This is a genomic window from Shinella sp. WSJ-2 (assembly GCF_003432075.1).
In the GTDB taxonomy this organism is placed as follows: Bacteria; Pseudomonadota; Alphaproteobacteria; order Rhizobiales; family Rhizobiaceae; genus Shinella.
Genome location: NZ_QWBU01000001.1, coordinates 445,322 through 502,162, shown reverse-complemented (window position 1 = coordinate 502,162; position 56,841 = coordinate 445,322). Strand labels below are relative to the sequence as shown.

Annotated in this window: 51 protein-coding genes (1 of these 51 running past the window's edge); 28 read left to right on the top strand and 23 right to left on the bottom strand. The window is 63.4% G+C overall.

Features of this window, described 5'->3' with window-relative positions:
• The first annotated feature begins 67 nt into the window (after nt 1-67).
• On the top strand, nt 68-754 hold the full coding sequence (aqpZ, locus tag D0Y60_RS02440; RefSeq protein ID WP_117366539.1) for an aquaporin Z: 687 nt from the start codon (nt 68-70) through the stop codon (nt 752-754).
• 69 nt (nt 755-823) lie between these two features.
• On the opposite strand, the gene D0Y60_RS02435 is transcribed toward aqpZ, so the two are convergent.
• Entirely contained in the window at nt 824-2,128 is a 1,305-nt protein-coding gene (locus D0Y60_RS02435; protein WP_117366538.1) for an MFS transporter, read from the bottom strand.
• Nucleotides 2,129-2,558: 430 nt separating this feature from the next.
• On the opposite strand from D0Y60_RS02435, the gene D0Y60_RS02430 reads away from it, so the two are divergent.
• The 8 genes from D0Y60_RS02430 to ligA all read left to right on the top strand — a co-directional run bounded on the left by D0Y60_RS02430 (nt 2,559) and on the right by ligA (nt 13,794).
• Nucleotides 2,559-3,485 carry a D-alanine--D-alanine ligase gene (locus D0Y60_RS02430; protein ID WP_117366537.1) on the top strand — a complete coding sequence of 309 codons (927 nt, stop codon included), beginning with the start codon at nt 2,559-2,561 and terminating at the stop codon, nt 3,483-3,485.
• Nucleotides 3,473-4,393, top strand: coding sequence for a cell division protein FtsQ/DivIB (locus D0Y60_RS02425; RefSeq protein WP_117366536.1), 921 nt, complete (start codon nt 3,473-3,475; stop codon nt 4,391-4,393). Before D0Y60_RS02430 ends, D0Y60_RS02425 begins: the two co-directional genes overlap by 13 nt.
• Nucleotides 4,390-5,721: a cell division protein FtsA gene (ftsA, locus tag D0Y60_RS02420; RefSeq protein ID WP_117366535.1), complete on the top strand. Its 1,332-nt coding sequence runs from the start codon at nt 4,390-4,392 to the stop codon at nt 5,719-5,721. The genes D0Y60_RS02425 and ftsA overlap by 4 nt, the downstream gene beginning before the upstream one ends.
• Nucleotides 5,722-5,822: 101 nt before the next feature.
• The gene (gene ftsZ / locus D0Y60_RS02415; RefSeq protein WP_117366534.1) at nt 5,823-7,577 is read left to right on the top strand and encodes a cell division protein FtsZ; all 1,755 of its coding nucleotides are present in this window, start codon (nt 5,823-5,825) and stop codon (nt 7,575-7,577) included.
• 328 nt (nt 7,578-7,905) lie between these two features.
• Nucleotides 7,906-8,862 carry a UDP-3-O-acyl-N-acetylglucosamine deacetylase gene (lpxC, locus tag D0Y60_RS02410; RefSeq protein WP_117366533.1) on the top strand — a complete coding sequence of 319 codons (957 nt, stop codon included), beginning with the start codon at nt 7,906-7,908 and terminating at the stop codon, nt 8,860-8,862.
• Between the two features lie 155 nt (nt 8,863-9,017).
• Nucleotides 9,018-9,884, top strand: a complete 867-nt coding sequence (locus tag D0Y60_RS02405) for an outer membrane protein assembly factor BamD (protein ID WP_117366532.1) — start codon at nt 9,018-9,020, stop codon at nt 9,882-9,884.
• A gap of 16 nt (nt 9,885-9,900) precedes the next feature.
• The gene (recN, locus tag D0Y60_RS02400; RefSeq protein WP_117366531.1) at nt 9,901-11,571 is read left to right on the top strand and encodes a DNA repair protein RecN; all 1,671 of its coding nucleotides are present in this window, start codon (nt 9,901-9,903) and stop codon (nt 11,569-11,571) included.
• A gap of 63 nt (nt 11,572-11,634) precedes the next feature.
• Nucleotides 11,635-13,794 (top strand): NAD-dependent DNA ligase LigA, encoded by a 2,160-nt coding sequence (gene ligA, locus D0Y60_RS02395; RefSeq protein WP_117366530.1) that lies wholly within the window; start codon nt 11,635-11,637, stop codon nt 13,792-13,794.
• On the opposite strand, the gene D0Y60_RS02390 is transcribed toward ligA, so the two are convergent.
• The 4 genes from D0Y60_RS02390 to D0Y60_RS02375 all read right to left on the bottom strand — a co-directional run bounded on the left by D0Y60_RS02390 (nt 13,781) and on the right by D0Y60_RS02375 (nt 18,305).
• The gene (locus D0Y60_RS02390; RefSeq protein ID WP_158565372.1) at nt 13,781-14,719 is read right to left on the bottom strand and encodes a M23 family metallopeptidase; all 939 of its coding nucleotides are present in this window, start codon (nt 14,717-14,719) and stop codon (nt 13,781-13,783) included. The two genes, ligA and D0Y60_RS02390, sit on opposite strands and share 14 nt — an antisense overlap.
• A gap of 204 nt (nt 14,720-14,923) precedes the next feature.
• Nucleotides 14,924-15,334, bottom strand: coding sequence for a TIGR02588 family protein (locus tag D0Y60_RS02385; protein WP_117366528.1), 411 nt, complete (start codon nt 15,332-15,334; stop codon nt 14,924-14,926).
• 7 nt (nt 15,335-15,341) lie between these two features.
• Nucleotides 15,342-16,184: a TIGR02587 family membrane protein gene (locus D0Y60_RS02380; protein ID WP_117366527.1), complete on the bottom strand. Its 843-nt coding sequence runs from the start codon at nt 16,182-16,184 to the stop codon at nt 15,342-15,344.
• A 69-nt stretch (nt 16,185-16,253) separates the two neighbouring features.
• Complete coding sequence (locus D0Y60_RS02375) at nt 16,254-18,305, bottom strand: DEAD/DEAH box helicase (protein WP_117366526.1); 2,052 nt, start codon at nt 18,303-18,305, stop codon at nt 16,254-16,256.
• A 282-nt stretch (nt 18,306-18,587) separates the two neighbouring features.
• Between D0Y60_RS02375 and panC the strand changes: the two genes are divergently transcribed.
• The 4 genes from panC to D0Y60_RS02355 all read left to right on the top strand — a co-directional run bounded on the left by panC (nt 18,588) and on the right by D0Y60_RS02355 (nt 21,616).
• On the top strand, nt 18,588-19,451 hold the full coding sequence (gene panC / locus D0Y60_RS02370) for a pantoate--beta-alanine ligase (RefSeq protein WP_117367046.1): 864 nt from the start codon (nt 18,588-18,590) through the stop codon (nt 19,449-19,451).
• A gap of 1 nt (nt 19,452) precedes the next feature.
• Entirely contained in the window at nt 19,453-20,277 is an 825-nt protein-coding gene (gene panB, locus D0Y60_RS02365) for a 3-methyl-2-oxobutanoate hydroxymethyltransferase (protein ID WP_117366525.1), read from the top strand.
• 290 nt (nt 20,278-20,567) lie between these two features.
• Nucleotides 20,568-21,299 carry an AzlC family ABC transporter permease gene (locus tag D0Y60_RS02360; RefSeq protein ID WP_117366524.1) on the top strand — a complete coding sequence of 244 codons (732 nt, stop codon included), beginning with the start codon at nt 20,568-20,570 and terminating at the stop codon, nt 21,297-21,299.
• A 2-nt stretch (nt 21,300-21,301) separates the two neighbouring features.
• Nucleotides 21,302-21,616, top strand: a complete 315-nt coding sequence (locus D0Y60_RS02355; protein WP_117366523.1) for an AzlD family protein — start codon at nt 21,302-21,304, stop codon at nt 21,614-21,616.
• Here the strand turns inward: D0Y60_RS02355 and D0Y60_RS02350 are convergent.
• The 4 genes from D0Y60_RS02350 to D0Y60_RS24820 all read right to left on the bottom strand — a co-directional run bounded on the left by D0Y60_RS02350 (nt 21,606) and on the right by D0Y60_RS24820 (nt 25,799).
• Nucleotides 21,606-23,441: an aminopeptidase P family protein gene (locus D0Y60_RS02350; protein WP_117366522.1), complete on the bottom strand. Its 1,836-nt coding sequence runs from the start codon at nt 23,439-23,441 to the stop codon at nt 21,606-21,608. The genes D0Y60_RS02355 and D0Y60_RS02350 overlap by 11 nt on opposite strands.
• A gap of 543 nt (nt 23,442-23,984) precedes the next feature.
• Nucleotides 23,985-24,863 carry a 50S ribosomal protein L11 methyltransferase gene (locus D0Y60_RS02345; RefSeq protein ID WP_117366521.1) on the bottom strand — a complete coding sequence of 293 codons (879 nt, stop codon included), beginning with the start codon at nt 24,861-24,863 and terminating at the stop codon, nt 23,985-23,987.
• A 68-nt stretch (nt 24,864-24,931) separates the two neighbouring features.
• Complete coding sequence (locus D0Y60_RS02340) at nt 24,932-25,531, bottom strand: SCO family protein (protein ID WP_117366520.1); 600 nt, start codon at nt 25,529-25,531, stop codon at nt 24,932-24,934.
• A 109-nt stretch (nt 25,532-25,640) separates the two neighbouring features.
• Nucleotides 25,641-25,799, bottom strand: coding sequence for a hypothetical protein (locus D0Y60_RS24820; RefSeq protein ID WP_199564102.1), 159 nt, complete (start codon nt 25,797-25,799; stop codon nt 25,641-25,643).
• Between the two features lie 288 nt (nt 25,800-26,087).
• Here D0Y60_RS24820 and D0Y60_RS02335 point away from each other — a divergent pair, with 288 nt between their 5' ends.
• Together D0Y60_RS02335 and D0Y60_RS02330 are read left to right on the top strand one after the other, a co-directional pair.
• Nucleotides 26,088-28,061 carry a methyl-accepting chemotaxis protein gene (locus D0Y60_RS02335; protein ID WP_117366519.1) on the top strand — a complete coding sequence of 658 codons (1,974 nt, stop codon included), beginning with the start codon at nt 26,088-26,090 and terminating at the stop codon, nt 28,059-28,061.
• Between the two features lie 2 nt (nt 28,062-28,063).
• Nucleotides 28,064-28,528: a chemotaxis protein CheW gene (locus D0Y60_RS02330; RefSeq protein ID WP_117366518.1), complete on the top strand. Its 465-nt coding sequence runs from the start codon at nt 28,064-28,066 to the stop codon at nt 28,526-28,528.
• A 77-nt stretch (nt 28,529-28,605) separates the two neighbouring features.
• Here the strand turns inward: D0Y60_RS02330 and D0Y60_RS02325 are convergent, their stop codons facing one another.
• The 7 genes from D0Y60_RS02325 to D0Y60_RS02295 form a co-directional block, all read right to left on the bottom strand.
• Nucleotides 28,606-29,112, bottom strand: coding sequence for a CreA family protein (locus D0Y60_RS02325; RefSeq protein ID WP_117366517.1), 507 nt, complete (start codon nt 29,110-29,112; stop codon nt 28,606-28,608).
• 62 nt (nt 29,113-29,174) lie between these two features.
• Complete coding sequence (locus D0Y60_RS02320; RefSeq protein ID WP_117366516.1) at nt 29,175-29,921, bottom strand: copper homeostasis protein CutC; 747 nt, start codon at nt 29,919-29,921, stop codon at nt 29,175-29,177.
• A gap of 19 nt (nt 29,922-29,940) precedes the next feature.
• A complete protein-coding gene (locus D0Y60_RS02315; protein WP_117366515.1) occupies nt 29,941-30,996 on the bottom strand; it encodes a dipeptidase in 1,056 nt (351 codons plus the stop codon).
• Nucleotides 30,997-31,071: 75 nt separating this feature from the next.
• Nucleotides 31,072-32,232: an N-acetylglucosamine-6-phosphate deacetylase gene (gene nagA / locus D0Y60_RS02310; protein ID WP_117366514.1), complete on the bottom strand. Its 1,161-nt coding sequence runs from the start codon at nt 32,230-32,232 to the stop codon at nt 31,072-31,074.
• Nucleotides 32,229-33,251: an SIS domain-containing protein gene (locus D0Y60_RS02305; protein WP_117366513.1), complete on the bottom strand. Its 1,023-nt coding sequence runs from the start codon at nt 33,249-33,251 to the stop codon at nt 32,229-32,231. The genes nagA and D0Y60_RS02305 overlap by 4 nt, the downstream gene beginning before the upstream one ends.
• Nucleotides 33,252-33,271: 20 nt before the next feature.
• Nucleotides 33,272-34,036: a GntR family transcriptional regulator gene (locus D0Y60_RS02300; protein WP_117366512.1), complete on the bottom strand. Its 765-nt coding sequence runs from the start codon at nt 34,034-34,036 to the stop codon at nt 33,272-33,274.
• Nucleotides 34,033-34,920 carry an N-acetylglucosamine kinase gene (locus tag D0Y60_RS02295; RefSeq protein ID WP_117366511.1) on the bottom strand — a complete coding sequence of 296 codons (888 nt, stop codon included), beginning with the start codon at nt 34,918-34,920 and terminating at the stop codon, nt 34,033-34,035. The genes D0Y60_RS02300 and D0Y60_RS02295 overlap by 4 nt, the downstream gene beginning before the upstream one ends.
• A 197-nt stretch (nt 34,921-35,117) precedes the next feature.
• Here D0Y60_RS02295 and D0Y60_RS02290 point away from each other — a divergent pair, with 197 nt between their 5' ends.
• The 9 genes from D0Y60_RS02290 to D0Y60_RS02250 all read left to right on the top strand — a co-directional run bounded on the left by D0Y60_RS02290 (nt 35,118) and on the right by D0Y60_RS02250 (nt 46,754).
• Nucleotides 35,118-36,011 (top strand): N-acetylmuramic acid 6-phosphate etherase, encoded by an 894-nt coding sequence (locus tag D0Y60_RS02290; RefSeq protein WP_117367044.1) that lies wholly within the window; start codon nt 35,118-35,120, stop codon nt 36,009-36,011.
• Nucleotides 36,012-36,056: 45 nt separating this feature from the next.
• Nucleotides 36,057-37,316 (top strand): ABC transporter substrate-binding protein, encoded by a 1,260-nt coding sequence (locus tag D0Y60_RS02285; RefSeq protein ID WP_117366510.1) that lies wholly within the window; start codon nt 36,057-36,059, stop codon nt 37,314-37,316.
• Between the two features lie 285 nt (nt 37,317-37,601).
• The gene (locus D0Y60_RS02280) at nt 37,602-38,555 is read left to right on the top strand and encodes a sugar ABC transporter permease (protein WP_117366509.1); all 954 of its coding nucleotides are present in this window, start codon (nt 37,602-37,604) and stop codon (nt 38,553-38,555) included.
• 15 nt (nt 38,556-38,570) lie between these two features.
• Entirely contained in the window at nt 38,571-39,410 is an 840-nt protein-coding gene (locus tag D0Y60_RS02275; protein WP_117366508.1) for a carbohydrate ABC transporter permease, read from the top strand.
• Nucleotides 39,407-40,471 (top strand): Gfo/Idh/MocA family oxidoreductase, encoded by a 1,065-nt coding sequence (locus D0Y60_RS02270; protein WP_117366507.1) that lies wholly within the window; start codon nt 39,407-39,409, stop codon nt 40,469-40,471. Before D0Y60_RS02275 ends, D0Y60_RS02270 begins: the two co-directional genes overlap by 4 nt.
• 11 nt (nt 40,472-40,482) lie before the next feature.
• Complete coding sequence (locus tag D0Y60_RS02265) at nt 40,483-41,484, top strand: ABC transporter ATP-binding protein (RefSeq protein ID WP_117366506.1); 1,002 nt, start codon at nt 40,483-40,485, stop codon at nt 41,482-41,484.
• A gap of 174 nt (nt 41,485-41,658) precedes the next feature.
• Complete coding sequence (locus tag D0Y60_RS02260; RefSeq protein WP_117366505.1) at nt 41,659-42,975, top strand: efflux RND transporter periplasmic adaptor subunit; 1,317 nt, start codon at nt 41,659-41,661, stop codon at nt 42,973-42,975.
• 11 nt (nt 42,976-42,986) lie between these two features.
• Entirely contained in the window at nt 42,987-46,124 is a 3,138-nt protein-coding gene (locus tag D0Y60_RS02255; protein ID WP_117366504.1) for an efflux RND transporter permease subunit, read from the top strand.
• A gap of 6 nt (nt 46,125-46,130) precedes the next feature.
• A complete protein-coding gene (locus tag D0Y60_RS02250) occupies nt 46,131-46,754 on the top strand; it encodes a TetR family transcriptional regulator (protein WP_117366503.1) in 624 nt (207 codons plus the stop codon).
• On the opposite strand, the gene D0Y60_RS02245 is transcribed toward D0Y60_RS02250, so the two are convergent.
• From D0Y60_RS02245 to D0Y60_RS02230, 4 genes are read right to left on the bottom strand one after another with little or no spacing between them, the layout of a single operon-like run.
• Nucleotides 46,746-46,991, bottom strand: coding sequence for a hypothetical protein (locus tag D0Y60_RS02245; RefSeq protein WP_117366502.1), 246 nt, complete (start codon nt 46,989-46,991; stop codon nt 46,746-46,748). The genes D0Y60_RS02250 and D0Y60_RS02245 overlap by 9 nt on opposite strands.
• Nucleotides 46,992-48,224 (bottom strand): aminomethyltransferase family protein, encoded by a 1,233-nt coding sequence (locus D0Y60_RS02240; protein WP_117366501.1) that lies wholly within the window; start codon nt 48,222-48,224, stop codon nt 46,992-46,994.
• A complete protein-coding gene (locus D0Y60_RS02235) occupies nt 48,221-49,777 on the bottom strand; it encodes an NAD(P)/FAD-dependent oxidoreductase (RefSeq protein ID WP_117366500.1) in 1,557 nt (518 codons plus the stop codon). The genes D0Y60_RS02240 and D0Y60_RS02235 overlap by 4 nt, the downstream gene beginning before the upstream one ends.
• A complete protein-coding gene (locus tag D0Y60_RS02230; protein ID WP_117366499.1) occupies nt 49,764-51,383 on the bottom strand; it encodes an NAD(P)/FAD-dependent oxidoreductase in 1,620 nt (539 codons plus the stop codon). The genes D0Y60_RS02235 and D0Y60_RS02230 overlap by 14 nt, the downstream gene beginning before the upstream one ends.
• Before the next feature lie 163 nt (nt 51,384-51,546).
• Here D0Y60_RS02230 and D0Y60_RS02225 point away from each other — a divergent pair, with 163 nt between their 5' ends.
• From D0Y60_RS02225 to D0Y60_RS02210, 4 genes are all read left to right on the top strand, one after another.
• A complete protein-coding gene (locus D0Y60_RS02225; RefSeq protein ID WP_117366498.1) occupies nt 51,547-52,365 on the top strand; it encodes a class I SAM-dependent methyltransferase in 819 nt (272 codons plus the stop codon).
• A 41-nt stretch (nt 52,366-52,406) separates the two neighbouring features.
• Nucleotides 52,407-53,072 (top strand): TetR family transcriptional regulator C-terminal domain-containing protein, encoded by a 666-nt coding sequence (locus tag D0Y60_RS02220; RefSeq protein ID WP_117367042.1) that lies wholly within the window; start codon nt 52,407-52,409, stop codon nt 53,070-53,072.
• Nucleotides 53,073-53,101: 29 nt separating this feature from the next.
• On the top strand, nt 53,102-54,184 hold the full coding sequence (locus tag D0Y60_RS02215) for an ABC transporter substrate-binding protein (protein WP_117366497.1): 1,083 nt from the start codon (nt 53,102-53,104) through the stop codon (nt 54,182-54,184).
• Nucleotides 54,185-54,347: 163 nt separating this feature from the next.
• Complete coding sequence (locus D0Y60_RS02210) at nt 54,348-54,536, top strand: hypothetical protein (protein ID WP_117366496.1); 189 nt, start codon at nt 54,348-54,350, stop codon at nt 54,534-54,536.
• A 155-nt stretch (nt 54,537-54,691) separates the two neighbouring features.
• Here D0Y60_RS02210 and D0Y60_RS02205 read toward each other — a convergent pair whose 3' ends face one another.
• The 3 genes from D0Y60_RS02205 to D0Y60_RS02195 form a co-directional block, all read right to left on the bottom strand.
• The gene (locus tag D0Y60_RS02205) at nt 54,692-55,786 is read right to left on the bottom strand and encodes an ABC transporter ATP-binding protein (RefSeq protein ID WP_117367040.1); all 1,095 of its coding nucleotides are present in this window, start codon (nt 55,784-55,786) and stop codon (nt 54,692-54,694) included.
• A gap of 124 nt (nt 55,787-55,910) precedes the next feature.
• Nucleotides 55,911-56,735 carry an ABC transporter permease gene (locus tag D0Y60_RS02200; RefSeq protein WP_117366495.1) on the bottom strand — a complete coding sequence of 275 codons (825 nt, stop codon included), beginning with the start codon at nt 56,733-56,735 and terminating at the stop codon, nt 55,911-55,913.
• Nucleotides 56,732-56,841 carry the final stretch of an ABC transporter permease gene (locus D0Y60_RS02195; RefSeq protein ID WP_117366494.1) on the bottom strand. Its footprint extends 808 nt past the window's final position, so 110 of the gene's 918 nt are visible here — the last part of the coding sequence; its start codon lies off the right edge, out of view; its stop codon occupies nt 56,732-56,734. Before D0Y60_RS02195 ends, D0Y60_RS02200 begins: the two co-directional genes overlap by 4 nt.

Genomic DNA, 56,841 nt, shown 5'->3' with positions numbered 1-56,841 from the left:
CTAGCCCCAGTCGTGCTATGGTTGCGCGACTGGCCTCGCTCCAGCGGGGCCTGGATAGGGGGCACTCATGTTTAAAAAACTTTCGGCCGAATTTCTCGGCACATTCTGGCTCGTCTTCGGTGGCTGCGGCAGCGCCGTGCTGGCGGCCGCATTTCCGGAAGTCGGTATCGGCCTGCTCGGCGTTTCCTTCGCCTTCGGCCTGACGGTTCTGACCATGGCCTATACGGTCGGCGGCATTTCGGGCGGCCACTTCAACCCGGCTGTCTCCGTCGGCCTGACGGTCGCCGGTAAGTTCCCAGCCTCCAGCCTTGTGCCCTATATCGTGGCGCAGGTCGTCGGTGCTGTTGCCGCAGCGGCGGTGCTCTATCTCATCGCATCCGGCAAGGCCGGCTTTGCCGCCGGCGGCTTCGCCTCGAACGGCTATGGCGAACTGTCGCCCGGCGGCTATTCGCTGACGGCGGCGCTGGTGGCGGAAGTGGTGCTGACGGCGTTCTTCCTCATCATCATCCTCGGCTCCACCCATGGCCGCGCACCGGCCGGCTTTGCGCCGATCGCCATCGGTCTCGGCCTGACGCTGATCCACCTCGTCTCGATCCCGGTCACCAACACCTCGGTGAACCCGGCCCGCTCGACGGGCGTGGCACTGTTTGCCGAGACGGCGGCCCTCTCGCAGCTCTGGCTGTTCTGGGTGGCCCCGATCGTCGGCGCCGTCATCGGCGGTGTGATCTGGAAGATCGTCGGCGAAAACGACTGATCTCTTCAAGGCAAAAAACCCGCCGTGTCGCCACGGCGGGTTTTTGATTCGCGGCCTTTTTTAAAAGACTCAGACCTCTTCCTTGCCTGAAAGCAGGATGCAGGCGAGCGTAATCACGGCGGCGATGCCGAGATAGTAGCCGACATAGGTCATGCCGTAATTCGCCTGCAGCCATGTCGCGATATAGGGCGCGAGCGAGGCGCCGAAGATGCCGGCGAAATTGAAGGTGATCGACGAGCCGGTATAGCGCACCCGCGTCGGGAAGGGCGCGGCCAGCGCCGTGCCGATCAGGCCGTAGGTCATGCCCATCAGTGCCATCGCGAAGATCACGAAGACGAAGATCGACGTTTCGCCGCCGGTCATCAGGCCCGGCAGGAAGAACGAGAACACGCCGATCAGGACGGTCGTGAGGATGAGCACTTCACGCCGGCCGAAACGTTCTGCGAGCTTGCCGGCGATCGGAATGAAGAGACCGAAGAGCACCGAGCCCAGCAGCTGCACTTCCAGCGCCTCGACGAAAGGAATGCCGAGAACCTTGACGTTGTAGGAAAGCAGATAGGCCGAGCCGATGTAGAACAGCACGAAGGTGGCGAGCGCCACGAAAGTGCCGAGCACGAGGCTGCGCTTGTGGTTGCGGAAGAGCTCCACAACGGGCACCTCCACACGCTCCTGCTTCTCGATGGCCTTCTGGAAGGCCGGCGTCTCGGTGATCGACAGGCGGACCCACAGGCCGACGGCGATCAGCACGATCGAGGCGACGAAGGGAATGCGCCAGCCCCAGGCGAGGAGCGTTTCCTGCGACATGACATGCAGCAGCAGCCAGAAGATGCCGGAGGAGAGGAACAGGCCGACCGGCGCGCCCAGCTGCGGGAACATGCCGTACCAGCTGCGCTTGCCCGGAGGGGCATTTTCCGTGGCGAGCAGCACCGCGCCGCCCCATTCACCGCCGAGACCAAAACCCTGGCCGAATCGGCAGAGCGCCAAGAGCAGCGGCGCGAGCACGCCAATGCTCTCGTAAGAGGGCAGGAGGCCGATGATCACGGTCGAGACGCCCATGGTCAGAAGCGCAGCGACCAGCGTCGCCTTGCGGCCGATACGGTCGCCGTAATGTCCGAAGACGATGGCGCCGAGCGGGCGGGCGAAGAAGGCGATGGAGAAGGTCGCGAAGGACGCGAGCAGCGCTGTCGTCGGATCGTTGTTCGGGAAGAACAGCGTCGGGAAGACCAGCACGGCGGCGGTGGCGTAAACGTAGAAATCGAAGAATTCGATGGTCGTTCCGACCAGACTTGCAAAAAGAACGCGGGCCGGGGAGTTCAGCCCGGCACGGTTGGAATGCGTTGCGGTCGGCGACCCGGAAGCGAGTGTGTTACTCATCGTGGGTGCCTTTTTTAATGTTTCTTGTTTGCCGTCTTTGGAGGCAGCGGGGTTCTATTACGTTAACCGTGCGGTCGATGAAACAATAAAAGATCGCATACGGGCGAAAAATCGTACTTTTCGGTCTCCGCCGGTTTCCCGGCATTTACCAAGGCTTCCCGCCATCCTGCTCGTTGCTCAGCATCCTCTAATTTTTTGGTTTTTCTTGCGTCGGTCGCAACTCTCTGATTCCAGAAGAGGAATCGAAGCGTGACTTGATTCGGATGAGGAAAATTCGTCCCGCGGCGGGTCAGGTTAACGAAAGTAAACGCTTCATTAACCTTAATGCCGCTCTAGTGGTCCCATCTCGGTCGCCCGAGTCGGATCCGGAGCGAAAATCAGGTCCGCACAAGCGACGAGGGGCAGTGTGCGGTATTCAGTTGAGGGTTTCATGAGCGTCAAGCACGTCGCGATGTTGATGGGTGGTTTTTCGTCGGAACGGCCGGTGAGCCTTTCGTCGGGCAACGCCTGCGCGGATGCGCTCGAGGCGGTCGGCTATAAGGTCACTCGCGTCGATGTCGGTCATGATATTGCCAGCGTGCTTGCCGAGCTGAAGCCCGACGTCGCCTTCAATGCGCTGCATGGCCCCTTCGGCGAGGACGGCACCATTCAGGGCGTGCTCGAATATCTCGAAATTCCCTATACCCATTCCGGCGTGCTCGCCTCCGCGCTCGCCATGGATAAGGCGCAGGCGAAGATCGTCGCCAAGGCCGCCGGCATTCCTGTCGCCGAGCAGCGGCTGATGAACCGATTCGAATTCACCTCCAGCCACCCGATGAAGCCGCCATACGTGGTGAAGCCCGTGCGCGAGGGGTCCTCCTTCGGCGTTGTCATGGTCAAGGAAGACCAGTCGCATCCGCCGCAGATCATCACCTCGCAGGAATGGCGCTACGGCGACAGCGTCATGGTTGAACGCTACGTCTATGGCCGCGAACTCACCTGCGGCGTCATGGGCGATGTGGCGCTCGGCGTGACCGAAGTGGTGCCGCAGGGCCACGCCTTCTACGACTATGATTCCAAATACGTAAAAGGTGGTTCGAAACACGTCATCCCGGCGCAGATTTCACCAAATATTTACCAAAAAGTACAAACACTCGCACTCAAGGCGCATCAAGCGATCGGGTGCCGTGGCGTCAGCCGTTCCGACTTCCGCTACGACGATCGTTTCTCCGAGAATGGCGAGCTGATCTGGCTGGAAATCAACACCCAGCCCGGCATGACCCCCACCTCCCTGGTGCCCGAAATGGCCGATCATGCCGGCCATTCCTTTGGTGAATTCTTGAAGTGGATGGTGGAGGACGCGTCGTGTTTGCGTTGAGCGTCAAGAAGGGTAGGGTTCGTCCCGCAGGCCTCGCAGAGCCGGAAGCCGGTCGCGTGCTGCCGCGTCCGCTGCGCCGCGTCGTGCGCTTCCTCGTCAGCCTCGCGGCTGGCCGAATTAACATTCCGCGTCATACCGGCAGCATCGCCACCGTCGCCTTTATCGGCGCGACCGGCCTCTACGGCATGTCGCTCGGTGGCCACTCGCAGGATTTCGCCCAGGCTTCGACCACAGCGATCGGCTTTGCCATCGAGGACGTGAAGGTCTCGGGCAACCGGGAGACCTCGGAAATCGACATTCTCGAGCGCCTCGGCCTCGACGGCACGACCTCGTTGGTCGCCCTCGACGTCAAGGAAGCCCGCCAGCGGCTGACCGAGCTGCCCTGGGTCGAGGACGTCTCGGTCCGCAAGGTCTATCCGGGCACGATCGAGATCGCGCTTAAGGAGCGCGAAGCCTTCGCGATCTGGCAGCACGGCACCGACCTCTCGCTGATCGAGAAGAACGGCAGCGTGATCGCGCCGCTGCGCGACAACAAGTTTTCCTCGCTGCCGCTGTTCGTCGGTCGCGATGCCGAAACCGCGGCGGCAAGCTTTTCCGACGAGTTCGACAGCTGGCCGGAGCTCAAATCGCGGGTGAAGGCCTATATCCGGGTCGCCGGGCGCCGTTGGGATCTGCGTCTCGAAAACGGCATCGTCGTCAAGCTGCCGGAACACAATGTGCCGCGCGCCATGGACATGCTGGCCTCGCTCGATGCGAGCGAACAGCTTCTGGAGCGCGACATCGCAGCCGTCGATCTGCGTCTCGAAGACCGCACGACGGTTCAATTGACGGAAGGGGCGCTCGAACGTCGCAATAAGGCGGTCGAGCAGAGGGCCAAGGACCTGAAGAAGGCAGCGAAGCGCACATGAGCATTTTCGGTTCGTCCCATTTCGGCCTGCCGCGCTTGAAGCCGCTGTCTTCCAAGCGGGCTCACGTCGTTTCGGTCCTTGACATCGGTTCCACCAAGGTCGTCTGCATGATCGGCCGGCTGACGCCGCGCGCCGAGAGCGAAATCCTTCCGGGCCGCACGCACAATGTCGAGATCATCGGCATCGGCCACCAGAAATCCCGCGGTGTGAAGAACGGGGTGATCGCCGATCTCGATGCTGCCGAAAGCGTCGTCCGTCTCGCCGTCGATGCGGCCGAGCGCATGGCCGGTCTCACCATCGAGAGCCTGATCGTCAACGTATCCGCCGGCCGCCTGCAGAGCGACATCTACACTGCCACCATCGATCTCGGTGGTCAGGAAGTCGATGCCAACGACCTGCGCAAGGTGCTTGCCGTTGCCGGCCAGCAGTCGCTGCGCCAGGACCGTGCCATTCTCCACTCGCTGCCGACCGGCTTCTCGCTGGATGGCGAGCGCGGCATCCGCGATCCGCTCTCCATGTATGGCGACGTGCTTGGGGTCGACATGCATGTGCTGACGGCCGAGCGCACCTCGCTCAAGAACCTCGAGCTCTGCATCAACCGTGCTCACCTCTCCGTCGAGGGCATGGTTGCCACGCCTTATGCCAGTGGCCTTTCGGCTCTGGTCGACGACGAAGTCGAACTCGGCTGCGCCTGCATCGACATGGGTGGCGGCACGACGACGATCTCCGTCTTCGCCGAAGGCAAGCTGGTGCATTCCGACGCGGTGTCCCTTGGCGGCCATCACGTCACCACCGACCTTGCCCGCGGCCTCTCGACCCGTATCGAGGACGCCGAGCGCCTGAAGGTCGTGCACGGCTCCGCTCTCGCCAATGCCGGCGACGAGCGCGACATCCTCACCGTCCCGCCGATCGGCGAAGACGACCGTGACCAGCCGACCCATGTGCCGCGCGCGCTCATCTCGCGCATCGTGCGGGCCCGTATCGAAGAGACGCTCGAACTCATTCGCGACCGCATCCAGCGTTCCGGCTTCTCGCCGATCGTCGGCAAGCGGATTGTGCTGACGGGCGGCGCCAGCCAGCTGACGGGCCTGCCGGAAGCGGCCCGCCGCATCCTCGCCCGCAATGTCCGCATCGGCCGCCCGCTCGGCGTGTCCGGCCTGCCGACGGCGGCGAAGGGCCCGGCCTTTTCGACGGCGGTCGGCCTGATGATCTATCCGCAGGTCGCGGAACTGGAAGAACACGCTGTGCAGGGCGGTATGCTCTCGCAGCTGACGGGGGGCAATGGCCGCATCGCCCGCATGGGACAGTGGCTGAAGGAAAGTTTCTGACGGGTTTTCCGGCGGCGTAGAGAGTGCCGGGAAAGACCGACAACTGAGTTTTGGGAATAGACCGGCTGGGCGAAGCGGCCGGAAACGAAAGGAACACTGCAATGACTATCAAGCTCCAGAAGCCGGACATCACCGAGCTGAAGCCCCGCATCACCGTCTTCGGCGTCGGTGGCGGTGGCGGCAACGCCGTCAACAACATGATCACCGCGGGCCTGGAAGGCGTCGACTTCGTCGTTGCCAACACCGACGCTCAGGCGCTGACCATGACCAAGGCTTCGCGGATCATCCAGATGGGTGTCGCCGTCACGGAAGGCCTCGGCGCCGGTTCGCAGCCGGAAGTCGGCCGCGCCGCTGCCGAAGAGTGCATCGACGAGATCATCGATCACCTGAACGGCACCCACATGTGCTTCGTTACCGCCGGCATGGGCGGCGGCACGGGCACGGGCGCGGCTCCGGTGGTTGCCCAGGCTGCCCGCAACAAGGGCATCCTGACGGTCGGTGTCGTCACCAAGCCGTTCCACTTCGAAGGCGGCCGCCGCATGCGTCTGGCCGAAGAAGGCATCCAGGAACTGCAGAAGTCGGTCGACACGCTCATCGTCATCCCGAACCAGAACCTCTTCCGCATCGCCAACGACAAGACCACGTTCGCCGACGCCTTCGCGATGGCCGACCAGGTTCTGTACTCGGGCGTTGCATGCATCACCGACCTCATGGTCAAGGAAGGCCTCATCAACCTCGACTTCGCCGACGTCCGCTCGGTGATGCGCGAGATGGGCCGCGCCATGATGGGCACGGGCGAAGCATCGGGCGAAGGCCGCGCAATGGCCGCTGCCGAAGCCGCCATCGCTAACCCGCTGCTCGACGAAACCTCGATGAAGGGCGCACAGGGCCTGCTGATCTCCATCACCGGCGGTCGCGACCTCACCCTCTTCGAAGTCGACGAAGCGGCAACCCGTATCCGCGAGGAAGTCGATCCGGACGCAAACATCATTCTCGGTGCTACCTTCGATGAAGAGCTCGAAGGCCTGATCCGCGTTTCCGTTGTTGCAACCGGTATCGATCGCGCGGCCTCGGAGGTGGCTGCACGGAATGCTGACTTTCGCAGCCTCAGCAAGCCGGTAGTTCGTCCGTCCGCCGCCGTTCCGGTCCAGCCGCAGGCTCAGCCGGTCGCCGTCGCCCCGCAGCCCCAGCCGGTCGCCCAGCAGCCGCAGCCCGTGCTGCAGCAGCCGGTTGCCCAGCAGCCGGTCGTCGATCCGATCGCCGAAGCCATCCGCGCTTCGGAAGAAAGCCTCGAACGCGAGCTGGCCATTCCGGCAAGCCGCCCGGTACAGGCCCAGCCGGTCGCCCAGGTTCAGGAAGAGCCGCGCCTGCAGAACCGCCTGTTCTCGGCTCCGGCCGAAGCACCGGTTGTCCAGCGCGTCGCTCCGGTCCAGCAGCCGGTGCAGCAGGCCGCTCCGGTTCTGCAGCAGCGCGTCGAGCCCGCCGCTCCGATCATCCGTCAGGAGCCGCAGACCATGCGCATGCCGAAGATCGAGGACTTCCCGCCGGTCGTGCAGGCTGAAATCGATCATCGTTCGGCCCAGCAGCCGGTGGCGACCCACAGCGAAGAGCGCGGCCCGATGGGTCTCCTCAAGCGCCTGACCTCGTCGCTCGGCCGTCATGAAGAGCCGCAGCAGCCCGTGCAGCAGGAGCCGGTAGCCCAGCAGCAGCGCCGCGCGCTGTCGCCGGAAGCCAGCCTCTACGCACCGCGTCGCGGCCAGCTCGACGATCACGGCCGCGCCAATCCGCAGCCGCGTTCGCTGCACGAGGAAGACCAGCTGGAAATTCCGGCCTTCCTGCGCCGCCAGTCGAATTGAGGCCGCGCACGGCTTGGTAACGAAATGCCCGGATCTAGATCCGGGCATTTTTGTTTTCGGTTTTATCTCAATGGCTTACGCGTCGAATAAAACCGTAACAAAGCGAAAGAAACAGTGATTTGTAAGACGCTGAGGGACCTACTAGATTTAGGTTAGGCACAGGGGCCAGTCAGGATTCGGATCGCCGGCAGGAAGCCGGAGCGCATCAAGCCACTCCAGACGATCAGGCAAACTTTGTCGGCGGGCGCAAGGCGTCCGGCCAAAGGACTCCCTTGGGCCCGAAACTGAAAGTGTCGGCGAAGAATGAGCCGGCAACAAGACGAGGCGAATGCACATGACGATGCTCGGTTTTCAGACCACGATTGCAAGCCCGGTGACGATTTCCGGCACGGGCGTGCATTCCGGCGTGCCGGTCTCGATCACCTTCAATCCGGCCGAAGCCGACAGCGGCATCGTCTTTCAGCGTCAGTTCGCCGACGGTACCGTCAGCGAATACCGTGCAGTCTCCTCCCAGGTCGGCAGCACCGATCTCTGCACCGTGCTCGGCTTTTCTCCGGCTACCTCGATAGCAACCGTCGAGCACGTCATGGCCGCGCTCTACGCGCTTGGCCTCGACAACACGCTGATCGAGGTCAACGGTGCCGAAATGCCGATCATGGACGGCAGCTCCGCGCCCTTCATCGAGGCAATCGATGAGGTGGGCCTGATCCCGCTCGCCGTAAAGCGCCGTTACATCCGAATCATCAAGCCTGTCCGCGTCGAGGCCGGCGCCTCCTGGGCTGAGTTCTCGCCTTATGACGGCACGCGATTCGAGGTCGAGATCGATTTCGACTGCCCGCTCATCGGCCGCCAGTCCTGGAAGGGCGATCTTTCGCCCGCCACCTTCCGCAGCGAGCTGTCGCGCGCCCGCACCTTCGGCTTCATGCGGGATGTCGAGCGTCTCTGGGCCGCCGGCCTGGCACTCGGCTCCTCGCTGGAGAACTCGGTCGTCATCTCCGATGACAACACCGTGATCAATGTCGAAGGCCTGCGCTACGCAAAGGACGAGTTCGTGCGCCACAAGACGCTCGATGCCGTCGGTGATCTGGCGCTTGCCGGTGCGCAGTTCATCGGCTGCTACCGCTCCTACCGCGGCGGCCACAAGATGAATGCGCATGCCCTCAAGGCGCTGCTCAGCGACCGCTCGGCCTATGAGGTTGTCGAAGCCGCTGCACCGCGTTCGCGTGCCGGCCAGCGGGAGCTGATCGCCGTCAACGCACCGGAATTTGCGCCCTGGTCTCTTTGAGGCCGTGCCGCATTCCGTCTTCTTTCCCGACACGAATGCCATAAAAATGCGTTAATGCGTGGGCATGGCGTTGCGATCTTCACGCTTTTGGAGATACAACGCGGGGCGCATATGCGGCCCGTCCGCATGGGGCGCCGTTGAACTGGGATTATCACATGGTTGTTGCAGGGTCTGTTGGTGTGAAGAAGACGGCGCGCATTGTCTATCTTACGCTTGTCGCTACGGCGTCTTCGATTGGTCTTTCTGCCTGCCAGTCTGATCCCGACATCGATATCACGAAACTATCAGGCGAGACGGAATCCGCCGATACGCTCTACAATCAGGGCCTGGCGAACCTGCAGGCCGGCAAGGTGGGCGAGGCGAACCGCAAGTTCGCGGCCGTCGACCGGCAGAACCCGTTCTCCGATCAGGCGCGCAAGGCGCTCGTGATGAGCGCGTTCACCAGCTACCGCCAGGGTGCCTATGAAGAGGCGATCACCGCCGGCAAGCGCTACCTGAACCTCTATCCGGAATCGCAGGACGCGGCCTACGCGCAGTACATCATCGGCCTGTCCTACTGGAAGCAGATCCCGAGCGTGACACAGGACCAGCGCACCTCGCAGCAGACGCTCGAAGCGATGAAGGCCGTCGTCGATAATTATCCGAACTCGGAATATGTCGAGGACGCCCAGGCCAAGATGCGTTTCGCCCGAGACCAGCTCGCCGGCAAGGAAATGCAGATCGGCCGCTACTATCTCGAGCGCAAGGAATTCATCGCGGCCGTCAGCCGGTTCCGTGTGGTCGTCGAAACCTATCCGATGACCAACCAGATCGAGGAAGCGCTAGCCCGTCTCGTCGAGACCTATTATGCGATGGGTCTCGCAAGCGAAGCGCAGACGGCGGCCGCCGTTCTCGGCCATAACTATCCGGACAGCCAGTGGTATGCCGACAGCTACAAGCTGCTGCAGTCGAAGGGCCTGGAGCCGCGTGAGAACAACGGTTCCTGGATTTCGCGCGCCGGCAAGAAGCTGATCGGCGCCTGAACCAAGAGCACCTGCCATGCTGGCGCAGCTATCGATCCGCGATATCGTCCTGATCGAACGGCTCGACCTTGCGTTCGAGCCTGGTCTCTCCGTGCTGACGGGTGAGACGGGCGCCGGCAAATCCATTCTTCTCGACAGTCTCTCGCTGGCGCTCGGCGGGCGCGGCGACGGCTCGCTGGTGCGCCATGGCATCGAACGCGGCCAGGTGACGGCGGTCTTCGACGTGCCGATGACGCATGCGGCGCGTGCGCTGCTGCGTGACAACGGCATCGACGACGACGGCGATCTCATTTTCCGCCGCCAGCAATCCGCCGACGGTCGCACCAAGGCTTATGTCAACGACCAGCCGGTCTCCGTACAACTCATGCGCCAGGCCGGACAGCTGCTTGTGGAAATCCACGGCCAGCATGACGACCGCGCGCTGGTCGATACCGATGCGCACCGCCTGCTGCTCGACGCCTTCGGCGGCTTGAGCGAGGCGGCGGCCGATGTCGGCACGCTCTATCATCACTGGAAGGAAGCCGAGCGCACATTGCGCCGACACCGCGAGAAAGTGGAGGCGGCCGCCCGCGAGGCGGACTATCTGCGCTCGTCTGTCGAGGAGCTGGAAGTGCTCTCGCCGCAGGATGGCGAGGAGGATGCGCTTGCAGAGGTGCGTGCCCGCATGATGAAGGCCGAGCGTATCGCCGGTGACATCAACGAGGCGAGCGAATTCCTGAACGGCAGCGCATCGCCTGTGCCGCTGATTGCCGCCCTCGTGCGCCGGCTGGAGCGCAAGAGCCACGAGGCGCCCGGCCTGCTCGAAGAAACCGTCGAACTGCTCGATCTGGCGCTGAACCAGCTGTCCGATGCGCAGATGGCTGTCGAGACGGCGTTGCGCAAGACGGAATACGACCCCAAGGAGTTGGAGCGCACGGAGGAGCGGCTGTTTGCGCTGCGTGCCGCCGCCCGCAAATATTCCGTTCCCGTCACCGGTCTTCCCGCGCTTGCCGCCAAGATGATCGCCGACCTGGCGGATCTCGATGCCGGTGAGGAGAAGCTGGTGCAGTTGCAGGCGCGGCTGACGGAAGCGCGCGCCGCCTTCGAAATCTCCGCCAAGTCGCTTTCCGAAAGGCGGCACCACACCGCTGTTGCGCTCGCCGCCGCCGTGATGGCCGAGCTGCCGGCACTGAAGCTGGAGCGCGCGCGCTTCACCGTCGAGATCGCCACTGACCCCGATGGCGGGGCGGAGGAGGGGATCGACACGGTCGAATTCCACGTCCAGACCAATCCCGGCACACGTCCCGGCCCGATCATGAAGGTCGCCTCGGGCGGCGAGCTTTCCCGCTTCCTGCTGGCGCTCAAGGTCGCGCTGGCCGATCGAGGCTCGGCCCCGACGCTCGTCTTCGACGAAATCGACACCGGCGTCGGCGGCGCTGTGGCCGATGCCATCGGTCAGCGGCTGAAGCGCCTGTCCTCGACGGTGCAGGTGCTCTCCGTCACCCACGCGCCCCAGGTCGCCGCGCGTGCTGCCACGCATCTCCTCATCTCCAAGGGACCGGTCGAGGGCAGCGAAACCGTCGCCACGCGCGTCGCCCGCATGGACGAGGGCGCCCGCACCGAAGAGATCGCCCGAATGCTGGCCGGTGCATCCGTGACCGACGAAGCGCGTGCCGCCGCCGCACGGCTTCTTTCGGGGGGGACGTAACGGTCTCCATCTTTCCTTTCGTTAGCTTTTCTCTAAAAACGGATGCGGATCCCGGAGCATGTCATGGCGAACGCGAAAACCCCTGTCGAAACCTTGACCGAAGACGAGGCCGCGGCCGAGCTTGCCTTTCTGGCGGCGGAAATCGCGCGCAATGACGAGCTCTATCACGGGCAGGACGCGCCGGAGATTTCGGATGCCGACTACGATGCGCTGAAGCGGCGCAACGAGGAGATCGAGGCCCGTTTTCCTGCTCTGGTGCGCGATGACAGCCCGTCGCGCCGGGTCGGTTCCGCACCACTTGCCACCTTCGCGCCGATCACCCATTCCCGGCCGATGCTGTCGCTCGACAACACGTTTTCCGACGAAGACGTACGGGATTTCGTTGCCTCGGTTTATCGTTTCCTCGGTCGCCTGCCCGATGATTCCATCGCCTTTACCGCCGAGCCGAAGATCGACGGCCTTTCCATGTCGATCCGCTACGAGAACGGGCGCCTCGTGACCGCTGCCACGCGCGGCGACGGTACCACCGGCGAGAATGTCACAGCCAATGTGCAGACCATCGCCGAAATCCCGAATCGGCTGCCGGCTGGCGTGCCCGAGGTCGTCGAGGTGCGCGGCGAGGTCTATATGGCCAAGAGCGATTTTCTCGCGCTGAACGAGAAGATGGCGGCGGAGGGCAAGCAGACCTATGTCAATCCGCGCAACACGGCGGCGGGCTCGCTGCGCCAGCTCGATGCCTCGGTGACGGCGAGCCGCAAGCTGCGCTTTTTCGCCTATGCCTGGGGCGAGATGACCCAGATGCCGGCCGATACCCAGTTCGGCATGATCGAGGTGCTAAAATCCTGGGGTTTCCCGGTCAATCCGATGACGCAGCGACTGTCGCGCGTCGAGGATATCATCGCGCATTATCGCGAGATCGGTCTGGCCCGCCCGGACCTCGATTACGATATCGACGGCGTCGTTTACAAGGTGGACGAACTCGCGCTGCAGGAACGCCTCGGCTTCCGCTCCCGCTCGCCGCGCTGGGCGACGGCGCACAAGTTCCCGGCCGAGCAGGCCTTCACCATCGTCGAGAAGATCGACATCCAGGTCGGCCGTACCGGCGCGTTGACCCCGGTAGCGCGCCTGACGCCCGTCACGGTCGGCGGCGTCGTTGTCACCAATGCGACGCTGCACAATGCGGACTATATCGAAGGCATCGGCAATAGCGGCGAGCGTATCCGCGCCGAAGATCACGACATCCGCATCGGCGATACGGTCATCGTGCAGCGCGCGGGCGATGTGATCCCGCAGGTGCTCGACGTGGTGATGGAGAAGCGCCCTGCGGACGCCACGCGCTACGAATTCCCGAAAACCTGCCCGGTCTGCGGCAGCCATGCGGTGCGCGAGCGCAACGAGAAGACTGGCCGGCTCGATTCCGTCACGCGCTGCACCGGCGGCTTCGTCTGCCGCGCGCAGGCGGTGGAGCACCTGAAGCATTTCGTTTCGCGCAATGCCTTCGATATCGAGGGCCTCGGCTCCAAGCAGATCGATTTCTTCTTCGAGGCGGAGGATCCGTCGTTGACGATCCGTACGGCACCCGACATCTTCACGCTGGAAAAGCGGCAGGCGGGCTCGCTGACCAAACTCGAAAACATCGACGGCTTCGGCAAGGTGAGTGTACGCAAACTCTACGACGCGATCGACGCCCGCCGTTCGATCGCGCTGAACCGCTTCATCTACGCACTCGGCATCCGCCACGTCGGCGAGACCAATGCCAAGCTTCTGGCACGCGCCTATGGAACCTACGCCGCCTTCGAGGAGGCGATGAAAGCTTCCGTCTCGCTCTCGGGAGAGGCCTGGACCGAACTCAACAGCATCGACGGCATCGGCGAGGTCGTCGCCCGTGCGATGGTGGAGTTCTACAAGGAGCCGCGCAATGTCGATGTGATCGACCGGCTGCTTCATGAAGTGACGCCGGAAGCGGCCCAGGCGGTCGTTGCGACCTCGAGCCCCGTCGCCGGCAAGACGGTGGTCTTCACCGGTTCGCTGGAGAAGATGACACGTGACGAGGCGAAGGCGATGGCGGAACGGCTGGGCGCGAAGGTCGCGGGGTCCGTTTCGAAGAAGACCGATCTCGTCGTGGCCGGCCCCGGCGCCGGCTCAAAGCTCGACAAGGCCAAGGAGTTCAACGTCGAGGTGATCGACGAGGATGGCTGGTTCGAGCTGATCAAGGGATCGTGACGGTCGAACCACGCACGAGGAAACGGCCGCTGAAGGTCATCGGTACGCCTTTTCCGGCGTTGTAATCCAGCTTTCCGCCGAGATAGGCATGCATGTGCAGGTGCGGCTCGGATGAATTCCCGGAATTACCGACGCGAGCGAGCGTTTCGCCAGCGGTGACCAGTTCGCCGCCTTGTACGGCAATCGAACCCTTGCGCAGATGGGCGAGCAGCACGCGCGCCGAACCGCAGGCAAGCACGATATGGTTGCCCGCTGGTTCCTGCGTGTTGGTTTCGGAAATCCTGTTGTCGTCGATACCGTCATGGGCGGAAATGGCAACGCCGGCGCAGGGGCTTTTCACCGCGCGGTCATAGGCAAAATAACCGGCAAGGTTCCCGGGCATCACGCCGGAAGCTCGTGCGCCAAAGTCGTTGAGCGCGACGATGTCGAGCGCATAGCGTTGGCTCCTGTCTGCGTGGTGATAATTGATCGACGCCGTGCTGCCGCCCTGGCCGATATAATAAGTGCCTGCTGCAAAGGGGAATTCCAGCTCGACAGCGGTCTCCTGATAGCCGTAACCCGAGAGCGCCCGCGCCGTCAGCGCCAGGAAGAACACGGCCATCGCAGCCGTGAAACCGTGGGTGCGCATGATAGATGTCGAGCGGTTCCAAGGGCGGTGACGCACACGTCCGTAGGCGAGAATGGCGGAAATGATAAAGATGATCGGCAGCGCCACTTCCAGCACCGTGCTCAGGAAATCCCAGCGGCTAATCACGGTGATGAAGGCGAAGTAGCAGGCGCCATAGACGACGCGCATCAGCCATCCCAACCTGTCGGCCGGCTGCGGCATCCAGAGCCACAGCAGGAAGAAGATTGGAAGAGCAATCTGGGTCGTCAGCAGGATGAGCAGCGGCAGTTCCATCGATAGACCTTCAGGATCAGCCATGCCCATTCTCATCGCCGGACACGGACGTTTGTTGCTGCTCAATCCCCACCAGTGAAATTGGTTCCGTTTCTGGAGTCTCTTCCACAGCTTATCGGCGTTTTCGAAAGCATTCGCGCTTTTTCCTGAATCGAAAAGCCGCTCTATCCCTTTGTTTTCACGAAATTTCGAGCATAAAATCGCTGCGCGTTTTTGTCGGAAATCACTTCAGGGATCGGTGTAGCCAGCGGGTTGAATATCGACTGTTCGGCCCGCCGGGTCGTTCTGAAAGAGGATCGCACCAGCCGATTTGGATTCCGCCGCGACATAGTCGAACGTCACGTCGTTTTCCTCGATCACCCGGTTGCCCTCCCTCAATCGTCCGACGACGGTCACTGCCGCTGCCGTCGTCGTTGCGGTGTTATAGATGTCGAAGGCGACGCGGTGGCCCGCCGTGGTCTTTTCCACCGTCAGCACGGTCACGACGAGATCCGGTGGCGTCGGCGCGCGGGTAAAGGCCTCCCAGGTCAGCCAGCCGTGCATCGCGGCGACAAGCAACGCGGAAACGATGCCCGTCAGCCATTCGATCCAGTGTGGATCCTGGCGCTCACGGTGATGGCCCTGTTCGGATTTGGTCATGAAAGCCTCAGAGAATCAGGCGCGCGGCGGCGGCACCCAGCGACGCCGGGAAGCCGAGAACGATGACGGACAGCATAATCTCGACGGCCGAGCTGTCGCCCAGCCGCTCGAAGATCCAGAGTGCGAAGACGCTGATGGCAAGGGCGACGACATAACCGGGTAGGGTGAAGCGCACGAAGGCGTGCCACCACGGCGTTTCCGGGTCGAGCTCGTGCCCACCGATGAAGGAGACCGCATAGACGAAGCCATGCATGAGCGTGATCGAGAGCAGGGTGACGACGATCGCGTGCCAGATCGACATCTTGTAGGCGAGCACCATCATCTCGTCGGTCGGCGCGATGTTGAGTGATAGAAAGAGGGCGCCGGCAGCCATCATCATCAATTCGCTGTGATAGGGCGTTTCCTTGTCTTCGCCCTCAGTGTCGTCATGACCGAGTTGGCTGCGGCCGAGCATGGCGCCGATGCTGGCCGGCACGGATTGCAGCGCGATCTTGGCGATGGCTTCGCTCACCGGCATGTCGGCATGCAATAGTCCGAGCGCGGCGAGCACGATGACGCTTGTAACGATGCCAATGCCATAGGCGATGATCGCGTCGCGCACCGCCTCGCGCCAGGTGAAGGTCTCCTCGAAACCGATGCGGTGAGCGAGCAGGATGAGAAGGGGAATATTGACGAGGAGCAGAAGCAGGAGCCGCTCACGGGCGATGGTGAAGCCGAGATACCACATTTCCATGGTCATCAGCATGGGCAGCGCCAGGAAGAGGGCGCCCGCGACGCCGCGGCCGAGGCCGGTCACGAAGCTGTTGAACTCGTTTTTTGTGTCGTCAGCGGATGTGGCTTCGCCTGCCATCGCAATACCCCTCGCAACAAGCGCGGGGGAAATGCGGCGCGGAGCAAAAAGTTCCGCGCCGCCAACCGCTTAGGGGCGGTCGAACTTCTTGGGCTTCGGCTTCTTCGGGCCGCCTTCCGACTTGGCGAATTTTTCGTCGCGCTTGCCCTTGAAGGGCTTCGGGCCGCCGAAGGGTTTGCCGGGCTTCTGAGCACTCGCGTCGCGATCCTTCCAGTGCGCCGGCTTGGCTGCCGCACCCTCAGGCTTGTCGAACTCGCGCTTCTTGTCGGCGCTGTCGTTGCGATCCTTCCAGTGCGGCTTGGCTGCCGCACCTTCGGGCTTGTCGAACTCACGCTTCTTGTCGAAGTCCTTCTTCTTGGCAAAGCCGGGCTTCTTGTCGAAATCGCCGCGCGGCTTCCAGTCGGTGCGGCGCTCTTCGTTGCGCACCGGCTTGTCGTAGCGCTGGGTCTTTTCGCCCGGCGTACGCTCATAGAACTGCGGGGTGAGGTCCGGCATGCCTTCCAGCACCGTCACGCGGATGCCGCGCTCCAGCATGCTGTTCGGGCCAAGCGCGCCCATGAAACCGTCGGAGGCATCGGCGGAAAGCTCGATGAAGGTCTCCTCCGGCTGCATCTTGATGGCGCCGATCTCGTTCTTGGTGATGTTGCCGTTGCGGCAGAGCATCGGGATCAGCCAGCGCGGCTCGGCGCGCTGCTTGCGGCCGACGGAGACGGAAATCCAGGTGCTGCGGGCAAAGCTGTCGCGCGGGCGCTTGGTCTCGGCGGGGATGGCGTCGTTGCTGCGTTCGCGCGGCTTGCGCTGTTCGAGCGAGACTTCGACCAGGTCTTCCGGTGCGGAGCGGCCGGCTTTGAAATAGCGTGCGACGGCAGCAGCGAGCTGGCGGGCATCGAATTTTTCGACAAGTGCGTCGATCGTCTCGATCTCGTCTTCGCCGATCTTTTCGGTCAGCGTCGCATCGGCGAGCAGGCGTTCGTCATCGCGGCGCAGGATCTCTTCGGCCGATGGCGGCGTCGCCCAGTTGGCCTTGAGATTGGCAATCTGCAACAGGCGCTCGGCCTTGCGGCGGGCGCTGAGCGGCACGATGAGGGCGCTGACCCCCTTGCGCCCGGCGCGGCCGGTGCGGCCGGAACGGTGCAGCAGCGTATCCGGATTGGTCGGCAGGTCGGCATGCACGACAAGTTCGAGGTTCGGCAGGTCGATGCCGCGGGCAGCGACGTCGGTGGCGATGCAGACGCGGGCGCGGCCGTCGCGCATGGCCTGCAGCGCGTGGGTGCGTTCGTTCTGGCTGAGTTCGCCGGACAGTGCCACGACCGAGAAGCCGCGATTGTTAAAGCGGGCCGTCAGATGGTTCACGGCCGCGCGCGTCGAACAGAAGACGATCGCCGTCTGCGCGTCGTAGAAGCGCAGCGTGTTGATGATGGCGTTTTCGCGGTCCGAGGGGGTGCAGAGCAGCGCGCGGTATTCGATGTCGACATGCTGCTCGCGTTCGGCGGCTGTCGAGATGCGCATGGCATCGCGCTGGTAGTTCTTGGCCAGCGCCGCGATTTCCTTCGGTACGGTGGCCGAGAACATCAGCGTGCGTCGGTCTTCCGGGGCTGCCTCGAGGATGAATTCGAGATCTTCGCGGAAGCCGAGGTCGAGCATCTCGTCGGCTTCGTCGAGCACGACGGCGCGGATGGCGGAGAGATCAAGATTGCCGCGCGTGATGTGGTCGCGCAGGCGGCCGGGCGTGCCGACGATGATGTGGGCACCACGTTCCAGCGCACGGCGCTCGTTGCGCACGTCCATGCCGCCAACGCAGGAGCCGATGACGGCGCCGGTCATTTCATAGAGCCATTCCAGCTCGCGCTTGACCTGCATGGCCAGTTCGCGCGTCGGGGCGATGACGAGGGCAAGCGGGCTTCCCGCACGGTCGAAACGCTCTTCGCCCTTCAGCAGTGTCGGCGCCAGCGCCAGGCCGAAGGCGACGGTCTTGCCGGAGCCGGTCTGCGCGGAAACCAGCGCGTCGGCATTGCCGATCTTGGGGTCGGAGACGGCGATCTGCACCGGCGTCAAAGTGGTATAGCCGCGTTTTTCCAACGCCTTTGCCATCGCCGGAGCGAGGCTGTCGAAATTCGTCATATGGGGTCTTTCGGAATTCGGGTTCAGCGACGATCTGGCGTCGCACTTGCAAGCCCATGGATGACGGGCGTGTTGCGCGCTCTCTACTGCTCCTTGGCCAAAATGTACAGTGCGCAAAATGCAATGCTGCCCAGCGGGTTAAGCGATAGGGGGCAAAAGTCTTTCCCGATTGTCTTTTTGCGCTGCACAAGATAGAAAACGGCGCCCCCTGAAAGCGGTCCGCAGAGGCTGCGTGGGATGGTGTCGCCCACGGGAGAGGGCGAGAGCAAGGAGGAGCCGCCGATGAAGACCTTCACCACCATCGCGGATTTGCGCGCCGCTCTGGCGCCGCATCGACTTGACGGCCGCTCGATCGGTCTCGTGCCCACCATGGGCTATCTTCATGTCGGCCATATGGAGCTTGCGCGCCGCGCCCGCGCCGACAACGACATCGTCGTCGCCACCATTTTCGTCAATCCGCTGCAATTCGGCCAGAACGAGGATCTTGCGCGTTATCCGCGCGATCTCGCACGCGACCAGGCGATGCTGGAGGCGGAGGGCGTGCACTATCTTTTCGCGCCCGGCGTCGCGGACATGTATCCGCGGCCGATGGAGACCGTCGTGGACGTGCCGAAGCTCGGCGCGGAGCTTGAAGGCTCCGTGCGCCCCGGCCACTTTGCCGGTGTCGCAACGGTCGTGACCAAGCTTTTCAACATTGCTGGTCCCGACCGCGCCTATTTCGGCGAGAAGGATTTCCAGCAACTCACCATCATCCGCCGCATGGTTGCCGATCTCGCCCAGCCCGTCGAGGTGATCGGCGTGCCGACGGTACGCGAGGCTGATGGCCTCGCCTGTTCGTCGCGCAATGTCTATCTCTCGCCGGAAGAGCGCGCCGCCGCCGCCATCGTGCCGCGCGCGCTGGAAGAGGCCGAACGTCTGATCGCGGCGGGCGAAACCGATGCAAAATCAATCGAAGCGGAGGTCACCACCTTCCTCCGCAGCGAGCCTCTGGCCAAGCCCGAGGTCGTCGCCGTCAGGGATCCGGAAACGCTGGCCGAGATCGATACGGTCGGCGACGGGCCGGTCCTTTTGTTGCTTTTCGTGCGTTTTGGAAGCACGAAGCTCCTCGATAACCGGGTGCTGAGCCCAAATAAGAAGGTCGCGTGACATGAGCGTACACACCGCAAAGCGCCGTCTGGCCCCGTCCGACATCAAGGCCCTGAAGGGCGAACGCCCCATTGTCAGCCTCACTGCCTATACGACGCCGGTCGCCAAGCTGATGGACCCGCATGTCGATTTCATGCTGGTCGGCGATAGCCTCGGGATGGTCCTCTACGGGCTGGATTCCACCGTCGGCGTGACGTTGGAGATGATGATCGCACACGGCCAGGCCGTCATGCGCGGCTCGTCCAATGCCTGCGTGGTTGTCGACCTGCCGTTCGGCTCCTACCAGCAGTCCAAGGAACAGGCCTTTGCGACGGCCGCCCGTGTGCTGAAGGAAACCGGCTGTTCGGCGATCAAGCTGGAGGGCGGCGCGGAAATGGCCGAGACGGTCGATTTTCTCACGCAGCGCGGCATTCCCGTGCTCGGCCATGTCGGCCTGATGCCGCAGCTCATCAACACGACGGGCGGCTACCGCTCGCTCGGCCGCAACGACAAGGAAGTCGAGAAGATCCGCAAGGATGCCGCCGCCATCGACGACGCCGGCGCCTTCGCCATCGTCATCGAAGGCACGGTCGAGCCGCTGGCGCGAGAAATCACCGGCAAGGTGAAGGCGCCGACCATCGGCATCGGCGCTTCGCCCGCCTGCGACGGCCAGGTGCTGGTGGTGGATGACGTTCTCGGCATCTTCACGGATTTCAAGCCGCGCTTCGTCAAGCACTTCGCCAACCTCGCGCCTTTGATGAGCGAGGCTTTCGCGACCTATGCGGAAGAGGTGAAGGCCCGCAGCTTCCCCGCACAGGAGCATACCTTCCAGCTCAAGAAGGGGTGATTGGCTTTCAAAGGCCGCTCTCCTCTCCAACGTCATCCTCGGGCTTGACCCGAGGATTCACACCACAATCTCCAGTCCTGCCGTGACGCGTGGGTCCTCGGGTCAAGCCCTGATATGACGTGGTGGGATGGGCTGATGGTTTGCCCCATGCTCACGGTGTCAGCTCGATCAGCGTCAGACGTGCATCGGCGCTGATCGATCAATCACGCTGAACGGTCCATCAGCCATATTGGTTTGCGGGCGGGCCATGCCTGCTCTATGGCTTGCCTATCCCAGGATAGAGCAGACCCATGACCCCCGATACAAAAGAAGAAATCCGCGACGCTTTTCGGCGTGGCATCGCGGTTGCCATTGCGGCATCGCCGTTTGCCGTGCTGTTCGGTGCCGTTTCGATAGATAACGGCCTGACGGTTGCCGAAGCGACCCTGATGAGCGCGACGCTCTATGCCGGCGCCAGCCAGCTCGTCGGCGTTGAGCTTTTCAATCATCATGTCGCGCCGTGGCTCGTCGTGCTCTCGATCTTCGCTGTCAACTTCCGCCACGTGCTCTATTCGGCCGCCATCGCCCCGCATATCCGGCACCTGACCTTCTGGCAGAAGGCGACCTCGCTGTTCCTGCTGACCGATCCGCAATTCGCCGAAACCGAGCGGCGGGCGGATGCCGGCATTCGCGTCAGCTATCTCTGGCTGATGGTGCTGGGCTTCAGCGTCTATGTGCCGTGGCTTTGCCTGACAGTCGTCGGCGGCCTGCTCGGCAACCTGATTGGCGATCCCAAGGCGATCGGCATCGATGTGCTGCTGCCGGTCTATTTCATGGGTCTGGTGATGGGCTTCCGCAGCCGGGCGAACTGGCTGCCGGTCGTGCTCGCCTCCGGCGTGGGCTCGGTGCTTGCGATGCATTTCGTCGGTTCGCCCTGGCATGTCAGCCTCGGCGCCCTGGCCGGCGTCGCCGTCGCGGCCCTGTTGCCGCTCGACAAGGAAGACGAGGCGCCCGCCGGCACGGTTGCGGAAGGGGAGGCATGAGCATGGAAAACATGTTCCACATGCAGACGCTGTTGATCATCGCCGCCGGTGCCGTCGCGACCTACCTCACGCGTGTCGGTGGCTATGTCTTCATCACGCGCATGAAGCGCATCCCGCCGCGCGCCGAAGCGGCGTTGAACGCCGTTCCGGCGGCCGTGCTGACCACGCTGGTCGCGCCGGCCGCCATCACGGGCGGGTGGGATGTCAGCATCACCATGGCGGTCGCCTTTATCGTGGGGCTGCGCTTGAAACTCCTGCCGATGCTGGCCGTCGGCTGGGTCGTGGTGATGCTGCTGCGTCACGTCATTACCGGCTGATCGGAGCCGTCGCCTTCGCCAGCCAGGATTTGGTCGCGTCGTCCGAAAGGAGCGGCGCGATCTTTTCGTTGGTCTCGGCATGATAGGCGTTGAGCCAGATCAGTTCCTCGTCCGTCAGCAGGTTTGCAACGACAAGGCGGCGGTCGATCGGGCAGAAGGTCAGCGTCTCGAAGCCGAGCATGTCGATATCACCACCTTCAACGGCAGTGGCCGGCAGGACATGCACAAGGTTCTCGACGCGGATGCCGAAGGCGCCGGGGCGATAATAGCCCGGTTCGTTCGACAGGATCATGCCGGGCAGCAGTTCCTGCGTCGATAGCCGTGAGATGCGTTGCGGCCCTTCATGCACCGAGAGATAGGAGCCGACGCCATGGCCGGTGCCATGCGCGAAATCGGCGCCGGCTTTCCACAGCGCGATGCGGGCCAGCGGATCGAGGTCGCAGCCGCGCGTGCCCTTGGGGAAGCGGGCAAGGCTGATGCCGATCATGCCCTTCAGCACCAGCGTGAAAAAGCGCTTCTGCTCTTCCGGTACGGTACCGATGGCGACCGTGCGGGTAATGTCGGTCGTGCCGTTGATATATTGCGCGCCGGAATCGATGAGGAACATCGTGCCCGGCTCGATGGTAGCATCCGTGTCGGTCGTCACGCGGTAATGCATGATGGCGGCGTGGGCACCGGCACCGGCAATCGAATCGAAGGAGACATCCTTCAGCGGGTTCTGCTGGCGCTCGCCGACGCTGCGGCGCACCTCCTCGAGCTTCTTCGTGACGGTGATTTCCGTCTGGCTGCCGGGCGTGGTGCCGTCGAGCCAGGCGAGGAACTCCACCATGGCGGCACCATCCTGAAGATGGGCGCGGGCGGAGCCTTGCAGCTCGACGCTGTTCTTGCAGGCGCGGGGCAGGCGGGCCGGGTCGGCGGCTTCCACCAGCGTGCCGCCCTTGCTGCGGACGATCTCTCCGAGCGCGAAGGGGGCCTGATCCGGGTCGATCAGGATTCGCTTGCCTTCGGCGGCGAGGGCAGCGATGCGGTTGTCGAAATCGGCCGGTGGCAGAAGATCGGCGAGCTGGGTGAGATAGGCCTCGGGCTCGATGCCGGTCTTGCGCTTGTCGAGGAAGAGCAGGGGGCGGCCGTCTGCCGGAATGATGGCGCGGGCCAGCGGATGCGGCGTGTGCGGCACGTCACTGCCGCGGATGTTGAAGATCCAGGCGATGGAGGAGGGGTCGGTGACCGCCAGTGCGTCCGCGCCGGCCTTCGCCGTCGCTTCCGCCATTTTGACCAGCTTATCCCTGGCGAGTTCGCCGGCATGGTCGATGGCCTGGATGGTGACGCGGCCGAGCGGTTCGGCTGGGCGGTTCGTCCAGGCCTTGTCGAGCGGGTTGTAGGGCAAAAAGACAAGGTTGCCGCCGAGCGTGGCGAGCGCCTTTTCCAGACGGCGCACTTCGGCCGCCGTGTGCAGCCACGGATCGATGCCGAGCCGGAAGCCCTTGGGACCATGGTTCTGCAGCCAGAGATGCGGCGGCTCGCCGACGAGATCGCCGCCGGTATAGACGCTGCCATCCACCTGTTCGGCGAGCTGCGTGACATAGCGGCCATCGACGAAGACCACGGCCTGGCCGCGCATGACGAGCGCCACGCCCGCCGAGCCGGTGAAGCCCGTCAGCCAAGACAGACGCTCCGCCGAAGCCGGCACATATTCACCCTGATATTCATCGGCGCGCGGCACGAGGAAGCCGTCGATGCCCAGCGCATCGAAGGAGGCGCGCAGCGCATCCGCTCGTTCGCGGCCGTACTGGGGCGTGGAAGTGACGTCAAAACTCTGGAACATGGGATGCTTCCGCTCAGGCGATGAATCGTGACGGCAATCTAGCCCATCGTGGGGTCGCGTCAAAGGCGAGAGGCCGGGCTACCTTGCGAGCCGATGGCGATAAGCGAGGCAACACCGTCAGGTGGTCTTAAGAGGTCTCATATTGGACTTATGCACCTTATGCATGGCACCCATGCCGCATCAGCACTTTCGCGATTTTCTGAATCGATTATAAGCGGCGCCAACGAAGCGAACTTAAAACGCGCTTCAAGCGAAACGAAGCGAAACTTCCTCCAGTCCTTCGTATCGCATATGAAACGCCGAAAGGCGAAATGCTAGGTGTTCCGATCAGACGTCTTTCTGGTCACTCCTCCTCCCTCCTCCGGGAAGGCGTTCGGAACACATAGGTCCGCTTGAGCACTCCTCCTCCTCAAGCTCGCGGACAGGTCGGCTTGCCGGCCCATAGGCGGTGCCTCTGGCACCGCCTTTTTCTTTTCTCGTGACTCTGCGTTATTCCGCTGCGTGATCCCCGGTCTCGGACACGGGGATCACGGAAGATCGACCTCAGCGCTTGGCGAGATGGATCGTTACCCAGCCTTCACGCCAGATGGTGCGCATATGGCTGAGGCCGGCGCCATTGTAGGCGGCCAGTACCTTCCAGCGCTGCGAGGCAAGAATACCCGACAGGATGACGTCACCGCCCGGCGTGAGCTGTGCAGCAAGCTGCGGCGCCATGCGCATCAGCGGGCGGGCCAGGATATTGGCGATGATGAGGTCGAAGGGGCCATGGCGGCCGAAGGCGGTGGAGTGGAAGCCAGGCGCGGTTTCCAGCGCAATGCCCGAGGCGATGCCGTTGATGCGGACGTTTTCACGCGCGACGCGCGTGGCGATCGGGTCGATGTCGGTCGCCAGCACCTTGGCCGGCGACAGTTTTCGCGCGGCGATGGCAAGGACGCCGCTGCCTGTCCCGAGGTCAAGCACGCGCCTCACTCTGCGGGACCGCATGACGCTGTTGATCACCTCCAGGCAGCCGGCTGTCGTTCCGTGGTGGCCGGTGCCGAAGGCCTGGCCGGCATCGATCTCGATGGCGATTTCGCCGGGGCGAGCGGTACCGCGATCGTGTGAGCCATGCACGACGAAACGGCCGGCGCGCACGGGCTTCAGGCCTTCGAGCGACTTGGCGATCCAGTCGATATCCGGCAACTCCTCGCGTTGGATCGTCGCATCCGGGAAATCGTCGGCAAGCAGGGCCGCGAAGCGCTCGGTGATCTCGGCCTCGTCGACACGGAACATGTAGACTGAGGCTTCCCAGATATCGTTCTTCTCGTCGATCTCCATCGTCGCGATGGCGTAGCCTTCTTCCTCGAAAGCGTCGGTCATCAGCGAGAGCGCGATATCGGCGCGCTTCTCGGTGGTGGTGATGTAGAGGCGGATTTCGCTCACGGCCGGGGTCCCTGTTGTCTCAGGGTTCGCCTAGCATGTCCGAAAGCCGAGGCAAAGGCGGATTGCGCTTATCGCTTGATCAGGTTGGCGAGCTTCTGCTCGGCGGTATCAGGGTTCTCGCCATAGGCGATCGTTCCGACGAAGCGGCCGGTGGAATCAAGCAGGAAGACGGATGCGGTGTGATCCATCGTGTAGTCGCCGTCGGGCTTTTTCTCGTCGAGCGGCACCTTGCGGTAATAGACGCGAAAACCCTTGACCATCTCCAGCACCTTGTCGGCCGGGCCGGAAATGCCGGTGATGCGCTTGGAGACATTGCTCACGTACTGGCCGATCAGCTCGGGCGTGTCGCGCTCCGGGTCGACGGTGACGAAATAGGCCTGCAGCTTGCTGCCATCAGGATCGACCTTGGTGAGCCAGCCGTTCATTTCGAACAGCGTCGTCGGGCAAACTTCCGGGCAATGGGTGAAACCGAAGAACAGGACCGTCGGCTTGCCGGTAAAGGCCTTTTCGGTGATCGGCTTGCCATCCTGCGCGACGAGCGTGAAGGGCACGCCAAACGGGCCGCCGGCGACCTCGTCCTTCGTGCGCATCGCCTCCAGCGTCAGCCAGCCGAGCAGCGCGGCGACGAGGGCAACGGCGATCCAGAGTACGAGGCGCAGGGTCTTCATGGCAGTCCTTCGGATGAATGTCTGCCGGTGTCATAGTCGCTCGCAGGATCACGCGCAAACGCGCCGAATGCCGCAAGGGCCTATGACGGGCGGTCTCGCGCAAATGTGATCAGAAGCACCAGGACATGCCGGATTCGGCAAGGCTGAGGAAGATCGCCGTTCCATGTTCCATCCAGCCGGCAAAGGCTGCGGTGGCGGCCATGATGCCGAGGCCGAGCGCGATGAGCGCGGCCGGCAGAACGGTATAGCGGCGGGCGGTCTTGTTCATATCGCGACGATAGCATGAAACGGCAGGTTTTGGAACCGCGCGGTCTTTGCACAACGTGCAGTATGCCAGCCGGGGGAATTTATCGAATTTTGCTAAAATGCAAGTTTCAGGGCGGCTTCCTTAGGTTTTGTTTAATCTTCCTTTGTCACGGTCCGGATTACGCACAAGGGCCGCAATTGGCTCATCCGGGCATGATGTCCGCCCGACCGGGGGAGACGGCGAGCAGCGTATTTCACCCAGGATCCAAGGGATGCCATGGCGAGGGCCTTGGCTCGGGCGAACCGCATCATGTCTCAGATAAGTGCAGTGAAAGGCCGGACCCTTTCCGTCAATTCCCGTCTCGCGACGCTCGGCGCCGCCGCATTCCTCGGCTTTGGCACGATGCTTGCGGCCGGCTGGTACGGCAATGCGACGATCGATGCCGCCTCCGAGGCGGCCGTCAATATTCAAAAAGAGGTCGATACCGTTGGCGCCATGCGGCTTGCCAATGTCGATCTCGTGCTCGTGGCGATGGACAGTATCATCGACCGCGAAGAGAAGGTCATCCAACCCGAGCGCGTGGAGATCATTGCGAAATCGCTGAGAACGCTGAAGGAAGGGACGGCCCCCGCCCGGGCGCTTGCCGCCGAAATCGGAAAGCCGACTCTGCTCGAGACCTTCGACGGCGATTTGCAGATGATGGAAAAGGCCATCGCCGTCGATCTCAAGACGATGATCGAGTCCGGTGCGCCCATAGAGGCGTTCTCGTCGCTCGACGACGCCGTCGATGCCGGCGGTGAGCGCATGACGGCAGCTCTCGGCGCGCTGGCCGAAGGGGGCTCCGCGCTCCTGGAAGCGCGCGTCAACGATGCGCAGGTCGCCTCCGGGCAATCCATGATCTACCAGATCGTCATCGGCCTTCTCGGCATGAGCACGCTGCTCGGCATGATCGTCTATCACGGCAACATGCTGCGCCGCGGCATTTTCGCCGTGCGTGACAGTATGCAGCGCATTCTCTCCGGCGATCTCGACACGACCGTCGCCGCCACGGCGCGTGGCGACGAGATCGGCGAGATGGCCCGTTCGGCGGAAGCCTTCCGGCTTGCCGCCGTCGAAAAACGTGGCCTGGAACAGGCGAGCGAAGAAACACGCTCGCGCATCGAAACCGAGCGGCTCGGTCGCGAAACCGTCGCCCGCGAGGACGAACGGCAGGTTCGCGCCGCCGTCGAGGCGCTCGGCCGCGGCCTGACGCGCCTGTCCGAAGGCGACCTCAGTGTCGCCATCCTGGAACCCTTCCGCGCCGACCTCGAGCAGCTGCGCATCGATTTCAACGGCACCGTCGAGCGTCTGCGCAACGTCATGGCCGAGGTGAAGGACAATACCGGCTCGATCCAGTCGAACAGCGGCCAGATGCGCGCAGCCGCGGACGACCTTGCCCGCCGGACCGAGCAGCAGGCCGCCTCGCTCGAAGAGACCTCGGCTGCGCTCGACGAAATCATGACAACGGTCCGCACGTCCACCACGCGCGCCGAGGAAGCCGGCCGCATGGTTGATTCGACCAAGGCGAGTGCGGTGGAATCCGAACGCATCGTCAGCGATGCCATGGCGGCGATGCAGCGCATCGAAGGCGCCTCCAGCGAGATCGGCAAGATCATCAACGTCATCGACGAGATCGCCTTCCAGACCAACCTGCTTGCGCTCAATGCCGGCGTCGAGGCGGCACGCGCGGGTGAAGCCGGCAAGGGCTTTGCGGTCGTGGCGCAGGAAGTGCGGGAACTCGCCCAGCGCGCCGCCGGTGCCGCCAAGGATATCAAGAGCCTCGTCACCCGCTCGTCGGACGAAGTGAAGACCGGTTCGCGCCTCGTGCAAGCAACGGGCGAATCGCTCGGCCGCATCGGCGGGGACGTGCTGCGCATCCACGAGCACATGGCCTCCATCGTCACCGCCGCGCGCGAGCAGGCGGCCGGACTTCAGGAAATCAACGTCGCCGTCAATCAGATGGACCAGGTGACGCAGCAGAACGCCGCGATGGTCGAGGAGACCAATGCGGCAAGCCATACGCTGGCGCAGGACGCGGAAAGTCTCACGCGCCTTGTCGGCCAGTTCCAGATCCGCGAGGGCGTCCGCGCCTCCGCCGGTAGCCCGAGGGCGGCTTCGGCCGCCTCCCGTCCCGCCCCGTCTCCGGCAAGGAACCTTGTCTCCAAGGTTGCCGGGGCTTTCAGCAGCAGTGCAGTGGTCAAGGGCAATGCCCAAGCCGCCGCAGAGAACTGGGAAGAGTTCTGAACATGTCCAATGCCATCAAGCAGTCCGGCGCCTATCTCGAAATCGTCTCCTTTCACCTCGGAGAACAGGAATTCTGTATCGACATCATGGCCATCCGCGAAATCCGCGGCTGGGCGCCCGTGACGCCGATGCCGCACACACCGCCTTACGTGCTCGGCCTCATAAACCTGCGCGGTGCCGTGATCCCGGTCATCGACATGGCCTGCCGCCTCGGCATGAAGATGACAGAACCGTCCGAGCGCTCGGCGATCATCGTCACCGACATCGCCGGCAAGCTGGTCGGTCTGTTGGTCGAGCAGGTTTCGGACATGATGACCATCAAGAGCGAGGCTCTGCAGCCGGCGCCGGAAATCATTCCGGAGGCCCAGCGCGCCTTCTGCCGTGGCATCGTGGCGCTCGAGAAGTCGATGGTCTGCTTCCTCAACCTCGACACCGTCATCGCCGACGAACTCGCCCAGGCCGCCTGATCGCGGCAGGGAGGGATCTCGGGTTTTTGAAGCACCCGGCCGGTTTCCGGCCGGGTGCCTTCGCGCGTTTGTAAGCGTTACGGCTTGCCGTTCGTCCAGGTCACGGTTTGGCCGTAGAGCGGCACGGTGGAGATCGACATCTTGGCCGATCCCTCGGTCAGTTCGCGCGAATGGGCAAGATAGATCAGCGTGTCGTTTTTCTTGTCGTAGATGCGCGTGACGATCAGCGACTTCCAGATCAGCGACAGGCCTGATTTGAAGACCTCTTCGCCGACCTTGCCAAGATCGATGTCGCCGATGCTGATCGGGCCGGTCTGCTGGCAGGAGATCGCGTTGTTCGACGGGTCCTCGAACCAGTTGCCCTTCTTGAGGCGATCGATGACGGAGCGGTCGAAGTACGTGACGTGGCAGGTGACGCCCGTCACTTCGGGGTCGGTGACCGCGTCGATATAGATATCGTTGCCGATCCAGTCGACGCCGACCTTGCCGACAGTTTCGGCGGCTGCGGGCAGGGCTGCAAGCGTCAGTACGCCGGCAGCGATGGCCGTGCGGAGCGGCGAGGGGAGGAAAGTCGTGAGCGACATGGCAGGTCTCCTGTTTCGCCTTACACGTAAGGACGCCGGCCTGCCGCTTGCAAGACCTGAACTTACGATTTTGCCGCCGCGATCGTGGCGCGCACGGCGTCCCTGTCGGTCAGCGTCAGTTCGTATTCGCGGTCCTTTTCCGTGCCGCCCATGCCGACATGCGGGTTGCGGAAGGCCATGCCGCTCGGCACGGTCGTCAGCGCGGCGAAATGCATTTCCGCGAGGCCGGTCGCGTCGCGCACCGTGCGGATATTGTCCGCATCGAGCGCCCCGCAGCCCATGATGACGATGCGGCCGGCGGCCTGCTCGACGGCGGCCTTGAGGATGGCGATGCCTTCGACGGCGGTGTCGCGCTGGCCTGAGGTCAGCACGCGGTTCACGCCGCAGCGGATCAGCGCTTCCAGCGCCTCATGGGCGCTTTCCGTCATGTCGAAGGCGCGGTGGCAGGTGACGGACATCGGGCGGGCGGCCTCGACCAGCGCCGTCGTGCGCGCCTCGTCGATGCGGCCATCCGGCGTCAGGCAGCCGATGACGACGCCGGCAACACCCTCGCTGCGCAGCGCCTTGATGTCCTCGACCATCGTTTCGAATTCCGTCTGAGAATAGAGGAAATCGCCGCCGCGCGGGCGGATGATGACGTGGACGGGGATATTGGCCGCCTTCACCGCGGCGCGGATCGTCGCAAGGCTCGGCGTCAGGCCGCCCTCGACCAGGCTTGCACAGAGCTCCACACGGTCGGCGCCGGCCTCCTGGGCCGCGAGGAAACCGTCGATGCCTTCGACGCAGAGTTCGATCAGGGGCTTGGTCATGGGATGATCCGCAGGTTGGTCAGGCTTCGTGCCAGACGGTTTTCAGGAGCCGCAGCCAGTTTTCGCGGCAGAGTTTCGCAAGGTCGTCTTCGCCGTAGCCGGCCGAACGCAGTTCCTCGACCAGCGCCTGGTTGCCGGCGGCATCGCCGATAGCGGCGGGGATAGTCGCGCCGTCGAAATCCGATCCGAGCGCCACGCAATCGATGCCCATGCGCTCCACCATGTAATCGATATGGCGCACCATGTCGGAGAGCGGCGTGTCGGCATTCTCCATGCCGTCGCAGCGCAGCATCGTCGTGGCATAGTTGAGGCCGGCAATGCCCTTGCGTTCGCGGATCGCGTCGAGCTGGCGGTCGGTCAGGTTGCGCGAGATCGGCGTCAGCGCATGGGCGTTGGAATGGGTGGCGACGAGCGGCGCCGTGCTGACGCGCGCGACATCCCAGAAGCCCTGTTCGGTGATATGGGCAAGATCGACCATGACGCCGAGGCTGTCGCAGGCCTTGACCAGCTCGACGCCGGCTTCCGTAAGGCCGGGCGCGGTGTCGGGCGAGCAGGGGTAGGCAAAGGGCACGCCGTGGCCGAAGGCGTTGTGACGGCTCCAGACCGGGCCGAGTGAGCGCAGGCCGGCGGCATAGAGCGTTTCGAGCGTCGAGAGATCTTCAGCGATGGGCTCGCAGCCTTCGATATGTAAGATCGCGGCGAAACGACCGGTCTCGAAGGCGGTGCGGATATCGGTGGTGGAGCGGCAGATCGACAGTGCGCCCGCGCGTTCCAGCCGGAAGGCGATGGCCGCCATTTCCAGCGCTGTGTGAAGCGCAGCTGGCTGTTCCAGCGGGCCGACCATGCGGATGTTGTAATGGCCGTTCTCGTCGACCTCGCGCGGCGGATAGTCTTCGTTGGGCGGGATGAACATGGCGCAGAACCCGCCGCCAAGGCCGCCCTTCTTGGCGCGAGGGGCGTCGATATGGCCTTTGTCGGTGCCGTCGACGAATTCGGCGATCGGATCCGCGCCTTTCTTGGCATGCTCCCACAGGCGCAGGAGAACGTCGTTGTGGCCGTCGAAAATCAATTGCATATGCCGCTCCATGCTTGCTTGCGACGGGTAGAGCCGATTCCGCCACGGCCCGCAAGGACCGTGGCGGTTTACCCGTCAGGCGGCGAAGACCGGCGTTCCGGCGATCCAGGTGGACACGACGTCGACGTTGTTGTCGATGACGGCGAAATCCGCATCGTGGCCATGGGTCAGGCGACCCTTGCGGCCGGTCAGGCCGATCGCTTCAGCGGGATAGAGCGCGGCCATGCGCAGAGCCTCTTCCAGATCGATGCCGACATGATCGCGCATATAGCGGATGCAGGAGGCCATATCGATATCGGCGCCGGCAAGCGTGCCGTCGGCGAGCGTCAGGCGGCCGCCCTCGCGGAAAATCTCGCGGCCATTGAGGAAGAAGCGCGTCATATCAGTGCCGATGGTCGACATGGCATCGGTGACGAGGAAGATGCGGCCGGGGCCTCGTTTGGCGCGCAACGCCACGCGGATAGAGGCCGGATCGACATGGAAGCCGTCGGCGATCAGGCCGGTATTGAGATGGCCGAGATCGAGAGCCGCCCCCACCATGCCGGGTTCGCGATGGCCGAGCGGGCTCATGGCGTTGAAGAGATGGGTCATCATACGCGCGCCGGCCTCGACGGCGCCCGTCGCCGTGACGTAACCGCAATCGGAATGGCCGAGGCTGACGGTGACACCAGCCGCATGCAGCGCCGCGATCTGTGCGTTCGTGGCGTTCTCCGGCGCAAGTGTCATCAGCAGCGCCGTCAATCCCTTGCGGGCGGCGATGGTGCGGTCAAGATCGGCCTGTTCCAGCGGGCGGATGAGCGCGGGGTCATGTGCACCCTTGCGGGCGACGGAAAGATGCGGGCCTTCGAGATGCAGGCCGAGAAAGCCCGGGACCTCGGCCGCTTCGGCGGCAAGGCCGGCTGCAATGGTCTTTGTCGTCACTTCGACGTTGTCGGTGATCAGCGTTGGCAGCAGACCCGTCGTGCCAAAGCGGGCATGCGCGGCGCAGATGGTGCGGATGCCTTCGAGATCGGGCCGCTCGTTGAGCAGCACCCCGCCACCGCCATTCACCTGCAGGTCGATGAAGCCGGGGACGAGCGATAGCCCGTCCATCGGCACCGTGCGGGCGTCCGTCGGCACGTCGCGGCGGGCCGCGACGGCAGCGACCTTGCCGTCCTCGATGAGGAGCGCGCTGTGGTCGTGCCATAGATCGCCGTCGAAAATGCGGGCGCCGGTAATGGCGGTGAGCGCTGTCATCGGGTTTCCGTCACTTTCTTGAGGTTGACCGGCTTGTCAGGATCGAGACCCTTGCCACGCGACCAGGCTTCGACGAAGCCATAGAACGGTACGATAAGCGCCAGCGCATCGGTGATTGGATGGCCGGTCGCGATGAAGGGAAGTTTGCGTGCGCTCTTGGCACCGGAAGCGGTGACGCAGGCATAGGCGCCGCGGTCGGCCAGGCTGTCGGCCATGCCGGTGACGGAGGCTTCCGCCGCATCGCGGGCGGCGAGCGCGATGACCGGGAAGGACGGGCCGACGAGGGCGACCGGGCCATGCAGCACTTCGGCCGAGGAATAGGCCTCGGCATGCATGCCGGAGGTCTCCTTGAATTTCAGCGCGGCTTCGCTTGCAATGGCAAGGCCGGGGCCGCGGCCGAGCACGTAGAGCGACTGCGCGTCCTTGAGGTCGCCGGCAAGGTCGGACCAGTCGAGCGCGACGGCCTTGGCGAACTGTTCGGGCAGGCCCTTCACGGCGCGGTCGAGATCGGCGTCGCCGGTCCATTCGGCCAGAACGGCAAGGCCGGCGACGATGGAGTTCACATAGGATTTCGTCGCCGCGACGCTGAGTTCGGGGCCAGCCGAAAGGTCGAGCGAGTGGGAGCAGGCGTCTGCCAGCGGCGAGGGCAGCGTGTTGGTCAGCGCAATCGAGATGGCGCCGCCCTTCGTGGCGCCTTCGGCCATGGCGACGATGTCGGGGCTCTTGCCGGACTGCGAGATCGCGATGGCGGCACCGCCACCGAGCTTCAGCTTGGCGCCGTAGATCGAGGCGAGCGACGGGCCGAGCGAGGCTACGGGCCGGCCGGCGGTCAGTTCGATGGCGTATTTCAGGAACAGGGCGGCATGGTCGGACGAGCCGCGTGCGACCGTAACGAAGAATTGCGGGTCGCGTTCGCGCAGGGCCTTGCCGGCGGCGGCGATCGAGGTCGCCGAATTCGCCAGGACGCGGGCTGCGGCCTCGGGAATTTCGTTGATCTCTCGGCGCATGTTGGTCTGCATGGAATTCCCTTTGCGGTTGGTCACGTCTCGGACAAGGTTAGTTCGGCGACGAAGTCATAGGCGTCGCCGCGATAAATCGAGCGGGTGAATTCGACCACCCGGCCGGTACGAAGATAGGAGACACGTTCGATGGAAAGCCCGGCCGAGCCCGGCGGCACGCCGAGCACAGAGGCATCCGGATCCTTCATGTTGTAGGCGGAGATGCGCTGCACGGCGCGCACCGGGCGGCAGCCGTGTTTTTCCAGCGCCGCATACAGCGATCCTTGGACCTGCATGGGGTCCGGCAGGAATTCGGCGGAAATGCAGGCGCGCTCGATGGCGAGCGGCATGTCGTCGGCCACACGCAGGCGCCCGAGCCGGGCGACGAGCGCATCGGCCGGCAGGCCGAGCATCATCATCTCGTCCGGCGAGGGGTGGAACAGGCCGCGGTCGAGCCATTCCGCGCGGGTCGTAAGACCCCGCCGCGCCATGTCCTCGGTAAAGGAGGTGAGGCGGGACAGTGACTGCTGCACCTTGGAGACGGGCTTGGCAACGAAGGTGCCCGAGCCATGGCGGCGGATCAAAAGACCGTCTTTGACGAGATCGTCGACGGCCTTGCGCACGGTGACGCGGCTGACCTGGGCATGGTCGGCGAGATCGCGCTCGGCCGGCAGGGCATCGCCATAGTTCAGCTTGCCGGAGGTAATGGCTTCCTCCAGCGTTTGGCGTAGTTTCAGGTAGAGCGGACCGGGCACGCCCGATTGCAGGCTCTCCGGGGTGAGGATCGCGGAAAGGGAGGTGCTCATGCCGCCGCTCCCGCACGCTCTTTGTAACCCTTGGCGGCGAGCGCCACGGCGCCCGTCAGCGCATCCGCCTCGGCTTCGACGAGGATCGAACGGTGCTTCTCCGAAAGCCATTGCGGATAAAGCGGTGCCAAGCCGCCGAGCAGGCAGAGGCGTGGTGCGCCGGCTATGGCCATTATGGCGTCAAGCGATTCGTTGACTGCGGCCGCACCCGTCTTGACGATGGCGATCGCCTGCGCATCGCCCTGTCTGGCATGATCGAACAGCAGGGGTGCGAAGCGGCCAAAATCGCCGGGCTTGGACAGGCGGGCAAATTCGACGATGCCACGCGGGTCGTTCTTGAACTCGTCGATAACAGCGTTCGTGACGGGGGAGCGCGGATGCACGCCGTCGAAGGCAAGCAGCGCTTCCTGGAGGAGCGCATGCCCAAGTCGAGCGCCACCACCGAGATCGCCGACGGTAAAGCCCCAGCCGCCGATATAACGGATCGTACCGTCCCTGCGTCCCATGTAGATGGAGCCGGTGCCGAGGATTGCGACCGCGCCGTCCTCGTCGCCGATCGCGCCCTGCAGGGCAATCAAGCCGTCCGAGTCGATGGCGGTGTGGCGAAACGGCAGGCGGTCATGCACGTAACGCGTAAGGTCGCCGACATTGGTGCCGGCAACGCCGAGAAAGGCCGAGGCGCCGTTGATGTCGGCTTCATCGAGCCCTGCGTCGCGATAGGCGGCCTTGGCGGCCTCCGTGATGGAGATGATCGCATTGTTGGGGTCGGTCAGGATATTGGCCGCACCACTCTTGCCGCGCCCCAGAATGAAGCCGTCCGGTCTTGCGACCGCCGCACGGCAACTGGTTCCCCCACCGTCGATACCGAGAATGTAATCCGTCATGGCCACCTCCGACTACAACGATACCAAAAAAATACCATTAACCAAGGGGTATGGTGGTATCGAACATAGGCTTTTCTGTAAAATCTTGATTTTAAATCATAAAAATAATTGGTTGCAAAAAAGTGGTCTCAAAAATTAATTTCCTATAGACAATTGGTATTTTTTTGGCATTAATTTGGGCCAGAGGAGAACGGATGATGGCTGCAGGCAGGACAGAAGGCAGGCACGATCAGGCGCAGGGGCTGGACGAACGTCAGCCGCTCGACGCGCTAAAGGTGCTTGCGGATGGCCAGAAGGCCGCGGCCGCCGTGGTCGATGCTGCGCTGGCCGATATTGCTGCCGCTGCCCGCCTTGCCGCCGATGCGCTGCTTTCCGGTGGCCGCCTCGTCTATGTCGGTGCAGGCAGCTCCGGCCTGATGGCCATGGCCGATGCGCTTGAGCTTCCTGGCACCTACGGCATTGCCCGCGACCGCATCGTCATCCTGCTTGCCGGCGGCGCCGCCAGCCTGGAAGACTTGGCAGGCGGCTATGAAGACGACCGGGCGCTTGCCATCGGCGATGCCAAAACGGCAAAAATCGACGCCAAGGACTGTGTGATCGCCGTTTCGGCGAGCGGCAGCACGCCCTATGCGCTGGCCATTGCGGCCTATGCGAAGGGGCAGGGCGCAAAGGTCGTCGCAATGGCCAACAATCCGGGTGCCGCGCTGTTTTCCGGCGCCGATGTCTCCGTCCTTTTGCAGACGCCGCCGGAAGTGATTTCCGGTTCGACGCGTATGGGCGCCGGCACGGCGCAGAAGATCGCCTTCAACATGTTTTCCACGCTGGTCGGCATCCTGCTCGGCCATGTGCATGATGGCCACATGGTCAATCTCAAGGCCGACAATATCAAATTGAAAGGGCGTGCCTGCCGTATCGTCTCCGACATCTCGGGTGTCGGCCTCGATGAGGCGGAACGCCTTCTCACGCGCTCCGAAGGCTCGGTAAAGGAAGCCGTGCTCTTGGCTGCGGGGGTTCCGGATGCCGGTGCCGCGAAGGCGGCGCTCGTCCGGTCGGGGCAAAGTCTCCGGCGTGCTCTCAAGGCTCTCGGATAATTAAAGTCTCAAAACGCGCTGCGGCGCATAAAAGGGGAGAATGCAATGACACGCAACGCAATCAAGGGTCTGCTGCTCGCCACGAGCATCCTCGGCACGGCCGGGTTTGCCCAGGCGGCCGACGTCACGCTGACCGTCGAAAGCTGGCGCAACGACGACCTCGCCATCTGGCAGGAAAAGATCATTCCGGCGTTCGAAGCGAAGAACCCGGGCATCAAGGTCGTCTTCGCGCCGACCGCGCCGACCGAGTACAATGCCGCGTTGAACGCCAAGCTGGATGCCGGTTCGGCCGGTGACCTCATCACCTGCCGTCCGTTCGACGCCTCGCTGGAGCTCTTCAAGAAGGGTCACCTGGCCAGCCTGAACGATCTGCCGGGCATGGAGAACTTCTCGCCGGTCGCCAAGTCCGCCTGGACGACGGACGACGGCGCGACGACGTTCTGCGTACCGATGGCTTCGGTCATTCACGGCTTCATCTACAACAAGGATGCCTTCGACACGCTCGGCATCTCTGTTCCGACGACGGAAGCCGAATTCTTCGCCGCCCTCGACAAGATCAAGGCCGAAGGCAGCTACATCCCGATGGCCATGGGCACGAAGGACCTCTGGGAAGCCGCGACCATGGGCTACCAGAACATCGGTCCGACGTACTGGAAGGGTGAAGAAGGCCGCGCCGCTCTCATCAAGGGCGAACAGAAGCTGACCGACGACGCCTGGGTCGAGCCCTATCGCGTTCTCGCCAAGTGGAAGGACTATCTCGGCGACGGTTTCGAAGCCCAGACCTATCCGGACAGCCAGAACCTCTTCACGCTCGGCCGCGCTGCCATCTATCCGGCCGGTTCCTGGGAAATCGGCCTGTTCAACACGCAAGCCCAGTTCAAGATGGGAGCCTTCCCGCCGCCGGTCAAGAATGCCGGCGACACTTGCTACATCTCGGACCACAACGACATCGGCGTTGGTCTGAATGCCAAGGGTGCGAACCCGGAAGCGGCCAAGAAGTTCCTGACCTTCGTCGCTTCGCCTGAATTCGCTGACATCTACGCCAACTCGCTGCCGGGCTTCTTCAGCCTGAACTCGACGGCCGTGAAGATGGCCGACCCGCTGGCGCAGGAATTCGTCTCCTGGCGTGAAAAGTGCAAGCCGACGATCCGCTCGACCTACCAGATCCTGTCGCGCGGCACGCCGAACCTCGAAAACGAGACCTGGACGGAATCGGCCAACGTCATCAACGGCACGGATACGCCGGAGCAGGCTGGCGAGAAGCTCCAGAAGGGCCTCGACAGCTGGTACAAGCCGGCAAAGTAAGCCCGGTTTCCGGCTGCTGACTTCTGCTTGAGGCGCGGTATTTCCTCGCGCCGATCCTCTCCCCGTAAAATTCGGGGGGAGGAATTCCAGGTGGCGCGGCTCGAAGTGTCCGGCGTCTGCCTTGTTCCTCTTCGTCCTGGTGGACAGAGGGTGCCGAAGGGCAAATTCGGGGCGCGGCCCCGTCACTAATGTGTATGCTGACTTCGTCATGTGCGGCTGGTGCTGCCGCGCAGGGCGTTCGCGCATGCGAACTTAACGACAACAAACGGAGGGGCAGGCTGGGCCATGAGCAACACACCTTCTACCCATGATGCAACAGGACCGATCATCAAGCGCCCGACGCGCTGGCATATCGTCGTCTTCCTGCTGCCGGCTTTCATCGTCTATTCGGCGGTCATGATCCTGCCACTCATCGAGACGCTGCGCCTGTCGCTATTCAACACCGTGGACGGCCAATCGACCTTCGTGGGTCTCGGCAATTTCAAGGTCCTGTTCGGCGACGAACGTTGGGCGCACGATTTCTGGAACGCGCTGAAGAACAACTTCATTTTCTTCGTGATCCACATGCTGGTGCAGAACCCGATGGGTGTCGCGCTTGCCGCGATGCTCTCGCTGCCGAAGCTGCGCTTTGCCTCGTTCTACCGCACGGCGATCTTCCTGCCGACGTTGCTCTCCTTCGTGATCGTCGGTTTCATCTGGAAGCTCATCCTGTCGCCGATCTGGGGCGTCTCGCCCTTCCTGATGGATCTCGTCGGCCTGAAGTCGCTGTTTTCGCCCTGGCTCGGGAAGCCCGGCTCGGCCCTCATCGCCGTTTCGCTGATCTCGGTCTGGCAATATGTCGGCATTCCCATGATGCTGATCTATGCGGCGCTCCTCAACATCCCGGAAGAGGTCATCGAGGCGGCCGAATGCGACGGCGTCACCGGCTGGAGCCAGTTCTGGAAGATCAAGCTGCCGCTCATTCTGCCTGCCATCGGCATCATCTCGATCCTGACGTTCGTCGGCAACTTCAACGCCTTTGACCTGGTCTATACCGTGCAGGGGGCGCTGGCCGGGCCGGATGGTTCCACGGACATTCTCGGCACGCTGCTCTACCGCACCTTCTTCGGCTTCCAGCTCCAACTCGGCGACCGCTCGATGGGCGCGACGATCGCGACGGTCATGTTCCTCATCATTCTCGCTGGCGTCTCGCTCTATCTCTTCGTCATCCAGCGGCGCATGCGTCGCTACCAGTTCTGATCGGGAGGGCAGGACATGTCTAAAGCACGCGCTTCTCTCACCCGCACATCCCTCGTTCATCTCGCGCTGATCAGCTACGCGATCATCTCGGTCTTCCCGGTGTTCCTGACGCTCATCAACTCGATGAAGGATCGCAACGCGATCTTCCGCAACCCGATGCAGCTGCCGAGCCCGAAGACCTTCGATCTCGTCGGCTACTATACGGTGCTGGGGCAGGGCGACTTTGCGACCTACTTCCAGAACAGCTTCATCGTCACGGTGGCTGCCATCGCGCTGGTGCTGCTGTTCGGTGCGATGGCTGCCTTCGCGCTGTCCGAATACCGTTTCCGCGGCAACACACTGATGGGGCTCTACCTTGCCATCGGTATCATGATCCCGATCCGTCTCGGCACCGTGGCAATCCTGCAGGGCATGGTGGCGACGGGCCTCGTCAACACGCTGACGGCGCTCATCCTTGTCTATACCGCGCAGGGCATTCCGCTCGCCGTCTTCATCCTGTCGGAATTCATGCGGACCGTCTCCGACGACCTCAAGAATGCCGGGCGCATCGACGGCCTGTCGGAATACTCGATCTTCTTCCGCCTCGTCCTGCCGCTGGTGCGTCCGGCCATGGCGACGGTTGCGGTCTTCACGATGATCCCGATCTGGAACGACCTGTGGTTCCCGCTGATCCTGGCGCCGAGTGAGGCGACCAAGACGGTGACGCTGGGCTCGCAGATCTTCATCGGCCAGTTTGTCACCAACTGGAACGCGGTGCTTGCCGCCCTGTCGCTGGCGATCTTCCCCGTTCTCGTCCTTTACCTCGTCTTCTCGCGGCAATTGATCCGCGGCATCACCTCCGGAGCAGTCAAGTGAGTTCAGTCATGACCCCCATTCGCGTTCTTTCCGCAGGCCTCGGCAACATGGGCCGGAGCCATGCGCTCGCCTATCACGAAAACCCCGGCTACGAGATCGTCGGCCTCGTCAACCGCTCCAAGGTTCCGGTCCCGGCGGGGCTGGAAGGCTACGAGATCCACCCGTCGTTCCTCGATGCGCTCCATGAGTTCAAGCCGGAACTCTGCTCGATCAGCACCTATTCGGACAGCCACGCCGACTATGCGATCGCAGCCCTTGAAGCCGGTTCGCATGTCTTCCTAGAAAAGCCGCTGGCGACCACGGTCGCCGACGCCGAACGCGTGGTGGCCTGCGCCAAGGCGAACGGCCGCAAGCTGGTCGTCGGTTACATCCTGCGGCACCATCCCTCGTGGATCCGCCTCATCGAGGAAGCCCGCAAGCTGGGTGGTCCCTACGTGTTCCGCATGAACCTGAACCAGCAGTCGAGCGGGCCGACCTGGGCGACCCACAAGGCGCTGATGAACACGACGCCGCCGATCGTCGACTGCGGCGTGCACTATGTCGACGTGATGTGCCAGATCACCGATGCTAAGCCCGTTGAGGTGCGCGGCATGGGCCTGCGCCTCTCCAACGAGATCGCGCCGGACATGTACAATTACGGCCATCTCCAGGTGCTGTTCGACGACGGTTCGCTTGGCTGGTACGAGGCGGGCTGGGGGCCGATGATCTCTGAAACCGCGTTCTTTGTGAAGGACGTCATGTCGCCGAACGGTTCGGTTTCCATCGTCATGGACCCGAACGCCAAGTCCGACGATATCGACACGCACACCAAGACGGCGGTCATCCGTGTTCACAATGCGGCGACCGGCCCCGACGGCAAGTTCCTCTCGCCGGACGAGGATCTGAAGATGGCGGGGGAACCCGGTCATCAGGAACTCTGCGACCGTGAGCAGGCCTTCGTGCTGAAGGCCATTCGCGAAGACATCGATCTCACGCGTCACATGGACGATGCGGTGCAGTCGCTCAGGATCTGCCTTGCAGCCGATGAAAGTGTCAGAACCGGTCAAACGGTCAAGCTTTAAGGGGAATTCGGATGGGCTCTCTTCAACTCAAATCCGTACGCAAGTCCTTCGGCAACGTCGATGTCATCAAGGGCATCGACCTTGACGTGAAGGACGGCGAATTCGTCATCTTCGTCGGCCCCTCGGGCTGCGGCAAGTCCACGCTGCTGCGCATCATCGCCGGCCTTGAGGATGCGACGTCCGGCTCGATCACGATCGACGGCGCCGAAGTCGTGACCGTGCCGCCGGCCAAACGTGGCATCGCGATGGTGTTCCAGTCCTACGCGCTCTATCCGCACCTGACGGTCAAGGACAATATGGGCCTCGGCCTCAAGCAGGCCGGCGCGCCGAAAGAGGAGATCGAGAAGCGCGTTGCCAAGGCCTCGGCGATGCTGTCGCTTGAAAAATACCTCAGCCGCCGCCCGGCGGAACTGTCGGGCGGCCAACGCCAGCGCGTCGCCATCGGCCGCGCCATCGTGCGCGAGCCGAAGCTGTTCCTGTTCGACGAGCCGCTCTCCAACCTTGATGCGGCGCTGCGCGTCAACACCCGCCTCGAAATCGCCAGGCTGCACCGCGACCTTAAGGCAACCATGATCTACGTCACGCACGACCAGGTTGAGGCGATGACGCTGGCGGACAAGATCGTGGTGCTCGACGCAGGGGTGATCCAGCAGGTCGGCTCGCCGATGGAACTCTACAACAAGCCGGCCAACCTTTTCGTCGCAGGCTTCATCGGTTCGCCTGCCATGAACTTCATCGAGGCCAGCCGCGTTGGCGTGGCCGACGCGAAGACGATCGGTGTGCGCCCCGAACACCTGGCGCTTTCGCGCGACGGCGGCGAGTGGCAGGGCAAGGTGGTGCATGTCGAGCATCTCGGCGCCGACACGATCGTCTATATCGAATCGGAGAAAGTTGGCCTCTTCACCGTCCGCCTGTTCGGCGAGCATCACTATGCCGTGGACGACGTGGTCTACGCCACGCCGGCGGCGGGTCAAACGCATCGTTTCGATGCCGATGGTCGGGCGATACGTTGAGGTACCTCATCACGAATCCGTGATTGGGGTGGATTGCGGCCTTCCGGTGCGTGGTCTACGATTGTCAAACATCAGGAATTAACATACAGCCCTGTTTGTATGTTGTGATGCGGTGGTCCTTTGGCCACCGCATCTCTTTGTTTTCAGCACTCGCCGCCCTTGCCGGCATCGCCTATGGAAGAACCCATGCGTTTCACGAGACCGATTTCGATTGCGACCTTTGGCGCCCTTTTGATTCTCGCCGGCTGCAGCGATGAGCAGGCGGCGCAGGGAGGCTTCTCCTTTCCGCCGCCGCAGGTGGCCGTCATCACGGTGAAGGCCGAGGACGTGCCGATCACCAATGACCTGCCGGGCCGCATCGCCGCGACCCGCACCGCAGAGGTCCGTCCGCGTGCCTCCGGTATTGTCATCGAACGCGTCTTCGAGCAGGGCTCGTTGGTAAAGCAGGGCGACGTGCTCTACCGGATCGATCCGGCACCGTTCAAAGTGCAGGTCGATAGCGCCGAGGCGACGCTGCGCCGCGCCAAGGCCGTGCAGGCACAGGCGAAGAACGACACGATCCGCCAGGAGCAGCTGAAGAAGTCGAACGTTTCGTCCGCGCAGAATTATGACGATGCCGTCGCCAAGCTCGCCCAGGCCGATGCGGATGTCGCCATCGCCGAGGCTGGCCTTGCGACTGCCAAGCTCAATCTCGAATATACCGAGGTCAAGGCACCGATCAGCGGCCGCATCGGCCGTGCGCTGATCACCGAAGGCGCGCTGGTTTCGACGAGCGGCACGGAAAACCTTGCGACGATCCAGCAGCTCGACCCCGTCTATGCCGACTTTACCCAGTCGGCGACCGACCTCATTCGCCTGCGCAAGGCGCTGGAGGACGGCGCGCTGATGGCCGACAACAATTCCGCCGACGTCAAGCTGATGCTCGACGACGGGTCGCAGTATCCGCAATCCGGCAAGCTCCTGTTCTCCGAAGCCGCCGTCGATGCGACGACCGGTCAGGTGACGCTGCGCGGCGAATTCCCGAACCCCGACGGCGATCTCCTGCCGGGCATGTATGTGCGCGTGCAGATCGAGCAGGGCATCGAGAAGGGGGCCGTACTCGTACCGCAGCAGGCCGTACAGCGGGACGCCTCGGGCAGCGCGCTCGTCTATGTCGTCTCCGCCGACAACAAGGCCGGCCCGCGTCCCGTGCGCATCGGCCGTGCCGCCGACACGCGCTGGGTCATCACCGATGGGCTGAAAGACGGCGAGAAGATCATCGTCGAAGGCTTCCAGAAGGTTCAGCCGGGTGCGGAAGTCGTTCCCTCGGAATGGGATCCGAATGCCGTAGCGAATGCTGATAAGCCAGCAGCTGAAGGCGGCGACGCTAAAGCGGAAGGTGCTGCGGCAGAAGACGCCAAGGCTGGCGAAGCCAAGACCGACGACGCGAAGGCTGGCGAAGCCGGCAAGGCCGAAGGCGGGGATGCCGCCAAGACCGAGCAGGCGAAGTAAGGACCGCAACGATGCCCAGTTTCTTTATCGACAGGCCGATTTTCGCCTGGGTGGTCGCGATCTTCATCATGATCGCCGGCGCCATCTCCATTCCGCTTTTGCCGATCTCGCAATATCCGAACGTCGCGCCGCCGCAGATTTCGGTCTCGACCTCCTATGCCGGCGCGTCCTCGCAGGACACCTATCAGAGCGTCACCAAGCTCATCGAGGATGAGCTGAATGGCGTGGAAGGTATGCTCTATTTCGAATCGACCTCGAGCGCTTCGGGTTCGGCCGAAATCAACATCACCTTTGCGCCCGGCACCGATCCGTCGCAGGCTTCGGTCGACGTACAGAACCGCATCAGCCGCGTCGAGCCGCGTCTGCCCGATTCCGTGCGCCGCCAGGGCGTGCAGGTCGAGGAAGCCGGTTCCGGCTTCCTGCTGATCGTCTCGCTGACCTCTACCGACGGCTCGATGGACGCCATCAGCCTCGGCGACTATCTCAACCGCAACGTTCTCTCGGAAGTGCAGCGCGTGCCCGGCGTCGGCCGTGCGCAGCTGTTCGCGACCCAGCGTTCGATGCGTGTCTGGCTCGATCCCGCAAAGATGCTCGGCCTCAACCTGACGGCGGCTGATGTGACCGCCGCCGTACAGGCGCAGAACGCCCAGATCGCGGCAGGTTCCATCGGTGCCCAGCCGAACCCGATCACCCAGCAGATCGCGGCCCCGGTCAACATCAAGGGCCAGCTGACGACGCCGGAAGAATTCGGCGCTATCGTGCTGCGTGCCAATGCGGACGGTTCGGCCGTTCGCCTGCGTGACGTTGCCCGTGTCGAAGTTGGCGGCGAGACCTATTCGTTCTCGACGCGCCTCAACGGCAAGCCGTCCGCCGCCATCGGTGTGCAGCTGTCGCCGAGCGGGAACGCCATGGCGACCTCGGAGGCGATCAAGGCGCGCATGGACGAACTGTCGAAGTTCTTCCCGCCGGGCCTCGAATATTCGATCCCCTATGACACGTCGCCCTTCGTGAAGGTGTCGATCGAGAAGGTTCTGCACACGCTGCTCGAAGCCGTCGGCCTCGTGTTCCTCGTGATGTTCCTGTTTCTGCAGAACATCCGCTACACGATCATCCCCACGCTCGTCGTTCCCGTTGCACTGCTCGGCACCTGTGCCGTGATGCTCGCCATGGGCTTCTCGATCAACGTGCTGACGATGTTCGCCATGGTGCTCGCCATCGGCATCCTCGTCGACGATGCGATCATCGTCGTCGAAAACGTCGAGCGCATCATGTCGGAAGAGGGGCTGCCGCCGAAGGAGGCGACCCGCAAGGCGATGAAGCAGATCACCGGCGCCGTCATCGGCATCACCCTGGTGCTTGCCTCGGTGTTCATTCCGATGGGCTTCTTCCCCGGCGCCGTGGGCGTCATCTACCAGCAGTTCTCGCTGACGATGGTCGTCTCGATCCTGTTCTCGGCCTTCCTCGCGCTATCGCTGACGCCTGCGCTTGCCGGCAGTTTCCTGAAGCAGGTTCCGAAGGGGCACCATCACACCAAGCGTGGTTTCTTCGGCTGGTTCAACCGTGGCTTCGACCGCTCGTCGCGCGGCTATAGCGGTACGGTCAGCTGGCTGATCCGCCGGACGGGCCGCTTCATGGTGATCTACCTCGCCATCCTCGCGGGCCTCGGCTACATGTTCATGAAGCTGCCGTCCTCGTTCCTGCCGGACGAGGACCAGGGTTTCGTCATCGTCATGATGCAGCTGCCCTCGGAAGCGACCGGCCACCGTACGGACGAAGTGCTCTCCCAGACCGAGAAGATTTTCGGTCAGGAAAAGGCCGTCAACACGATCGTCGGCATCAACGGCTTCTCGTTCTTCGGTGCGGGTCAGAATGCCGGTCTTGCCTTCGTGACGCTGAAGGACTGGAGCGAGCGCGGGCCTGAAGATGCCGCGCAATCGATCGCCGGTCGTGCCAGCATGGCGATGAGCCAGATCAAGGATGCGATCAGCTTTGCGCTGTCACCGCCGCCGATCCAGGGTCTTGGTACGACGGGCGGCTTCTCGTTCCGTCTGCAGGATCGTGGCGGTCTCGGCCAGCAGGCGCTTTCGGCCGCGACGGGGCAGCTCATCGGCCTTGCGGCCCAGAGCAATGTCGTGACGGGCGTGCGCGTCGAAGGCATGCCGGATGCGGCGCAGGTCAATGTCGTGATCGATCGCGAGAAGGCCAACACCTTCGGTGTGACCTTCGCCGATATCAACTCGACGATCTCGACCAATCTCGGCTCGACCTATGTCAACGACTTCCCGAATGCCGGGCGCATGCAGCGCGTGACGGTTCAGGCGGACCAGAACGAACGCATGCAGGTTGCCGACCTCCTGAAGCTCAACGTGCGCAATTCGAGCGGCGGCATGGTTCCGCTCTCGGCCTTTGCGACCGCGGAGTGGATGATGGCACCGACGCAGACGGTTGGCTACAACGGCTATCCGTCCATGCGTCTCAGCGGCGAGACCAAGCCGGGCTTCTCCTCCGGTGATGCGATCGCCGAGATGGAGCGGCTCGCCGCCCAGCTGCCGCCGGGCTTCGGCTACGAGTGGACGGGTCAGTCGCTGCAGGAAATCCAGTCCGGTTCGCAGGCGCCGATCCTTGTCGGCCTGTCGATCCTGCTCGTCTTCCTGTGCCTTGCGGCGCTCTATGAAAGCTGGTCGATCCCGTTTGCGGTCATCCTCGTGGTGCCGCTCGGCGTGATTGGCGCCGTGCTGGCCGTCACCATGCGCGACATGTCGAACGACGTGTACTTCAAGGTGGGCCTGATCGCGATCATCGGCCTTTCGGCGAAGAACGCGATCCTGATCATCGAGTTCGCCAAGGAGCTGATGGAGGGCGGCAAGTCGCTGATCGATGCGACCATCGAGGCCTGCCATCTGCGCTTTCGCCCGATCCTGATGACGTCGCTCGCGTTCACGCTCGGCGTTTTGCCGCTCGCCATTGCGACCGGTGCAAGCTCGGGCAGCCAGCGCGCCATCGGCACGGGCGTCATGGGCGGCATGATCACCGCCACGATCCTCGCCATCTTCTTCGTGCCGATCTTCTTCGTCTTCGTGATGAAGCTGTTCGGCTACGGGAAAAAGAAGGAGGAGCCGGCTGCGGCTGCAACCAGCCCGGCGGAGTAGGCCGCCATGCGCCGGACCAAGGCAGAGGCCAAGGAAACCCGCCAGCAGATCCTGCTGGCGGCCGAAAAGGTCTTCTATGAAAAAGGTGTCGCCCATGCCTCGATGGAGGATGTGGCACGCGCCGCGGGGGTCACCCGCGGCGCCATCTACTGGCACTTCGCCAACCGGGCGGATCTGGTGCTGGAGCTCTACAATTCCTTGCCCATGCCGCAGGAAGAACTGATCGCCCGTGAGCTGGAAGCCGAGAATGCCGATGTCTTCGGCGTGCTCGAACGCGTCGGCCGCGAATGGCTGGAGCTGCTTGCCGAGGACGAACACCGACAGCGCATTCTCTCCATTCTGCTCCGCTGCGACAACACCGGCGAATTCGCCGTCATCTCCGAGCGGCAGAACGATCTCGATGACGAGCATATGCAGGCGCTGGAAGCAGCCTTCGTGAAGGCTGAGCGGCAGGGCAAGCTCGGCGATGCCTGGACACCCCGTTCGGCCGCCTCCATGCTGCGCTGGGTCATCAAGGGGCTGTGCTCGGAATGGCTGCTGTTCGGCCGCCGGTTCGATATCGCCAGCGAAGGCAAGGATGCGCTGCGGCGGCTCTTTGCCACCTATTCGACGCCCACGCCGTCAACCTGATCGGCGGAAAGCCTCCAGCTTCGCGATCCATTCCGCGCCGACCTGCCAACGCCGCAGGACGGACACCGGATCCTCCGCATCGAGCCGCGAACAGATGCGGTAGATCTCCAGCACCTCAGGCGCCATGTCGCCGCGCTGGCAGAAATACATCGCCGCCGCATAGCGCGCCCGCCCGGACCATTCGGCGCCTGATGGCATGGCGATGATCTCCCAGTTGCGGCTGGTTTCCTCGTCCATTTATTTGAGGCCCGGCGGCGTGGCCGTGCGGCGGGCTAGTTTCACGAAAGGGCGGGGCACGATCTTCGCCCGTTTCATCATCTTCTGGTATTTCAGCTCGCGCATGGCGTAGATCTCGACCCAAAGGTCATTGGTGAATTTCGAGCCGTAGGGGCGCTCGAGGCTGGCGATGGCGATGTTGCGCTTGGCCGTCGGCGACCAGATCGCGGCTGTGACGAGGCCCGCCTCATGCTTCTGCCGATGATAGACGATGGCATGCTCGGCAGAAATATTCCCTTCGATTTCAAGGCCAACCAGGATGTGCTTGAGGGTCTGATTCCGCCGCGCATCGAGAATGGCGCGGCGGCCGTTGAAATTCGGCTTGTCCGGATCGACCAGCCAGTCGAGGCCGATTTCGTCGGGCATACGCACGCGGTCGGCGCGCAGGGCCGCCTCGGCCGTCATGAAATCCGCATTGGCGACGATGAAGCCGGCCTCGATGCGGGTCTGGTTCAGTGCGCCGTAACCGATAGCACGGATGGCATGGAGCGCGCCGGCCGTCCACAGGCGATCCCAGAGCGAGAGCGCCCTGGCGCGCGGCACGAACAGTTCGTAGCCGAGATCGCCGGTAAAGCCGGTGCGCGAGATCGTGACCTCGCCGCCCTCATGCGGGAAGGTCGCGATGTCGAAGGGTTTCAGCCGTTCCATGCCGGCAAAGCCGGCATCGCGCAGCACGGCGTAGCTGGTTGGTCCCTGTAGCGCGAGGCCGGCAATTTCCTCCGTCTCCTCTCGGATGTCGACGATGAAGCCGAAGGCGCTGTCGAGCAGCCAGGGCAGGTGGCGTTCCTGGCAGCAGAGGCGGAATTCCTCAACGCCGAGGCGGAACAGCGTGCCGTCGTCGAGCACATGGCCATGGTCGTCGCACCAGGCGGTGTAGTGCACGCGGTTGACGCCGAGTTTTCGCACATCGCGCAGCGTCAGGCGATTGAGGTAACGTTCCGCATCCGGGCCGGTGATGCGGTATTTCACCATGGGCGAGATGTCGAACAATGCTGCAGTGGAGCGGATGGCGAAATATTCAAGTTCGCCGTCGGTCAGAGAATGCGGCGCCTTGTAGCCGGCCCAGTTGTACCAGTCGTTGACCTCACTGATCGCCATCAGCCGGTCGTGAAACGGCGTTTCCAGGCGGGGCACACGGATATGGTCGCGGGCGGCGCGGCGCAGGTCGGCGGCGGATTTCGTCATGGCGTTCATGCTGTCGCTCCCGAAAGGATGTGGCGCGCGGCGTTCCAGCCCGGCAGGCCGGAAATACCGCCGCCCGGATGCGCGCCGGCGCTGGCGAGATAGAGGCCTTCGATCGGCGTCTTGTAGCCGGAGGCCGCGCCCGTCGGGCGGTTGACCAGCAGCTGGTCGGCCTGCAATTCGCCATGATGCCAGTGGCCTCCGGGCAGATTGTATTCCGCCTCGATATCGACCGGCGTCATCAGGTTGGCCGCGAGGATCGATTTGCCGATGCCGGGCGCGTGGCGCTCCAGTGTTTCCAGCACGATCTTGAGGAAGGCCGGTTTGCCATGCTCCCAGCCGGCCTTGAGGCGGTAGGGCGCATATTGCACGAGTGCGGAGAGCGTGCAGGCGCCGGATGGCGCAAGCGACGGGTCGGCGAGGCTGGGAAGTGTGATTTCCATGACCGGATCGGGGGAGAACTCACCGTACTTCGCCGGGTTGAAGGCCGTCTCGACCTGCTCCTTCGAGCGCACCAGCACGATGCGGCCGTTACGGGCCTCCACCGGCAGGCCGGTGAAATCGGGGATGCGGTCCAGCGCGAGATCGAGCTTTGCGACATTGCCGTGGCTGCGCACGTTCTTCACCGAGCGCACGAAGCCGGTGCCGCTTTCGGCAGGATCGACAAGGCGCAGGAACGTCGTCTGCGGATGCACGGCCGAGACGACGACGGGAGCCGTGATCTCCGTGCCGTCGCCGAGAACGACGCCGCTGGCGCGACCTCGATCGGCGAGGATGCGGCCGACGGGGGTCGCGCAACGGATGGTGACGCCGGCCTTTTCCGCCGCGCGCAGGAAGGCCGGCGCGATGCTCGCCATGCCACCCACCGGTACGAATTGCCCGCCCGTCCTGCCGGCGACGTCACCGGTCAGACGGTAATAGAGCCCAAGCAGGGAGGTCGGCGAGCGTGGGCCGAGATGGATGCCGAGCGTGGAGTCGAAGGCGAGCAGACCCTTCAGGCGGTCGTCCGTCAGGTATTCGTCGGTGACGTCGGCGACGTTCATCAAGAGCATGCGAAGGAAATCGCGGCCCTCGCTGCGGCCCTTGCGGATCAGGCTGAGGCCGGCGCCGGCGAGCGTCGAGAGATCGCCGAGCGAGACCGCGCCGATCTGCGGCGGCGGGCGGCGCAGGAAGCGTTTGAGAATGCCGGCCTGGAAGATCAGTTTCTTGCGCATCGCGGCGAAAGCGGCCTGTTCCTCGGCGGAGACGCCGTCGATGCTCTCGCCGTAAGCGCCGTGCAGGGTGATCGCCCTGCCGGAACCGTCGAGCACCGTCGTCGGCAGCAGGTTCTCGTAGCCCTTTAGATCGACGCCGATATCCTTGGCGACCTCGACATCCAGCCGGTTGACGAGATGGGCGAGGCCGGCGGAGCGGAAGCCGGGGGCGAATTCGCGGCCGCGGGTGGCGCCGCCCGGTTCGTTTGCCGCCTCCAGCACCAGGACGCGGCGGCCGCCTTTGGCGAGGCGGGTGGCGGCGGCAAGCCCGTTGTGGCCGGCGCCGATCACGATGGCATCAAATGACGTCATGGGCTTTGCTCATCTGTTCGGGGGAACGCTTGAGGTCGCGCAGGATTTCGGCGGCGGCGTTGCGGCCGGGCGCGCCCATCACCCCGCCGCCCGGATGAGTGGAGGAGCCGCACATATAGAGCCCGTGGATGGGGCTGCGGTATTGCGCATAGCCGGGCACCGGTCGGTTGAAGAGCAGCTGGTCGAAGGTGAGCTCGCCCTGGAAGATATTGCCCTCGGTCAGGCCGACTTCCGCCTCGATCTCGCGCGGCGTGCGCACTTCCATATGCACGATGCGGTCGCGGAAACCGGGCGAATAATCGGCAATCTGGCTGATGACGGTCTCAGCGAAGGCGTCGCGGTCGGCATCCGTCCAGTCGCGGCCCTCCACCTTCGGCGGGCAATATTGCACGAAGCAGCTCATGAAATGTTTGCCGGGCGAGGTCATGGTTGGGTCGAGCAGGGTGGGGATCATCATGTCGAGGAAGGGATCGGCGGACCAGCGTCCGGCCTTCCAGTCGTCGTAGCCACGTTCCATGCGTTCGATACTGTCGGTGAAATGCATGTCGCCGCGAATGCAGTTCGAACCCTCAGGTAAAGCGGGGAATTCCGGCAGGCTGTCGAGCGCGATGTTCACCTTGCCCGAGGAGCCGCGCATCTTGAAATGCTTGACGCGGTGGACGAAATCGCCGGGCAGGTCCGTCTCTTCGACGAGCTTCAGGAAGGTGCGCTTCACATCCGCATTGGAGACGACGAGATCGGCGCGCACCTCGTCACCGTTGGCCAGCACGACGCCGGTGGTGCGGCCGCCGCGTGTCAGGATTTTCGACACCTCCGCGTCCGTGCGAATGGTGCCGCCGGAGGCCTGGAATGAGCGCGACAGTGCCTGCGTCACCGCACCCATGCCGCCGCGGGCATAACCCCAGGCGCCGACGGAGCCGTCAACCTCGCCCATATAGTGATGGAGGAGGACATAGGCCGTGCCGGGTGACATCGGGCCGAGCGCGGTGCCGATGATGCCCGACAGCGCCAGATAGGCCTTGATGACGTCGGTCTCGAAATACTCGTCGAGGAAGTCGGAGATCGACATGGTCCAGAAGCGCAGCGTCTCGGCCATTTCGTGCGGGCTGAATTCGCCGAATTTCTTGGCAAGATAGAGCAGCTCGGAAATGTCGCGCGGCCGGAAGCCGAACGGGTCGGGCGCGGTGCGCATCAGGAGCGGCTGGATGAAACGGCACTGGCGCGTCACGTCGCGGGCATAGCGCTCGTAGGCTTCGGCGTCGCGCTTGGAATAGCGGGCGAATTCGCGGCGGTGGCTGTCGTGGTCGCGGTAGGAGGCAAGGTAGTCGCCGTCGCGGGTGAAGACCGCGCCGCCTTCGTAGGAGATCACCTGCAGGCCGTGTTTGGGCAGTTCGAGATCGCGCATGATCTCCGGTCTAAACAGCGAGCAGACATAGGAACAGTTGGAATAGAGGAAGCCGGGCGTCAGCTCGCGGCTGGTGGCCGCGCCGCCGACCCAGCCGTTCTTTTCCACGACGAGAACGTTGAGGCCGGCGCGCTGGAGATAACAGGCCGTCACCAGCCCGTTATGGCCGCCACCGACGATCAGGGCATCGTACTTTTGCATTTTTGATGTCTCCCTTGTTTCTAAAAGCTGCATCAAAAGCAAAATGTTGTCCAGATATTCTGAATGATCATTCAGCAAGTATCTTGCAATCGCCTGATTATGCGCTAGAATTTCGATCCATTGGAATGCGCACCGGCCATGGGGCCGCAAGAGCAGGGAAGCCATGACGGCGGCAGTCGAGAATGGTGCAGCGACGGAAGCGGAATATGACGAGGCGGCGATCCGCTTCCTCGGCGTGATGTGGGGCGAGGGCTATCTTTCGCCCGGCGGCCCGGCGGAAGTCGATCGCGTGCTCGCAGGCATTGATCTCGCGGGCAAGTCCATTCTCGATTTCGGCTGCGGCGCCGGCGGCATTACGCTGCATATCGCCAGGACCTACCGTCCGGCGGAGATCGTCGGTTATGATGTCGAACAGCCCGTCATCGAGCGGGCGAAGGCGGCTGCGGCCGTGCAGGTCCTGTCGTCCGTCGCCCATTTTGTCGCGAGCTCGCCGGGGCGACTGCCCTTCGATGACGGCGCTTTCGATGTCGTCTTCTCCAAGGACGCGATGATCCATGTGCCGGACAAGGAGGCGCTGTTTGCCGAGTTGTTCCGGGTGCTGAAGCCCGGTGGCATGCTTGCCGCCTCTGACTGGCTGATCGGTCATGACGGCGAACCGAGCCCCGATATGAAGGATTATATCGCCGCCGAGGGCCTGAGCTTCGGCATGGCATCTTCATGCCGATATCTGCGCGCGATGGCGCAGGCTGGCTTCACCGATGGTATCGCGGAGAGCCGAAACGCCTGGTATCGCGAAGTGGCGCGCGGCGAGCTGGAGCGGCTGAAAGGGCCGCTTTATGCGGACGCCGTTGCCGCGGTCGGCGAGGCCTATGTCGCGAAGAACATCCGCACCTGGACCGCCATGCAGAAGGTTCTTGACAGCGGGGAGCATTGTCCCACTCATCTGCGCGCAAGCAGGCCGGCCGCGGGAATTCGCCCATGACGGTGGTGCTGAAGAATCCCAAAGGCAAGGTGACGGTGAAGATGCGGGCAGGCGGGGCTGATCAGGGCTCGGGTGACGGCGAGAAGCGGGGCCGCAAGGCGTCCAAGGAAACGAGACGGCAACAGCTCATCGAGGCGACGATCGATTCGCTGGCCAAGCGCGGCTATTCCGACACGACGCTGGCGGATGTGGCCGATGGTGCGGGTCTGTCCCGCGGCATCGTCAACTTCCATTTTGAGAGTAAGGAAAACCTGCTCATCGCCACGCTGCAATTCATGTCGGAAGAGTATGGCGACCACTGGAATTCGGCGCTCGAAAAGGCCGGTCCCAGCGTCGCCAGCCGCCTGTGGGCCATCGTGCATGCGGATTTCGACCGGAAAATCTGCACGAAGCGCAAGCTTGCCGCCTGGTGCGCCTTCTGGGGCGAGGCGAAGTCGCGGCCGACCTATCAGGCGCTGTGCGGCGCGCGCGACGTCAAATACCAGGAAACGGTGATCGCGCTCTGCGCCGACCTCAAGGCGGAGGGCGGCTACGATTACGAACCGGAACCGATGGCGCTGTCGCTCTGCGCCATGCTGGAAGGCCTGTGGCTGCGCCTGATGATGGGCGACGGCACGACGCGGGAAAAGGCGCTGGAAGCGGCCATCGCCTTCGTCGTCGTGGCCTTCCCGAAGCATCTCACTTTGCAAGGACCAAAACCACAATAGGGAACCCGAAAACGGGGAAGGAGAACGGCATGACGACTGCAAAAACGGCCAGGTATCTTACGACAGCGGCACTTGCCACCGTCCTTGCCCTCGGACCCGCTCTTCCTGCCTTCTCCGCCGATAGCCTGACCGTCTTCGACTGGTCCGGCTATGAGGACCCGGCCTTCCATCCGAAATATACCGAAAAGACCGGCGCCGAGCCGGATTTCTCCTTCTTCGGCGATGAGGAAGAAGCGTTCCAGAAGCTGCGTTCGGGCTTCAAGGCCGATGTGGCGCATCCCTGTTCGCAGAGTGTCGTGAAGTGGCGCGAGGCGGGGCTTCTGGAGCCGCTCGACACGGCCAAGCTCACCTCCTGGAACGGTGTGCTGCCGAATTTCAAGGCGATGAAGAACCTGATGACGTCGGATGACGGTACCGCCTGGTTCATTCCCTTCGAATGGGGCAACACAGTGCTGACCTATCGCACCGACACGGTCAAACCCGAAGAGGTCGCCTCGCTCAAGGCCTTCGCCGATCCCAAGTTCAAGGATCGCGTGTCGATCGGCGACAATGTCGATGACGCCTATGCGCTGGCCAGCCTCGCTATCGGGGTGAAGGACTGGACGACGATGACGGATGCGCAGTTCCAGGAGGCCTCCGCCTTCCTGCGCGAAGTGCACAAGAACGTGCGCCTGTACTGGACCGACAACACGGACCTCAGTCAGGCGATGGCGAGCGGCGAGGTCGATCTCGCCTGGGCCTGGAACGAGACGGCGACGACCCTGCAGGCCGAGAGCCAGCCCGTCGCCATCAAAAAGGACACCAAGGAAGGCCTTTCGACCTGGGTCTGCGGCTATGTGCGCCTGAAGGGGGCCGAAGCGAACCCAGATCTTGCCTATGATTATCTCAATGCCGTCACCGATCCCGCGGTCGCTGCTTATATGGTCGAGAGCTGGGGCTATGGTCATTCCAATGCCAAGGGCATGGCGGCCGTGGATCCGAAGATCCTGAAGGACAAAGGCTATGCCGACGTCGATACCTTCGTCGCCAACACGCTCTTCCAATCGCCGATGCCGACGGAACTACGGCAGAAGATGATCGCCGAATTCGAGAAGATCAAATCGGGTTATTGATCATGCCAGCATGTGACGTCACCCCCTGGCGGAGCAGGGTCACACACCCTTCATTCGACATTCGACGGAAAAAGCGTATGATTGTTTCATCGGTGGTAATTGATACGGGCGCCACCGCTGAAGGTTAAGGAGCTTCCGCCCCAGTGAACGAAAGGGGGCGGCCATGCAGCCAAACTCTGTAACGCTTATCTGTGACAAGGACGACTGGATCGTCATTGTCATGGAGAACGGCGAGGAATTGCAACGATCTTTCAAGATGCAGGCCCATGCGCAAAGCTGGTGCGATGGACAACGTGTTCGCCTCGGCTTGCCGGCAGACTATGTACCGGCAACATTCGAATTTGATCAATAGGTGAGTTGTTTTCGCATATTGATATCGATTGACTTAAACTCCCGGCCTTCCGGGAGTTTTGCTTTTCGGAAAGCGGGTTATACAAAACCGCGCAGCCGCTTTTGCGGCTGAGATGTCCGGAAGCAAAGCGTGAATCCGAGCGATCGCGATGTACTTCAGAGGCGGCTCACCGGCGGATCCTCGGCCAGCAGCACAAAGGCCTCGGGATCATAAGCGAGGCGAATCTCGGCGCCGATCGGCAGGTCGTCCGCGCCGAAATTGTTCGTTTCCACCATCGATAGCGGTTGTTCCAGCCCATCGATACCGACCGTCAGATGGGTAACCTCACCGAAATAGGCGCGGTTCTCGATGCGGCCGGCAAGCTCATGCGGCGCGCGGTCGTCGTCCCACAGGAGCCTCAGGCGCTCCGGGCGGATGCCGACGGTGACGTGGCCGTCGCTGGTGGCAAAACCCTGCGGCTTTACCAGCTGCACGGCGCCGAAGCGGGCGGTATCGATGGAAACGGCGTTGCCCTGTTCGCCGAGCACTTTGGCCTTCAGGAAATTCATCCCGCCGAGGAAATCCGCCACCTTGCGGGTGCGCGGGCGCTGGTAGATTTCCTTGGGAGTGGCGATCTGCGCGATGCGGCCGTCGAACATCACGGCGATGCGGTCAGAAAGGGCGAGCGCCTCATACTGATCGTGCGTGACGAGGATGAAGGTGATGCCGACGGCCTTCTGCAGCGTGCGCAGCTCGACCTGCATTTCCTCGCGCAGCTTCTTGTCGAGAGCCGACAGCGGCTCGTCGAGCAGCAGCACCTTCGGGCGCATGACCAGCGCGCGGGCGAGCGCCACGCGCTGGCGCTGGCCGCCGGAGAGTTCATGCGCCTTACGCCGGCCGAGGCCGGAGAGGCGCACCATGTCGAGCGCATCGCCGACGCGTTTTTTTTCCTCCTCGGGCGAGAGCTTGAGCCGCTTCAGCCCGTAGGCAACGTTTTCCGCGACGTCGAGATGCGGGAAGATGGCGTAGCTCTGGAAGACCATATTGGTCGGCCGCTTGTTCGGCGGCAGAGCCAGTGAGGGCACGCCATCAATATAGATCTCGCCGGTCGTCGGGTTCTCGAAGCCGGCTATGGAGCGCAGGAGCGTGGTCTTGCCGCAGCCGGAGGGGCCGAGCAGCGAGAAGAATTCACCTTCGGCAATCGACAGCGAGACATCGTCGAGCGCCTTGTAGATGCCGTAGAATTTTGACACGTTTTCGATCTGGATCATCGCGCGGTCGCTCATGAGAACTCCTAGAGTTTGTCCGGGAAAAGTGGGAACCGGTTTTCCCGACAAGACAAACGACAACAAAGAAATCTAGAGCCTGTCTGGTTCAGGATGAACCAGACAGGCTCTAGGGCAGGGCATGTGCCAGCTGCGTGCGGCGTTCGGCACGGCGGCGCAGGATTTCGGCGAGGGTGAGCATCAGGATGGAGACGACGAGCATGATCGTGCCGAGCGCCAGCACCCCCGGCAGCTTGGCGGCAAAGCGCAGCTGGCCCCAGATATAGACCGGCAGCGTCGGCTCGGTGCCGGAGAGGAAGAAGGCGAGGATGAACTCGTCCAGCGAGATGGTGAAGGTGACGAGCAGGCTTGAGACGATGGCGGGAGCCACCACCGGCAGCGTCACGCGGCGGAACGTGCCGATGGCGGTTTCGCCGAGATCGTAGGAGGCTTCCTCCAGGCTGCGGTCGAAGCCCTCGAAGCCCGAAACCAGCACCGACATGGCATAGGGCACGCAGAACACCGTCTGGCCGAGGATGACGGTGACGAGCGATAGTTCCACGCCCATTGCCAGCACGATCATCAGGAGCGAGACGGCGACGATGATCTCCGGCAGGAAGAGCGGCGCCATAATGAGGCCGGCGGCGGCACGTTGGCCGCGAAAGCGGTGGCGCGTGATGGCGCGGGCCGCGCAGATGCCGAGAATGGTCGACAGCAACGAGACGGACAGGCCGACAATCAGGCTGTTCCAGGCCGCCTCCAGCATCACCGAATTGCCGGAGAGCGAGGCGTACCACTTGGTCGTGAAGCCGGCGAGCGGGAAGGTGGTGGTGGCCGCATTGTTGAAGGAGAAGATCGGTAGCAGCAGGATCGGCAGGTAGAGGAACAGGAAATAGAGCGCCACATAGATGGGCAGAAACGGAATGAAGCGCAGGCGCTGCGTGAGGAGGCTCATTTGATCCTCCTGATAGCGAATTTCAGCGCGAGAACCACGGCTGCGGCGGACAGCGAGACGAGCACCATGGTCGTGACCGAGAGGGCCGCACCCAGCGGCCAGTTGG

Coding starts and splice junctions, on each gene's coding strand:
- aqpZ (WP_117366539.1), top strand. CDS start 68: ATGTTTAAAAAACTTTCGGCCGAATTTCTCGGCACATTCTGGCTCGTC.
- D0Y60_RS02435 (WP_117366538.1), bottom strand. CDS start 2,128: ATGAGTAACACACTCGCTTCCGGGTCGCCGACCGCAACGCATTCCAAC.
- D0Y60_RS02430 (WP_117366537.1), top strand. CDS start 2,559: ATGAGCGTCAAGCACGTCGCGATGTTGATGGGTGGTTTTTCGTCGGAA.
- ftsA (WP_117366535.1), top strand. CDS start 4,390: ATGAGCATTTTCGGTTCGTCCCATTTCGGCCTGCCGCGCTTGAAGCCG.
- ftsZ (WP_117366534.1), top strand. CDS start 5,823: ATGACTATCAAGCTCCAGAAGCCGGACATCACCGAGCTGAAGCCCCGC.
- lpxC (WP_117366533.1), top strand. CDS start 7,906: ATGCACATGACGATGCTCGGTTTTCAGACCACGATTGCAAGCCCGGTG.
- D0Y60_RS02405 (WP_117366532.1), top strand. CDS start 9,018: ATGGTTGTTGCAGGGTCTGTTGGTGTGAAGAAGACGGCGCGCATTGTC.
- recN (WP_117366531.1), top strand. CDS start 9,901: ATGCTGGCGCAGCTATCGATCCGCGATATCGTCCTGATCGAACGGCTC.
- ligA (WP_117366530.1), top strand. CDS start 11,635: ATGGCGAACGCGAAAACCCCTGTCGAAACCTTGACCGAAGACGAGGCC.
- D0Y60_RS02390 (WP_158565372.1), bottom strand. CDS start 14,719: ATGGCTGATCCTGAAGGTCTATCGATGGAACTGCCGCTGCTCATCCTG.
- D0Y60_RS02385 (WP_117366528.1), bottom strand. CDS start 15,334: ATGACCAAATCCGAACAGGGCCATCACCGTGAGCGCCAGGATCCACAC.
- D0Y60_RS02380 (WP_117366527.1), bottom strand. CDS start 16,184: ATGGCAGGCGAAGCCACATCCGCTGACGACACAAAAAACGAGTTCAAC.
- D0Y60_RS02375 (WP_117366526.1), bottom strand. CDS start 18,305: ATGACGAATTTCGACAGCCTCGCTCCGGCGATGGCAAAGGCGTTGGAA.
- panC (WP_117367046.1), top strand. CDS start 18,588: ATGAAGACCTTCACCACCATCGCGGATTTGCGCGCCGCTCTGGCGCCG.
- panB (WP_117366525.1), top strand. CDS start 19,453: ATGAGCGTACACACCGCAAAGCGCCGTCTGGCCCCGTCCGACATCAAG.
- D0Y60_RS02360 (WP_117366524.1), top strand. CDS start 20,568: ATGACCCCCGATACAAAAGAAGAAATCCGCGACGCTTTTCGGCGTGGC.
- D0Y60_RS02355 (WP_117366523.1), top strand. CDS start 21,302: ATGGAAAACATGTTCCACATGCAGACGCTGTTGATCATCGCCGCCGGT.
- D0Y60_RS02350 (WP_117366522.1), bottom strand. CDS start 23,441: ATGTTCCAGAGTTTTGACGTCACTTCCACGCCCCAGTACGGCCGCGAA.
- D0Y60_RS02340 (WP_117366520.1), bottom strand. CDS start 25,531: ATGAAGACCCTGCGCCTCGTACTCTGGATCGCCGTTGCCCTCGTCGCC.
- D0Y60_RS24820 (WP_199564102.1), bottom strand. CDS start 25,799: ATGAACAAGACCGCCCGCCGCTATACCGTTCTGCCGGCCGCGCTCATC.
- D0Y60_RS02335 (WP_117366519.1), top strand. CDS start 26,088: ATGTCTCAGATAAGTGCAGTGAAAGGCCGGACCCTTTCCGTCAATTCC.
- D0Y60_RS02330 (WP_117366518.1), top strand. CDS start 28,064: ATGTCCAATGCCATCAAGCAGTCCGGCGCCTATCTCGAAATCGTCTCC.
- D0Y60_RS02325 (WP_117366517.1), bottom strand. CDS start 29,112: ATGTCGCTCACGACTTTCCTCCCCTCGCCGCTCCGCACGGCCATCGCT.
- D0Y60_RS02320 (WP_117366516.1), bottom strand. CDS start 29,921: ATGACCAAGCCCCTGATCGAACTCTGCGTCGAAGGCATCGACGGTTTC.
- D0Y60_RS02315 (WP_117366515.1), bottom strand. CDS start 30,996: ATGCAATTGATTTTCGACGGCCACAACGACGTTCTCCTGCGCCTGTGG.
- nagA (WP_117366514.1), bottom strand. CDS start 32,232: ATGACAGCGCTCACCGCCATTACCGGCGCCCGCATTTTCGACGGCGAT.
- D0Y60_RS02305 (WP_117366513.1), bottom strand. CDS start 33,251: ATGCAGACCAACATGCGCCGAGAGATCAACGAAATTCCCGAGGCCGCA.
- D0Y60_RS02300 (WP_117366512.1), bottom strand. CDS start 34,036: ATGAGCACCTCCCTTTCCGCGATCCTCACCCCGGAGAGCCTGCAATCG.
- D0Y60_RS02295 (WP_117366511.1), bottom strand. CDS start 34,920: ATGACGGATTACATTCTCGGTATCGACGGTGGGGGAACCAGTTGCCGT.
- D0Y60_RS02290 (WP_117367044.1), top strand. CDS start 35,118: ATGGCTGCAGGCAGGACAGAAGGCAGGCACGATCAGGCGCAGGGGCTG.
- D0Y60_RS02285 (WP_117366510.1), top strand. CDS start 36,057: ATGACACGCAACGCAATCAAGGGTCTGCTGCTCGCCACGAGCATCCTC.
- D0Y60_RS02280 (WP_117366509.1), top strand. CDS start 37,602: ATGAGCAACACACCTTCTACCCATGATGCAACAGGACCGATCATCAAG.
- D0Y60_RS02275 (WP_117366508.1), top strand. CDS start 38,571: ATGTCTAAAGCACGCGCTTCTCTCACCCGCACATCCCTCGTTCATCTC.
- D0Y60_RS02265 (WP_117366506.1), top strand. CDS start 40,483: ATGGGCTCTCTTCAACTCAAATCCGTACGCAAGTCCTTCGGCAACGTC.
- D0Y60_RS02260 (WP_117366505.1), top strand. CDS start 41,659: ATGGAAGAACCCATGCGTTTCACGAGACCGATTTCGATTGCGACCTTT.
- D0Y60_RS02255 (WP_117366504.1), top strand. CDS start 42,987: ATGCCCAGTTTCTTTATCGACAGGCCGATTTTCGCCTGGGTGGTCGCG.
- D0Y60_RS02250 (WP_117366503.1), top strand. CDS start 46,131: ATGCGCCGGACCAAGGCAGAGGCCAAGGAAACCCGCCAGCAGATCCTG.
- D0Y60_RS02245 (WP_117366502.1), bottom strand. CDS start 46,991: ATGGACGAGGAAACCAGCCGCAACTGGGAGATCATCGCCATGCCATCA.
- D0Y60_RS02240 (WP_117366501.1), bottom strand. CDS start 48,224: ATGAACGCCATGACGAAATCCGCCGCCGACCTGCGCCGCGCCGCCCGC.
- D0Y60_RS02235 (WP_117366500.1), bottom strand. CDS start 49,777: ATGACGTCATTTGATGCCATCGTGATCGGCGCCGGCCACAACGGGCTT.
- D0Y60_RS02230 (WP_117366499.1), bottom strand. CDS start 51,383: ATGCAAAAGTACGATGCCCTGATCGTCGGTGGCGGCCATAACGGGCTG.
- D0Y60_RS02225 (WP_117366498.1), top strand. CDS start 51,547: ATGACGGCGGCAGTCGAGAATGGTGCAGCGACGGAAGCGGAATATGAC.
- D0Y60_RS02220 (WP_117367042.1), top strand. CDS start 52,407: ATGCGGGCAGGCGGGGCTGATCAGGGCTCGGGTGACGGCGAGAAGCGG.
- D0Y60_RS02215 (WP_117366497.1), top strand. CDS start 53,102: ATGACGACTGCAAAAACGGCCAGGTATCTTACGACAGCGGCACTTGCC.
- D0Y60_RS02210 (WP_117366496.1), top strand. CDS start 54,348: ATGCAGCCAAACTCTGTAACGCTTATCTGTGACAAGGACGACTGGATC.
- D0Y60_RS02205 (WP_117367040.1), bottom strand. CDS start 55,786: ATGATCCAGATCGAAAACGTGTCAAAATTCTACGGCATCTACAAGGCG.
- D0Y60_RS02200 (WP_117366495.1), bottom strand. CDS start 56,735: ATGAGCCTCCTCACGCAGCGCCTGCGCTTCATTCCGTTTCTGCCCATC.